Genomic DNA, 57,288 nt, shown 5'->3' on the forward strand with positions numbered 1-57,288 from the left:
GCGCGCCCACTCGGCCCGCTCCTCCGCCCGGTCCGCCAGCAGCGACAGCTCCCGCTCCAGCGAGTCCGCCCGTTCCTGCAGGCTCTCCATCAGCCGCCGCCGGGCCCCGATGTACAGCCCGAACAGCACGGGCGGCACGGTCAGGGCCACCGCGACGAAGACGGAGAGCGAGATGACGAGCGTCGGCTCGTCCGCGGCGCCCTCGCGGGTCCGCAGGTACATCACGACGAAGGTGGCGGACATGGACATCGACGCGAGCGTGGCGGTGATCCGGCGGGGCACCTCGGAGGAGGCCAGCGTGTACAGCGCGACCACCGACAGCAGGAACCCCATGGCGGCCGGCGTCACCGCGATCCCGACGAGCACCACGGCGATCGGCCAGCGCCGCCGCAGCACGAGCGTGGCCCCCACCACGAACCCGAACAGCACCCCGAGGGCGCCCGGGAGCCCGGCCTCCCGGGCGAACTGCACGCCCTCCAGGGCGCACTCGGCGGCGGACACCGCGCCGAGTCCCACGTCCAGGACGGCTTCCCGCCGCCGCTCCCACCACCAGGGCCCGTCCCGCCCGGCCCCGCCCCGCTCGTCCCCCGTATAGGTCATGCCGTCCAGCCTACGCAGGAGCCCCGGCGCGAGGACCCACGCGATTCCCGCGGAGCCGGGGCGGGACACGTCCCGAAGGGCTCCCCTTTGTACCGTCGCGTGGAAGGCGCCCGGTGCGGCATAGTAGTGCCGTCGACTCGACCAACAGGGAGTAATGTCCGGTTAAGTCGCACTTAGTCCCCTGTGGTGTAATTGGCAGCACTGAGGCTTTTGGTGCCTTATGTCCGGGTTCGAGTCCTGGCGGGGGAGCTCCACCACCTTCGGGTCCTGACCACTGGTCGGGACCCGCCTTTATTTCCGCCCCCTGACCCCCCGGTATCCTTCACGGGTCCACCACCCAAAGCCGAAGGGCACACCCGTGAGCGCCAACCGCCCGGCAGCCGTCGTCGTACTCGCAGCGGGTGAAGGCACCCGCATGAAGTCGGCCACTCCCAAGGTCCTGCACGAGATCTGCGGGCGGTCGCTCGTCGGACACGTCGTGGCCGCCTCGCGCGAGCTCGACCCCGCGCACCTCGTGGTCGTCGTCGGCCACGCCCGCGAGCAGGTCACCGCGCACCTCTCCGCCGTCGACGCCGACGTCCGCACCGCCGTCCAGTACGAGCAGAACGGCACCGGCCACGCCGTCCGGATGGCCCTCGAAGAGCTCGGCGGCCCGATCGCCGGGACCGTGGTCGTCGTCTGCGGCGACACCCCGCTGCTGACCGGCGCGACCCTGGCCCAGCTCACGGCGACGCACGAGGCCGACGGCAACGCCGTCACCGTGCTGACCGCCGAGGTCCCGGACTCCACCGGCTACGGCCGGATCATCCGGGGCGAGGACGGCGCCGTCACGGCCATCGTCGAGCACAAGGACGCCACCGACGCCCAGCGCGCGATCCGCGAGATCAACTCCGGCGTCTTCGCCTTCGACGGCGCCCTCCTCGCCGACGCCCTCGGCAAGGTCCGTACGGACAACAGCCAGGGCGAGGAGTACCTCACGGACGTCCTCGGCATCCTGCGCGAGGCCGGCCACCGCGTCGGCGCGGCCGTCGGCGCCGACCACCGCCAGATCCTCGGGATCAACAACCGCGTCCAGCTCGCCGAGGCCCGCGCGCTGCTCAACGCGCGCCTGCTGGAGCAGGCCATGCTCGCCGGCGTCACCGTGGTCGACCCGGCCAGCACCTTCGTGGACGTGACGGTGACCTTCGGGCAGGACGCGATCGTCCACCCGGGCACCCAGCTGCTGGGCGCCACCCACATCGCCGAGGGGGCCGAGGTCGGCCCGAACACCCGGCTCAAGGACACCGTGGTGGGCCCGCGGGCGCGCGTGGACAACACGGTTTCGGACACCGCCGTCATCGGCGAGTCCGCCACCGTCGGCCCGTACGCCTACCTGCGCCCCGGCACGAACCTGGGCCTGAAGGCCAAGGCCGGCACCTACGTCGAGATGAAGAACGCGACGATCGGCGAGGGCACCAAGGTGCCGCACCTGTCGTACGTGGGCGACGCGACGATCGGCGAGTACAGCAACATCGGCGCCGCCAGCGTGTTCGTGAACTACGACGGCGAGCACAAGCACCACACCACCATCGGCTCACATTGCAAGACGGGCTCGGACAACATGTTTGTGGCACCCGTCACCATCGGGGACGGCGCCTACACGGCCGCCGGATCGGTGATCACGAAGGACGTGCCGGCCGGCGCCCTGGCCGTGGCACGGGGCCAGCAGCGCAATATCGAGGGCTGGGTGGCCCGCAAGCGTCCGGGCAGCGCCGCGGCGACGGCGGCCGAGTCGGCGACCCCGGAGGACTCCGGCTCCCACTGAGGCACCGCTGAGGTGAACTGACCGGAAACAGGTACGTCCGGGACGGCGTACCGTGATAGCTGAACGCAATTCGGCTGGCTCACCGTGTGCGGGACGGACGCACACGGGGGCGAGCAGCTTTCCACACGTCTGAGGAGACAGTGCTGTGACCGGGATCAAGACGACCGGCGAGAAGAAGCTGATGCTCTTCTCCGGCCGCGCCCACCCCGAGCTGGCCGAGGAGGTCGCACACCAGCTGGGAGTCGGCCTCGTGCCGACGAAGGCCTTCGACTTCGCGAACGGTGAGATCTACGTCCGCTTCCAGGAGTCGGCTCGCGGCGCGGACTGCTTCCTGATCCAGAGCCACACGGCTCCGATCAACAAGTGGATCATGGAGCAGCTGATCATGATCGACGCGCTGAAGCGCGCGTCGGCACGCTCCATCACCGTGATCATCCCCTCCTACGGGTACGCCCGTCAGGACAAGAAGCACAAGGGCCGCGAGCCGATCTCGGCGCGCCTGGTGGCGGACCTGCTGAAGACCGCGGGCGCGGACCGCATCCTGACGGTCGACCTGCACACGGACCAGATCCAGGGCTTCTTCGACGGCCCGGTCGACCACCTCTCGGCCCTGCCGGTCCTCGCGGACTACGTGGGCGCCAAGGTGGACCGCACCAAGCTGACGATCGTCTCCCCGGACGCCGGCCGCGTGCGCGTGGCCGACCGCTGGTGCGACCGTCTGGACGCGCCGCTGGCGATCGTGCACAAGCGCCGCGACAAGGACGTCGCCAACCAGGTGACCGTCCACGAGGTCGTCGGTGAGGTCAAGGGCCGCGTCTGCGTCCTGGTCGACGACATGATCGACACCGGTGGCACCATCTGCGCCGCGGCCGACGCGCTGTTCGCGCACGGCGCCGAGGACGTCATCGTGACGGCCACGCACGGCATCCTGTCCGGCCCGGCGGCCGACCGCCTGAAGAACTCCAAGGTCAGCGAGTTCATCTTCACGAACACCCTGCCGGACCCGTCGGACCTGGAGCTCGACAAGATCACGGTCCTGTCGATCGCCCCGATGGTGGCGCGCGCGGTCCGTGAGGTCTTCGAGGACGGCTCGGTCACCAGCCTGTTCGAAGAGCAGCAGTAACAGCGGGCACGGGTAACAAGGACCACAGAAGATCCTTTTGAGGTACGGCCTCCCGGCCGGGTAGACTCTGCGAGTTGCTCGGCGAGGGAGGCCGTACCTGTTTCCGGTACGGACGCTCCGTTATCGACGCGCTCTTCGTAGCAGGCCGTTCCGGCCGGGTGACTGTCGTCCATTTCCGTCACCCCACGAGGAGTGAGCATGTCCGAGGTCAAGCTTTCCGCCCAGATCCGTGACACCTTCGGCAAGGGCTCCGCCCGTCAGGCCCGTCGCGACGCCCTGACCCCCGCCGTCATCTACGGCCACGGCACCGACCCGAAGCACGTCAACGTCGACGCCCACGCCCTTCAGCTGGCGCTGCGCACCCCGAACGTCCTGATCTCCCTGGACCTCGGCGACGCCGGCACCGAGCTGGTCATCCCGAAGGCCGTGCAGAAGCACCCGCTGAAGCGCTCGATCTCTCACGTCGACTTCCTGATCGTCAAGAAGGGCGAGAAGGTCACCGTCGACGTCGCGATCGTCACCGAGGGCGAGCTGGCCGCCGGCGGCAACATGCTGGAGACCCTCCAGAACACCATCTCCGTCGAGGCCGAGGCCACGCACATCCCGACCGAGGTCACCGTCTCCATCGCGGGCCTCGAGGCCGGCGCGACCATCCACGCCTCGGACCTGGTCCTCCCGAAGGGCACCACCCTGGCCGTCGACGGCGACATCGCCGTCCTCCAGGTCGTGGCCCCGCAGGCCGAGGAGCCGGCCGCCGAGGCCGAGGGCACCGAGGCCTGAGCCTCACCCCTCCACCCCCTCAGCAGTTGCTGACCGACCGCCGTCCGGCTCCACTGGAGCGGGACGGCGGTCGTCCTCGTTAAGGAGCACGGATGTCGGACGACACGGCGCCCTGGCTGATCGTCGGCCTCGGCAATCCCGGAGCGGAGTACGCGGGCAACCGCCACAACATCGGGTTCATGGTGGCGGACCTGCTGGCGGACCGGATGCGCGGGAAGTTCAAGGCGCACAAGGCACGGGCGCAGGTGGTCGAGGGCCGGATGGGCCCTCCGGGTCCGGCGAACCGCCGGGTGGTGCTGGCCAAGCCCATGTCGTTCATGAACCTGTCGGGCGGGCCGGTGACGGCGCTGCGCGACTTCTACAAGGTGCCGCTGGAGCGGATCGTCGCGATCCACGACGAGCTCGACATCGACTACCCGACGCTGCGGCTGAAGCTGGGCGGCGGGGACAACGGGCACAACGGCCTGAAGTCGATGACGAAGTCGATGGGCCCGGACTACCACCGGGTGCGGTGCGGCATCGGCCGCCCGCCCGGCCGCATGCAGGTCGCGGACTTCGTGCTGAAGGACTTCTCGTCCACGGAGCGCAAGGAACTGGACTGGTTCGTGGACCGAGCCGCCGACGCCGTGGAGTGCCTGATCGCGGAGGGCCTGGAGCGCGCCCAGTCCTCCTACAACTCCTGACGGCCGCCTCGCGCGAGGAAGCCCCCGCCGGTCCGGCGGGGGCTTCTTCGCGTGGGCGCCGGGCGCCGGTCAGCCGGTGTTGCGCAGGCCGGCGGCGACTCCGTTGACGGTGAGCAGGAGCGCCCGGGCGAGCAGCGGGTCGGCCTCCTCGCCGCGTTCGGCGGCGGCGCGCTGGCGGGCCAGCAGGGAGACCTGGAGGTAGGAGATGGGGTCGAGGTAGGCGTCGCGGACGGCGAAGGTCTGCTGGAGGACCGGGTTGGAGTCGAGCAGCTCCCGGCCGCCGGTGATGCGCAGGACCTCGCGGACGGTGAGCTCGTGTTCGGCCTGGATGCGGTCGAAGACGTGCTTGAGCTCGTCGGGGACGAGGGTGTCCACGTAGTGGCGGGCGATGCGCAGGTCGGTCTTGGCGAGGGTCATCTCGACGTTGGAGAGGAAGTTGCGGAAGAAGTGCCACCGCTCTCCCATCTCGGTGAGGGCGTGCTCGCCGCCCGCCTCGCGCAGGGCCTTGAGGCCGGAGCCGACGCCGTACCAGCCGGGGACGATCTGGCGGGACTGGGTCCAGCCGAACACCCACGGGATGGCGCGGAGGCCGTCGAGGCCGGCGCCGGAGTCGGGCCGGCGGGAGGGCCGGGAGCCGAGGTGCAGGTCGGCGAGCTGGTCGACGGGGGTGGCGGCGAAGAAGTACGCGGGCAGGTCCGGGTCCTCGACGAGCGCGCGGTAGGCCCCGTGGGCCGCGTCGGAGACGGTGTCCATGGCCGCGTCCCAGCGGGCGAGGTCGTCGTCGGACTGGCGCGGCGCGGTGTGCAGGGCGGAGGCCTGCAAGGTGGCGGCGACGGTCAGTTCGAGGTTCTCGCGGGCGAGGGAGGGGACGAGGTACTTGTCGGAGATGACCTCGCCCTGTTCGGTGACCTTGATCTCGCCTTCGAGGGTGCCCCAGGGCTGGGCGAGGATCGCGTCGTGCGAGGGGCCGCCGCCACGGCCGACGGTGCCGCCGCGGCCGTGGAAGAGGCGCAGCCGCACGCCGTAGCGGTGGGCGACGTCGCGGAGCCGGCGCTGGGCGCGGTGGATCTCCCACTGGCTGGTGGTGATGCCGCCGAACTTGGAGGAGTCGGAGTAGCCGAGCATGACCTCCTGGACGTCGCCGCGCAGGGAGACCAGGCGCCGGTAGGAGGGGTCGGCGAGCATCTCGTCGAGGATGACGTCGGCGGCGCGCAGCTCGTCGGTGGTCTCCAGGAGCGGGACGATGCCGATCTTGGCCCAGCCGGCGTGGAGGTCGAGGAGACCGGCCTCGCGGGCGAGGACGGCGGCGGCGAAGACGTCGTCGGCGCCCTGGCACATCGAGATGATGTAGGACTCGATGACCTCGGGGCCGAACTTCTCGAAGGCGTCCTTGATGGCGAAGAAGACGCCGAGGGTCTTCTGGCCGGCCGGGTCGAGGGGCGCGGGGGTGGGGGCCAGCGGGCGGCGGGAGCGCAGTTCCTTGGCGAGGAGCTTGCCGCGGTAGTCGCGCGGCATGTCCGCGTAGCGCCAGGACTCCTCGCCGAGCCGGTCGAAGAGCTGGCCGAGGGCGTGGTGGTGGGCGTCGGCGTGTTCGCGCACGTCCATGGTGGCGAGCTGGAGGCCGAAGGCGGCCAGCGTGCGGATGGTGCGGTCCATGCGGCCGTCGGCGAAGAGGGCGCCGCGGTGTTCGCGCAGGGAGGTCTGGATGAGGGTGAGGTCGGTGAGGAGCTCGGCGGTGCCGAGGTAGTCGCGGCCTTCCTCGTGCGGGGTGCCCTTGGCGAGGCGTTCGCGGGTGTTGACGAGCTTCTGGCGGACGCAGGTCGCCTTGAGGCGGTACGGCTCCTCGGCGTTCAGCCGCTTGTAGCGCGGGCTGATCTCGGGGAGGCGCTCCAGGTCGGCCTGGAGGGAGGCGAGGAGTTCCTCGGTGGCGCCGGTGTAGCGGATCGAGTTCGACAGCAGCCCGCGCAGGAAGTCGACGAGTTCGAGGGCGTCGGTGATGCCGTGCTCGTGCTGGAGGATCAGCACGTCGCGGGTGACGTCGGGGGTGACGTTGGGGTTGCCGTCCCGGTCGCCGCCGATCCAGGTGCCGAAGGTGAGGGGCCGGGTGCCGGGGGGCAGCTCGACGCCGACGCGCTGGAGCTCGGCGGCGAGGTCCTCCAGTACGTCCCCGACGGCGCCGGCGTGCAGCTCGTCGAGGTAGTAGATGGCGTTGCGGGCCTCGTCGGCGGGTTCGGGGCGCACGACGCGGAGCTCGTCGGTCTGCCAGACGAGGTCGATGTTCTCGGCGAGGCGCAGGTCGTGGCGGCGGCGTTCGCCGGCGCCGGCGACGGGCTCCTCCAGCAGGGCCGCGATGCGGCGCAGCTTGTTGAGGACGCTGCGGCGGGCCGCCTCGGTGGGGTGCGCGGTGAAGACGGGGCGGACGTTGAGGTTCTTGACCGTCTCGCGCAGGTGCTCGGGGTCGGCGTCCTTGAGCATGTCGGCGGTGCGGGCGAGGAGCCCGCCCTCGGCGGCGCGGTGGGCGCGCAGCTCCTTGCCGCGGTGCACCTGCTCGGTGACGTTGGCGAGGTGGAAGTAGGTGGAGAAGGCGCGCACCAGCTTGGCGGCGGTCTCCAGGTCGGTGTCGCCGAGCAGCTCGGCTGCCGCGATGCCGTCGGTGCGGGTGAGGGCTCGGACGCGTTCGACGAGGTCGAGGAGGTCCTGACCCTCCTGGCGTACGAGGGTCTCGCCGAGGAGGTCGCCGAGGCGGCGGATGTCCGCGCGCAGCTCGGCGTTCGCGGCTTCGGCGCCGGATGCCGTGGCGGAGGTGGAGGGGGCCTGGTCAGCACTGCTCACAGGTGCGGCTCCTTGCAGTGTTTCGAGCGCTACTGGGAGGTGGGTCCCGGGGTGCGCGCGGCGGTACCTGGGAGTACCTCCACCCTGATGCGCAGCTCGGGCTGCCCGTGCGGACCGCGCTGTCCGACGAGAACAGGATAGGCGGACCGTCCCGGTGCCCCCGCAATCGCGACCGCTTGCCGGGGCGTCGTCTCGAAGGGTGGTCATCGTCGGCCGCGCTCCTCTTGCCGGTGGGCCCGCTTTTGCCATACTTACGATGCCGTAGGTTACGGACCCGTAGGTCCGCGATCAGGGCACCCGCCGACTCCTCACCCCCCAGGGGATGCCCCATGACCATCAGCCCGGACTTGATTGAGGACGCAGCGGCGCCCTCCGATGCGACCGGGGCGCCATCGGCGACCCTCGGCGGCGAGAAGAAGCGTTCCATCGAGCAGATCGCCCTGCTGCTGTTCATCACCGTCCCCTTCGTGGCGCTGCTGGCGGCGATCCCGCTGGCCTGGGGCTGGGGGGTGAGCTGGCTGGACGTCGGTCTGATGACGTTCATGTACTTCCTGGCCTGCCACGGGATCACGATCGGCTTCCACCGTTACTTCACCCACGGTTCCTTCAAGGCGAAGCGGCCGCTGCGGATCGCGCTGGCGGTCATGGGGTCGCTGGCGGTGGAGGGGCCGGTGGTGCGCTGGGTGGCCGACCACCGCAAGCACCACAAGTACTCGGACCACGAGGGCGACCCGCATTCGCCGTGGCGGTTCGGCGAGACGGTGCCGGCCCTGATGAAGGGCCTGTGGTGGGCGCACATCGGCTGGCTGTTCGACGAGGAGCAGACCGACCAGCAGAAGTACGCGCCCGATCTGATCAAGGACCCGGCGCTGCGGCGGATCTCACGGGACTTCGTCTACTGGACGGTGTTCTCGCTGGCGATCCCGCCGCTGGTGGGCGGTCTGGTGACGATGTCCTGGTGGGGGGCGTTCACGGCGTTCTTCTGGGGCTCGCTGGTGCGGGTGGCGCTGCTGCACCACGTGACGTGGTCGATCAATTCGATCTGTCACGCGGTGGGCAAGCGGCCGTTCAAGTCGCGCGACCGCAGCGGCAACGTGTGGTGGCTGGCGGTGCTGTCGTGCGGGGAGTCCTGGCACAACCTGCACCACGCGGATCCGACGTCGGCGCGGCACGGCGTGCTGCGCGGCCAGGTGGACTCCAGCGCGCGGCTGATCCGCTGGTTCGAACAGCTGGGGTGGGCGTCGGACGTGCGGTGGCCTTCGGAGTCCCGCATCGACGCCCGGCGCAAGGAAAAGACATCGAACGCGGCATGATGGGGGACGTGGCGATCGACGGCAGCAGTTCCAGCAGTGACAAGCCCCGGCGCGGCCGCCGGGTCCGGATGACGGGTGCCGAGCGGCGCCAGCAGCTGTTGGACATCGGCCGGGCCCTGTTCGCCGAGAAGGGCTTCGAGGGCACTTCGGTGGAGGAGATCGCGGCGAAGGCCGGGGTGTCCAAGCCGGTGGTGTACGAGCACTTCGGCGGCAAGGAGGGCCTGTACGCGGTCGTCGTGGACCGGGAGATGCGCCAGCTGCTCGACGGGGTGACGGGCGCGCTGACGGCGGGCCATCCGCGGGAGCTGCTGGAGCAGGCGGCTTTCGCGCTGCTGGATTACATCGAGAACTACACGGACGGATTCCGGATCCTGGTCCGGGACTCGCCGGTGGCCCAGTCGACGGGCACGTTCGCCTCGCTGATCAGCGACATCGCCACGCAGGTCGAGGACATCCTCGGGATGGAGTTCAAGAACCGGGGCTTCGATCCGAAGCTCGCCCCGCTGTACGCGCAGGCGCTGGTCGGGATGGTGGCGCTGACGGGTCAGTGGTGGCTGGAAACGCGCCGCCCGAAGAAGGCGGAGGTGGCCGCGCACCTGGTGAATCTGGCCTGGCACGGGCTGGACGGCCTGGAGGCGAAGCCACAGCTGGTGGGCCGCCGCAAGAGCTGAGGACGTGGCCGAATCCACACGGTGCCCGGGTCTTCCGACCCGGGCACCGTCATGTCCGGAGGCAGATTCTGAACGTGATCAAAATCCCCCGGGAAATCACTACTGACTCTCCCGTCCCGGAGGTACTCTTCGGTTACTTCCCGGGGGGGTAATGCCAACCTCTGTGCAATGTGCTGCGCTTTAGCGCGCCCTGCACGAGTGCCTTCAACCCGGTTTCGCCTGCTTTTTTCAACAGGGAGACCTCTTGTCTTTCATGCGCCCCAAGCGCTCCGGCCGTCTCGCGGCCTCCACCGCCGTCGCCCTCGCGGCCGGCATGCTCCTGGCCGGCCCCGCCTCGGCTGACGGCGCGCCGAAGCCTCCGGCCGAGCGCCCGCTGCCGAAGGTCGACATGCGCGGCCACGGCGTCCTGCCGACGGCCGCGCCCAAGGCCGGCGCCCAGTCGAAGCAGAAGCTGCAGCGCGGCGCCGACGCTCCGGCCACGGCCACGGTCGGCAAGACCGTCGCGCCGCGGTTCGACGTGGACCAGGACGGTTCGGACGACCTGCTCTACCGCGACATCGGCGGCACCACCTTCCTGAAGAAGTCGAAGACGCCGACCACCTCCGACGAGGAGTTCTACGTCTCGAAGGCCGACTACGAGGACGATTTCAAGGACCTCCTCCCGGCCGGCGACCTCAACCACAACGGGTACCCGGAACTGCTGACGCTGTCGGTCAACGGCACGCTGTCCCTGACCGAGGCCGGGTCCACGGTCGGCACGACCGGCGTGACGTGGTCCAGCCGCGGCTGGAACGCGTACAACAAGCTGATCGCCGCGGGCGACATGACCGGCGACGGCAACCCCGACCTGCTGGCCCGCACCCACGGCGGCGCGCTGTACCTGTACCCGGGCACCGGCCGGGCCGGGTCCGACACCCCGTACGGCGACCGCGTCCAGGTCGGTTCCGGCTGGGGCAAGTTCGACCAGATCCTCGGCGGCGCCGACTACAACGCCGACGGCATCGCGGACGTGCTGGCCACCGCGCCGACCGGCGAGATGTTCCTGTACACGGGCACGGGGAACATCAACTCCCCCTTCGCCGACGGCGTGCAGAACGGCATGGGCTGGACGATCTACAACCAGCTCAGCCCGGTCGTCGACGCCGACGGCAGGACCTGGGTCCTGGCCCGCGAGCTGGGCGGCACCGCCTACCTGTACCCGAGCCTGGGCAACGGCCAGCTCGGCGACCGCCTCAAGTTCGGCACCAACTGGGAGTACACCGACCTCCTGGCCGGTCAGGGCGCGATGGCCGCCCACGGCAAGGGCGAGGTCTTCGGCCGCACCAGCGGCGGCTCCCTGTACGCCTACCTGGGCAAGCAGAACGGCAACTTCGCCGACCGCGACCTGATCGGCTCCGAGGGCGAGTACGTCTCGGACTTCGGCCTGACGCTCGCGTCCTCGCTGTCCAAGGCCGACCACGGCCACCTGCTACTGACCTACAACGGCGTCCTGTACGGCCCGAAGGGCGAGATCGGCGGCGGCTGGGGCATCTACAAGTCCCTCGTCGGCATCGGCGACCTGACCAACGACGGCTTCGGCGACCTCCTCGCCCTGGACAAGTCGAACGTCCTGTGGCTCTACCCGAGCCAGGGCAACGCCCAGAACTTCGCCGACCGCATCCGCGTCGGCGGCGGCTGGGGCAGCTACAACAAGCTCCTCGGCGCCGGTGACATCACCGGTGACGGCCGCGCGGACCTGGTGGCCCGCGACACCAACGGCGGCGCCCTGTGGGTCTACCCGGGCACCGGCTCCGCCGCCGCCCCGCTCGGCGACCGCGTGAAGATCGGCACCGGCGGCTTCAACAGCTTCAACAAGCTGGCCGCCGTCGGCGACATCACCGGTGACGGCCGCGGCGACCTGGTGGGCGTCGACTCCTCGGGTACCGCGTACCGCTACTCGCCGACCGGTCTGCAGGGCCTGAGCACGTTCTCGGGCCGCGGCACCATCGGTGGCGGCTGGAACACCTACGGCGAGCTCTTCTAAGCGCTCCCGCACGGCGCTCCCGCACAGCGCTCCCGCACTGCACGACGGCGCCCCGTCACCGGAATTCCGGTGGCGGGGCGCCGTCGTTCACCCCCGGCCGGTCAGACCTCCCTGCGGGCGACGGCGAAGATCCGGCGGAACGGGAACACGGTGCCGCGGGGGCCCTGCGGGTACGCCTCGCGCAGCAGGTCGCGGTATTCGCCGAGGAACTCGTCCACGGCCCCGCGGTCGTCCCCCAGCGCGGTGAGCACCGGCCGCAGCGCGGTTCCCTTGACCCAGTCGAGCACGGGGTCGGGCCCTGAGAGCAGCTGGTGGTACGTGGTCTCCCAGATGTCGGCGGCGCAGCCGAGCTCGGTGAACCGGGCCAGGTACTCGGCGGGTTCGAGGATGTGGATGTAGCGCGCGCCGTGGCCGGCGAGGCGGGACCGCCAGCGCGGGGCGTCGCAGAGTCCGGCGAGCAGCGCGTGGCTGGGCGCGGTGAAGTTGGCGGGGATCTGGAACGCGAAGGTCCCGCCGGGGCGCAGGCCGTTGATCCAGGGGGCGAAGGAGCCGGGGTGGCTGGGCACCCACTGGAGGGCGGCGTTGGAGACGATCAGGTCGTAGGGCTCCTCGGGGAGCCAGCCGCCGAGGTCCGCGCGGCGGAAGTCGAGGCTGCCGCCGCCGGCGGTGGGGCCCGCGTACTCCTCGGTGGCGCGGTGGAGCATCTCCTGGGAGAGGTCGTAGCCGGTGATGCGGGCCCCGGGCCAGCGGTCGGCGAGGAGCGCGGTGACGTTGCCGGGGCCGCAGCCGAGGTCGGCGATCCGCGGGGTGCCGGTGGGGAGCTCGGGTATCCGGGTCAGCAGGTCGAGGAAGGGGCGCGTGCGGTGCCCGGCGTGCCGGAGGTACTGCTGGGGGTCCCAGGTCGGTGCGGAGGGCGTGGCGGGCCGGGCAGTCCTGGCCGACGCGATATCGGAATGCATGTTCGAGCCTCCCTACTGGTGGGGCGATCGGAAGCGGAAGCGGTTCCGGCCCCTCCATGCCCCATGCTCGCCCACAATATATCTCGACGTCAAGATTCTTGAGATCGAGAAGATCGACATGAAGAGACTTCATATCGACAGACCCCTTACACTGATCGGCATGGAGGACGAGGTCGACCGACTGGTCGCGGCATGGCGGCGCGAGCGCCCTGACCTCGACGTGGAACCGCTTGAGGTGCTCAGTCGCGTCAGCAGGCTCGCGCGCCACCTCGACCGCGCCCGCAGACTGGCCTTCTCCGAGCACGGCCTGGAGCCCTGGGAGTTCGACGTCCTGACCTCGCTGCGGCGGGCCGGCGCGCCGTACCAGCTCTCCCCCGGCCAGCTGCTGACCCAGACGCTGGTCACCTCGGGCACCATGACGAACCGCATCGACAGGCTCGCCAAGAAGGGCCTCGTCGAGCGGCTGCCCGACCCCAACGACCGGCGCGGGGTCCTGGTCCGGCTCACCCCCGAGGGGCGTGACCGCGCGGACCAGTCCCTGGCCGGGCTGCTGGCCCAGGAGCGGGCGATCCTCGCCCAGCTCTCCCGGGGCCAGCGCGGTGACCTCGCCGGACTGCTACGCCAGTTGACCGCTCCGTTCGACAACATCCCCGGCTAGTTCCGCGGGCCGTACGCCGGCCCGCCGGGCCAGGGCCACCGCGGCCAGCGTCGAGTGCACGCCGAGCTTGCCCAGCACGTTCTGCATGTGGGTGCGGACCGTGTGCGGGGACAGGAACAGCCGGGCCGCCACGTCCTTGCGGCCCAGGCCCGCCACCATGCAGCGCAGCACCTCGTGCTCGCGCGGGGTGAGCGACTCCACCAGCCGCTCGCTGTCGGTGCGGTGCTTGCGCGCCGCCGTCAGCTCGCGCAGCACCCCGGTCAGCAGGGCGGGCGGCAGGTGCGTCTCCTCCCGCAGGACACCCCGGATCACGGCGAGCAGCCGCGACAGCGAGGAGTCCTTGGCGACCCAGCCGCAGGCCCCGGCCTGGAGCGCCAGGGCCGCCCGGCGGGGCTCGTCGCGCTCGGCGAGGACCACGGTGCGGACCCCGGGGTGGGAGACCCGTACCCCTGCGACCAGCGCGATCCCGTCCGAGCCCGGCGGTGACCCCGAACCCGGCTCCCGCTGGGCGGGCACGCCCCCGGCGGCGCCGAGGTCGGCGTCCACGAGGAGGACGTCGAAGCGGCGGCCCTCGGCCACCGCGCGTTCGAGGCAGCGCAGCGCGGCGGGGCCGCTGCCGGCCGCGGACACGTCCACGTCCGGCTCGGCCGCGAGCGCGGCTGCGAGCGATTCGGCGAAGATGCGGTGATCGTCGACGACGAGAACCCGGATACGAACCACAAAACCCCCAAGGGTCGGGGAACGGACGACGGCGGGTACGGCGCCCGGGACCGGGTGATCCGCAGGCGTCGCGGCCGCCGCCGAGACATCTCTGCACTACCCCGGACCGGACGTCGTACCCGACTTGTCTCGACCCCTGAATCAACACCGGCCCCCACCGGTGTCACGCATCAGCGTAGGGCCGGGCACGGGTCGCGGTTGGCCGAATAGCAGAAGTTTTCCGAGCGGTTTTCGGGAACGGGCGCTCCGAACACGCTTCATGGTGGCTTGAAATGGCCCGTCACGGGGGTGGGGATGGCGGTTTAGTGCCCGGCGCGTGCCCCGGGCAGTTGCACGGGGGGCGATTCACCCGGCGTACGCACGCCGGGCGCCCGCGCACAGCGCCCCCCGAGGGCGTGCGCCGAAAACCGGGCGCCCCCCGCACCCCACACCCCGTGGCGTGGGGCGGGTGGTGCGGAACGGCTCAGGAGGAAGCGTTCCTGCGCGCGAAGTTCCAGGCGTCGGTCACCATGCCGGTGAGGTCCGAGCGGGTCGGGGTCCAGCCGAGCCGCTCGCGCGCCGTGCGGGCGGAGGCCACCAGCACAGCCGGGTCGCCGGGGCGGCGCGGGGCGAGGGTCTCCGGGATCTCCCGCCCGGTGACCTCGCGGACGGTCTCGATGACCTCCCGGACCGAGAAGCCGCCGCCGTTGCCGAGGTTGCACACCAGGTGCTCCCCGGGCGTCGCGACCCGCAGGGCGGACAGGTGGGCCCGCGCCAGGTCGGCGACGTGGACGTAGTCGCGCACGCAGGTGCCGTCCGGGGTCGGGTAGTCCTCGCCGAACACCGAGACGGACTCCCGCTGCCCGAGGGCGACCTGGAGGACCAGCGGGATCAGGTGGGTCTCCGGGTCGTGCCGCTCGCCGAGCTCCCCGTACGCTCCGGCGACGTTGAAGTAGCGCAGCGACACCGCCGCGAGGCCGTGCGCCGCGCACTCCCCCGCGATCATGTGGTCGACGGCCAGCTTCGAGGCCCCGTACGGGTTGGTCGGCGCGGTCACGGAGGTCTCGGTCAGCGCGCCCTGCCCCGGCTCCCCGTAGGTGGCGGCCGTGGAGGAGAACACCAGCGTGCCCACCCCCGCCGCGCGCATCGCGGTCAGCAGGGCCAGCGTGCCGCCGACGTTGTTGTCCCAGTACTTGCCGGGGTTGGCGACGGACTCGCCGACCTGTGAGGAGGCCGCGAAGTGCAGCACCGCGTCGAAGGAGGGGTCCAGGTACCGCGCGGCGTCCTGGACGCGGCCGTTGATGAAGGACGCGCCCCGCGGCAGGCCCTCCTGGAAGCCCGTGGTCAGGTCGTCGAGGATGACGACCTCGTGCCCGGCCTCCAGGAGGTGGGCGGCGACGACGCCGCCCACGTATCCCGCGCCGCCGGTGACCAGGTACTTCGATGACGCCGTCTCGCTCACTCGCTCGCTGCCTCTCGCGGGGAACCGCACGCGGGAACGCGCGTGCTGATCACTGGCATACCCGATGCCGCCCCGCGGGGGAACCGTCAGCGCGTCGGGGTGGCCGAACCCGCCCGGTCCAGCAGGCCCGTCCGGGCCGCCAGCGCGGCCGCCTCCAGCCGCGATCCCACGCCCAGCTTCATCAGCACCCGCTGGACGTGCGTCCGGGCGGTGCTCGGTGCGATCGCCATCCCGGCGGCGATGAGCCGGGTGTCCTCGCCCTCCGCGACCCGGACCAGCACCTCCACCTCGCGCGGGGTGAGCAGCCTCAGCAGCCTGCTGCCCTCGTCATCGGGCTGGGCGGCGGGGTTCAGGAGCTCCGCGAAGGCCCCCTGGAGCAGTTGCGGGGCGATGGCGACCTCCCCCGCCCGGGCCTTGGCCAGCGCCCGCTCGACGCCCTCGATGCGCTCGTCGTGACGGACGTACCCCGAGGCGCCGGCGGCGAAGGCGGCCGCGATCCCGCGCGGGCTGGGGACCGGGCCCAGGACCACGACGGCGATCTGCGCGCGCTCCCGCTTGATCCGCACGACGGGTTCGAAGACCCCCGGGTCGGCGGGGGTCGCGGTGCCGAAGAGACAGACCTCCGGGGCGCGGCTGATGACCAGTTCGGCGGCGCCCGCGGCCGGGGCCGCCGCCGCGAGCACCCGGTGCCCGCGCAGCTTCAGGGCCGAGGCGAGCGCCTCGGCCAGCAGCCGGTGCTCGTCGACCACCATGACCCGTACGCCCATTGAGGCACCCCACCCCCCACCCGTCTGACCCGGCAAGCTACACGCTTGTTCGACGTCGCGCGGGGGATACCGCGCAGAAGCCCCCGGAAGGACTGATCTTCCGGGGGCTTCGGCTTGCTTCGGTGCGGTCAGCTCGCGGTGAACGAGACGAAGAGGTAGCGCGGGTCGCCGCCGGCGGAGGACGACTTGCGGGCGTACTTCGAGGCCAGGAACAGCTTGCCGTTGTGGTAGCGGAACTCCGCGTGGTCGACCAGGAAGGAGGTCTCGGCGCGCTGGCTGGTCTTCTCGGCCGGGTTCTCCATCAGGACGGTTTCCTTCATCGTCTTGCCGTCGATGCTGACGATCTGGCCGCCCTTGTCGTACGGGGGCACCTTGTAGACGATGACGTTCGACCCGTCCATGCGCAGCGGGTAGAGGGTGTACCGCTCACCGGCGTCCGCGCGGTCGGTGGTCTGCTTGCCGGTCTCCAGGTCGAAGGAGAGCAGCTCGTTGGTCTTGCCGTAGGCCGAGGTGCCCTGATGCTCGTAGGAGGGCAGGTAGACCTTGCCGTTGCCGACCACCATGCCGGTGCAGTGCTCGACGTCGTTGGCGGGGCAGTCGGGGCCGAAGTTTCCCGAGGCGAGGCCGATGCGCGCCTTCAGCTGGCCGGCGTCGTCGAGGACGAAGAGGTCGCTGACGTTGGTGGCGTTCTTGGCGGTGTTGCCGACGTTGGCCGCGATGACCATCGGCTTGGTGGAGATGATGCCGGCGTAGGGGATGCCCGCGGACAGCTTGTACGAGTACTTCGGCGCGCCCGTGGTCGCGTCGAGGAGCTGTGCGTACAGGGTGGGCTCGCTGGCGCTGCCGCAGGAGCGGATCACGCCGAGGGCGTCGCCGCCCGCGTAGCCGACGTCCTTGCAGCCCTGGCCGTCGACCTTCGGCGTCCACAGGGGCTTGCCGTCGGCGAGGTTCCAGGCGGCGCCGCCGCCGAGGCCGCCGGCCGCGACGGTCTGGCCGCTGATGGTCACCTCGCTGAAGGTGACGGGCTTGTCGCCGCCGGTGGGGGACTTGGCGGTGGCGGACCACAGCAGCTTGCCGGTGTTCAGGTCGATGACGCCGACCTGGGTGCACGCCGGGTACTTCTTCTCCGCCGACGGCATGGCCTCGTCGAAGAGGACGGCCGACTTGTCGTCGGTGATGTACTTCGTGGCGCCGCAGACGTGGGCGGGGAGCGCGGTCTCCCACTTCTTGCCGCCGTCGACCAGGTTGTAGCCGACGATCTTGCCCACGTCGGACTTGGCGTAGACGGAGTCGGTGAGCCAGGACCCGTCCACGGTGACCTGCTCCTCCGGCTCCGGGAGGGGAACGTTGACCAGCGTCTTGGACTTGGTGCTGGCGGGCACCTTCTCGGTGCCGCCGGGCGCGGCCGGCTCCTTGTCCTTGGGGTCGCCCTTGCCGCCCTGGCCGTCGGTGGCGGTGGTGCTCGTGGCGCCTTCGTCGCCGGAGACGTACCAGAGGCCGCCGCCGACGATGAGGACGATGGCGAGCAGGGCCGCGCCGACGATCATCAGCTGGGTGCGCTTGTCGCCACCGCCGCCGCCACCGCCGGGGCCGGCCGGGGCCAGGGGGGTGGCGACGGTCACGGGCATGCCGGGGGCGCCGGGGGCGCCGGGCGGGCTGAACTGCCCGGGGGCGCCGGGCTGCTGCGGGTAGCCGTAGCCCGCCTGCGGGTACCCGTACGCGGGCAGGCGGGGGTCGGCCGCCGGCGGGGCCGGCGGCTGCTGCGGGGGCGCGGGCGGTGCGGGCGGTACGGGGGGCACCGGCGCGCCGAATCCGCCGGGGGGCGGATCCTGCGGGGCGCCGAACCCGCCGGCGGGCGGCTGGCTGGGGGGCGGCGGGATACTCATCGGGTGCTACTGCCTCTCGTGGGCGACTCGGTGGACTCGTTCACTTGCCGAAGGCCATCAGGAGCTTCTCGTCCTTGCCGCGGGCGAGCAGCCGGGAGGCGGAGATGAAGAACCGGCCGTCCGCGTAGTCGGCCCTGGGGGCGTAGAAGGAGCTCTCGATCGGGGCGGCGGGTCCCGACGGGTGGCGCAGGAGCACGGTGGGCTCACCGCCGGCGGCCGGGATGGACAGGACCTCGCCGCCCTGCTCCTCCTCGGCCTCGCGGTAGGCGATCAGCTTGCCGTCGGCGGCCTTGAGCGGGAGGAGGGTGCGCTTGTCCCCGGCGGGGGTGCGCCACTTGACCTTGCCGGTGCCCAGGTCGAAGGCGACGATCTCGTTGGCCTTGCCGGCGTCGGCGGCGGTGGACAGGTAGAGGTTGCCGGAGTCGACGGCGGAGCCGCCGCAGCCCTGGAGGGTGTGGTCGCGCTTGCCGCAGTTGACCGGGAAGCTGCCTTCGCCGCTGACGGTGGTGCGGGGCTTCCCGTCGGGCCCGAGGACCACGATGGAGCGCTCCTTGCCGGCCTCGTCGCCGAGGTCGAGGACGACCGGGTCGACGGAGTAGACGCCGCTGACCTTGAAGCCCTTGGGGAGCCGGTAGGTCCAGGCCTTCTTGCCGGTGGCCGGGTCGGCGCCCTGGACCTCGACGGTGTGGTCCGCGTCCTGGCAGGTGGCGATGCCGATGACCTTGCCGTTGCCGGTGGCGTAGGCGCCGGGCTGGCAGCCGTCGCCGCCGTTGTCCCCGAAGAGCCGGTCACCGGTGCTGACCTTGTAGACACTGCCCCTGATGAGGCGGTTGACCACGACGAGGTCCCCGGACAGGCTCAGGTCGATGTCGCTGGCGATGTCGAAGGCGCCTTGCTTGTCGACCTCCTTCGTCCATCCCTCCTTGCCCGTCTTGAGGTCGATCATCTTCAGCTGGCTGCAGGAGGCGGTGTCCGAATCGTTTTCCCGGACGGCGATGACGGTCTTGCCGTCGGGGGTGGTCTGTCCCGACTCGGCGCAGATCTCCGTCTGGAAGTCGAGCTTCCACTTCTCCTTGCCGTCGGTCACGGAGTAGCCGACGAGCGACTTCCAGACGCTCTTGACGACGGCGTCGCCGACGACCCACTGACCCGCCGACTCGACGCCCGCGCCCGGCCCGTCGATCTTGGTGGTCTTGAACCAGAGGACCTTGTCCTCGCCCTGCTTGCGGCCCGCGTTCAGATCCTCCTGGTCACCGCTGCCGTTGCCGCTGCCGTCACCGGTGTCCACGGAGGCGGAAGCGGAGGGCGTCGGACCGGCGGGGGCGGAGCTCTGCGCGACGGGCGGCTTCGGGTCGTCGGAGCCGCCGCCCGCGAAGGCGAAGTACGAGCCGGCGCCGAGGACGAGGACGCCCGCGACGGCCGCGGCGATCAGTACGGTCATGTTCCGCCTGGGCCCCGGGCCGGGGGCGCCGGGCAGCGACGGGCCGGGCGGGAAGCCCTGCGCCGCCGGCGGGAAGCCGGGGGGCGCGGGCGGGAAGCCGGGCGGCGCCGGCGGGTACGCGTAGCCGGGCTGCTGCGGCTGCGCGGGCTGGGCGGCCGGCTGCTGGGCGTACGGGTTGGCGCCCGCCTGCGGTTGGCCTCCCCCGGCCGGCGGGCCGGGCAGGTGTCCGTAACCGGAAGGTGTCGGCGGCTGGTTCGGCGGCTGGGGCGGCTCGGTCATCAGCGCATACCTTCGGCGTCGGGCGGGTGGAGGAGGATCACCTTTCTATCACCCGTGGCCGACATGCACCGGGCCGGTCCGACCCCTGTACCCAAGGGAGAACCGGCCCGTGACACCGCCGTTATCCGTTCAGTTGGCCTCCGGGGAGGCCGGACTCACGCGTCTTCGGCCAGTTCCAGCCAGCGCATCTCCAACTCGTCCCGCTCGGAGATGAGTTCGCGCAGCTCCGCGTCGAGCTTGGCGACCTTGTCGTAGTCGGTGGAGTTCTCGGCGATCTGGGCGTGCAGGTTCGACTCGCGGTCCGACATCTTGTTGAGCTGCCGCTCGATCTTCTGCAGCTCCTTCTTCGCGGCCCGCGAGTCACCGGAGGCCGAGGACTTGACGGCGGCCGGGGCGGGCGCCGGGGCGGCCGCCTCGATCATCCGCTGCCGGCGCTCCAGGTACTCGTCCAGACCGCGCGGCAGCATCCGCAGGCTCGCGTCGCCGAGCAGCGCCATCACCGTGTCGGTGGTGCGCTCGATGAAGAACCGGTCGTGGGAGATCACGATCATCGAGCCGGGCCAGCCGTCGAGGAGGTCCTCCAGCTGCGTCAGCGTCTCGATGTCGAGGTCGTTGGTGGGCTCGTCGAGGAACAGGACGTTGGGCTCGTCCATCAGCAGGCGCAGGATCTGCAGGCGGCGGCGCTCACCGCCGGAGAGGTCGCCGACGGGCGTCCACTGCTTCTCCTTGGTGAAGCCGAACTGCTCGCACAGCTGGCCCGCCGTCATCTCGCGGCCCTTGCCGAGGTCGACGCGGTCCCGGACGCGCTGGACGGCCTCCAGGACGCGCAGCGACGGGTCGAGCTCGCCGACCTCCTGGGAGAGGTAGGCCAGCTTGACGGTCTTTCCGACGGTGACGGAGCCGGCCGCCGGCTGCTTCTCGCCCTGGGTGCGGGCGGCCTCCGCGAGGGCGCGCAGCAGCGAGGTCTTGCCGGCGCCGTTGACGCCGACGAGGCCGACGCGGTCGCCGGGGCCGAGGTGCCAGGTGAGGTGCTTGAGCAGGGTCTTCGGCCCGGCCTGGACGGTGACGTTCTCCAGGTCGAACACGGTCTTGCCGAGGCGGGCGTTGGCGAACTTCATCAGCTCGGACTTGTCGCGCGGCGGCGGCACGTCGGCGATGAGCTCGTTGGCCGCCTCGATGCGGTAGCGCGGCTTGGAGGTACGGGCGGGGGCGCCGCGGCGCAGCCAGGCCAGCTCCTTGCGCATCAGGTTCTGCCGCTTGGACTCCTCGGTGGCGGCGATGCGGTCGCGCTCGGCGCGGGCGAAGACGTAGTCGCTGTAGCCGCCCTCGTACTCGAACACGGTGCCGCGCTGGACGTCCCACATCCGGGTGCAGACCTGGTCGAGGAACCAGCGGTCGTGGGTGACGCAGACGAGCGCGGAGCGGCGCTCCTGGAGGTGCTTGGCCAGCCAGGAGATGCCCTCGACGTCGAGGTGGTTGGTGGGCTCGTCGAGGACGAGGAGGTCCTGGTCGGCGATGAGCAGCTGGGCGAGCGCGATGCGGCGGCGCTCGCCGCCGGAGAGCGGGCCGATGACGGTGTCGAGGCCCTGGCCGAAGCCGGGCAGGTCGAGCCCGCCGAAGAGGCCCGTGAGCACGTCGCGGATCTTGGCGTTGCCGGCCCACTCGTGGTCGGCCATGTCCCGGATGATCTCGTGCCGGATGGTGGCCGAGGGGTCCAGGGAATCGTGCTGGGTGAGGACGCCCATGCGCAGTCCGCCGGACTGGGTGACCCGGCCGGTGTCGGGCTCCTCCAGCTTGGCGAGCATGCGGATCAGGGTGGTCTTGCCGTCGCCGTTGCGGCCCACGACACCGATCCGGTCCCCCTCGGACACGCCGAGGGAGATGCCGTCGAGCAGGGCACGGGTTCCGTACACCTTGCCGACTGCCTCGACATTGACCAGATTGACGGCCATCAGACGCGCTCCAGGGAAGGGTGTGGATCAGCCCCTCAGCCTAACCCTCCGGACCGACGCGGAACGTTCCACCAGGAGCCAGCCGCCCAGAGCCATGCCGATGGCGGCGGGCGCGGTGAGCGGGAGGGCGATCAGGGTGGCGCTGTGGCCCTCCAGCAGACCGCCGAGGCCGGTCATGGACAGGCCGAGGATCCCGAGGAGGCAGCAGGTGACGCCGAGGGCGGCGCCCGGCCCGGATCCGGGGGCGGGGGCGCCGGCCGCGGGGGCCTCGAAACGGCGGAAGACGGCGACGAGCACGCCGGTCAGCGCGGCGGCGGCGAGCAGCCGGAGCGGAACCTGGGCCCACCAGGCGGCCGTGGCCGGCGCGGGGAGCGACAGGCCGAGGCCGAGCTGGGCGGCGTACACGGCGAGCATCGCGGTGAGGTGCCAGAGGAACGCGGTCATGGCGATCCCGTTCGCGGCGACGACCGCGCGCCACACCCGCGGCCGGGCCAGCCGGGCGCCGACGGGGCGGGCGAGCAGCTGGACGGCGCCGACGAGCCACATCCCGTGCGCGAGGAGCGCGAAGGTCGGCGGGGCCATGTTGGAGACCTTCTCGCCGGGCATCCCGACCATGGAGAGCGGGTAGGGCCCGTACGCGACGAGCAGCGCGGCGCCGGTGAGCCCGGCGGCGGCGAGGAGGCCGGGGCGGGTGATGCGCCCGTCGGCGCGCAGGAAGCCGAGCTGGTGGACGGCGAGCCAGACGAGGGCGAAGTTCAGGAACTCGACGTACGGGACCCCGCCGGCGAAGCGCAGCAGGTCCACGGCGCCGGCGGCCGCGACGAGGGCGGCGAAGGCGGCCCAGCCGTGGCGCTCGTGGAGCCGCAGGAGGGGCGGGGTGCAGGCGACCATGGCGAGGTAGATGCCGATGAACCAGAGCGGCTGGGTGACGATCCGCAGCGCGGCCCCGGCCAGCGGGCCGCGGTCGGCGCCCGCGAGCTGCACGACGAGCGCGACGGCGGTCCAGACGCCGACGAACACGAGCGTCGGCCGCAGCAGCCGGCGCAGCCGGGCCCGCAGGAAGAGCGCGTAGCCGCCGGGTCCGGGGTGCCCCCGGCGGACGGAGCGGTACGAGAGGGCGTGCGAGAACCCGCCGACGAAGAAGAACACCGGCATGACCTGGAGCCCCCAGGTGAGGACCTGGAGCGGCGGCACGAGCGCGAGCAGGTTCCCTATGCCGTCGCCGCTGACGGCGGCCATCAGCCAGTGTCCGGCGATGACGGTCGCGAGCGAGGCGACGCGCAGCAGGTCGACGTACCGGTCCCGGCCGGCGGGCGTGGCCGCGGCCATTTCGCGTGCGCTGGCTGTCATGGCCCCACGCTCCCGCGCCGCCGGACGGGGCGACAGGGTGCGCGTACTCATCTCGCCCTGGGTACCCGTCCTCAGCCGCCGGCGGGGCCGGAATCGCCCGCCGGGGTCACAGGAGGGTGGCGCCCGGGGCCGGGGAGGTGGCGGTGCGGGTGGCGCGGCAGAGGCCGGAGGCCTCCAGGGCGGCGGCGACCTTGTCGGCGGCACCGGCGTCGCGCACCAGGAACGCCGTCGTCGGCCCGGAGCCCGACACCAGCGCGGCCAGCGCCCCGGCGTCCGTCCCCGCGGCCAGCGTCCCGGCGAGCCCCGGCCGCAGCGACAGCGCCGCCGGCTGGAGGTCGTTGACCAGGGTCGCGGCCAGCGCCTCCGGGTCGCCCGAGGCCAGCGCGGCGAGCAGCGCCGGCGAGGCCTCCGGGGCCGGGATCTCCCGCCCCTGCGCCAGCCGGTCGAACTCGCGGAACACCGCGGGGGTCGACAGGCCCCCGTCGGCGACCGCGAACACCCAGTGGAACGCCCCCGCTTCGACCGGGGTCAGGATCTCCCCCCGGCCCGTGCCCAGCGCCGCCCCGCCGACCAGGCTGAACGGCACGTCGCTGCCCAGTTCCGCGCACATGTCGAGCAGCTCCGCCGCCGGGGTGTCCAGCCCCCACAGCGCGTCGCACGCCACCAGCGCGCCCGCCCCGTCCGCGCTGCCGCCGGCCATGCCGCCGGCGACGGGGATGTTCTTCGCGATGTGGATGTGGACCGCCGGGGCCGGCAGCCCGCTGCGCGCGGCCAGCGTCTCGGCGGCCCGCGCGACCAGGTTCGTACGGTCCAGCGGGACCTGGTCCGCGTCCGGCCCGGCGCAGGTCACCGTCAGGGCGTCGGCCGGGGTGACCGTCACCTCGTCGTACAGCGACACGGCGAGGAAGACGTTGGCCAGGTCGTGGAACCCGTCCGGCCGCGCGGCGCCCACCGCCAGCTGGACGTTGACCTTGGCGGGGACCCGTACGGTGACGGAGCTCGCGGTGTCGGCGCGGCTCACAGCGCGGGCCTCTGCGCCGCCGGCTTGTGCTCGGCGATCGCCGCGAACTCCTCGACCGTCAGCGACTCGCCGCGCGCCTGCGGGGAGACGCCGGCCGCGACCAGCGCCGCCTCGGCGCCCGCCGCTGAGCCCGCCCATCCGGCCAGCGCGGCCCGCAGCGTCTTGCGGCGCTGCGCGAACGCGGCGTCCACGACCGCGAACACCTCCGCCTTCGAGGCCGAGGTCTTGATCGGCTCGGCCCGCCGCACCAGCGAGACCAGCCCGGAGTCCACGTTCGGCGCGGGCCAGAACACCTTGCGGCCGATGGACCCGGCCCGCTTGACGTGCGCGTACCAGTTGGCCTTGACGGAGGGGACTCCGTACACCTTGTTGCCCGGCTCGGCGGCGAGCCGGTCGGCGACCTCGGCCTGCACCATGACCAGCGTCCGCTCGATGCTCGGGAAGCGGTCGAGCATGGTCAGCAGCACCGGTACGGCCACGTTGTACGGCAGGTTCGCGACGAGCGCGGTCGGCGCCGGACCCGGCAGTTCCGTCACCAGCATCGCGTCGGAGTGCACCAGCGCGAAGCGGTCCTTGCGCTGCGGCATCCGCGCCTCGATGGTGGCGGGCAGCGCGGCGGCGAGGATGTCGTCGATCTCGACGGCGGTCACCCGGTCGGCGGCCTCCAGCAGTGCGAGCGTCAGCGAGCCCAGGCCCGGCCCGACCTCGACGACCACGTCGTCGGGACGCACCTCGGCGGTCCGCACGATGCGGCGCACCGTGTTGGCGTCGATGACGAAGTTCTGCCCCTTCTGCTTCGTCGGCCGGACGCCGAGGGCGGCGGCCAGCTCCCGGATGTCGGCCGGGCCGAGGAGGGCGTCGGAGGTGGTGCTTTCGGGCTGCTGCTCTGCGGTGCTCACCGGTAAAGCCTACGGCCGCAGTGCGGCCACGGAGTCGCCCCCCGCTGCACGTAGAGCTTCTTGGCCCGGTACGTCTGCTCCTGGCCCGGGGCGTCCTGGGGGCGGCCGGAGCCGCCGAGGGCCTGCCAGGTGCGTACGTCGAACTGGTAGAGGCCGCCGTAGGTGCCCGAGGGGTCGGTGGCGTCGGGGCGGCCGCCGGATTCGCACTGGGCCAGGGCGGCCCAGTCGAGGCCGTCCGCGCCGGCCACGGAGGCGGGCAGCGTCCGGGTCCCGACGAGGACCCGCTGGGTGACGGGCTCGCGGACGGTCTCCTCGGCGATCCGGCGGGCCTTCTCGCGGACCCCGTTGACGGTGCGCAGGCTGTACGTGACGCGGCGGGCGCCGGGGCGGCCGGCCTGTTCGACGACCTCGGTCCCGGCGAAGAGGGTGGCGTCGTCGACCCTCTGCGTCTCGTACGGGACGAGTTCCTCGCGGACCTCGCGGGTGCCGGTGATCCGGAGCACGGTGACGGTCTGGCCGTCGCGCGGGAAGGAGTCCGGGGGTACGGAGGTGGTGTCCTGGTCGTGGAGGGTGACGCCGGCCTGGTCGAGGGCCTCCTGGACGGTGGCGGCGTTGGTGCGGATGGTGCGTTCGCGGCCGTCGGCCATGAAGGTGACGCTGCGCTCGGTGCGGACGCTGAGGGTGAGGCCGTCGCGGGGGACGGGGGCGGTGCGCGGCGCGGAGAGGTAGGCGCCCTCGGCGCGGACGCCGAGCTGGCGCAGGGCTCCGTCGATCGTGCGGGCGGTGGTCCACACCTGGCGGCGGCTGCCGTCGAGGGTGAGCCGCAGGGGGCGGCCGTAGCGGACGACGATCTCGTCGCCGTCGTCGAGGGAGGCTTCCCGTGCCGGGGCGAGGAGGTCGTGGGGGCCGACGCCGAGGCCTTCGGCGGCCAGCAGCGCGTCGACGTCACCGGCGAAGGTGCGGACGGTGCGGGGGACTCCGTCGACGGTGAGCCGGACGGATTTGTCGGCGGCCACGAAGGCGGTGGTGCCGCCGGCGAGGAAGGCGACGACCAGCGCCTGCGGCACGATCCGCCGCCAGCTGTCGCGCGCGGCCACCGGCGCGGCCGCGCGCCGCCGCCGCCCGCTCCTCGGGGCACCGCCGCCCGGACTCCGCCGCCGCCCGCCCCCGCCCTCCGCCGGGGCCGGACGCCCCCGCCGGCCCGCACCCGGGCCCGGCTCGGGCCCCGCGTCCGGCGGGGCGGGACGGCCACGGCGGCCGGTACCCGCAAGGGGGTCGGGTCCCGCGTCCGGCGCCCCGTAGCGCCTCCGGTAGCCCGCACCCGGGCCCGGCTCCGGCCCCGCGTCCGCCGGGGCGGGACGGCCACGGCGGCCGGTACCCGCGAGAGGCTCGGGTCCCGCGTCCGGCGCGGCGGAGCGCCTCCGGTAGCCCGCACCCGGGCCCGGCTCGGGTCCCGCGTCCGGCGGGGCGGGACGGCCCCGGCGGCCGGTGCCCGCGAGGGGTTCGGGTCCCGCGTCCGGCGCGGCGGAGCGCTCCCAGTGGCCCGTACCCGGGTCCTGCGGGGCGGGGCGGCCACGGCGGCCGGTGCCCGGGCCCGGGCGGGCGGGGGCTTCGGCCGGTTCGGGGGCCGCGCGGCGGCGGGAGCCGCGCCGGGGGGCCGGAAGGGCGTTCGCCGCGTCGGGGTCGGCGGCGGCCGGGGCGTACGCCGCCCCGGGCGCCGGGTCGTACGCCGGTGGCGGCCCCGGCCAGGCCGGCTCGCCGAGCTCCGGGGCCGGCCAGGCCCACGGCAAAGGACTATCGCTCACGACGCTCGCTCCAGTGGTCCGGCCCCGCTGCTACGGGCACGGCACCCTAGCGGGCGAAACCGTCACTCACCAAAGCCGTACGGCTACTCAGCGTGTCGAAAACACATCCGGCCCCGGACGTGCGCTCAGTACCCGAAAGCCCGCGCGGTGTTGGCCGCCAGCGCCGTCGCCATGGCGTCCTCGTCCAGGCCGCGGACCGCCGCCATCGCCCGCACCGTCAGCGGAATGAGGTACGGCGCGTTCGGCCGGCCGCGGTACGGCGCCGGGGTCAGGTACGGGGCGTCGGTCTCGACCAGCACCAGTTCCAGCGGGGCCACCGCAAGGGCGTCGCGCAGCGGCTGGGCGTTCTTGAAGGTGACGGTCCCGGCGAAGGACATGTAGTACCCGGCGGCGGCGCACTCGCGGGCCATCTCCGCGTCCCCGGAGTAGCAGTGGAACACCGTCCGCTCGGGCGCGCCCTCCTCCCGCAGCACGCGCAGCACATCGGCGTGGGCCTCGCGGTCGTGGATGACCAGGGCCTTGCCCTGCCGCTTGGCGATCTCGATGTGGGCGCGGAAGGAGCGTTCCTGGGCGGCCATGCCCTCGGGTCCGGTGCGGAAGTGGTCGAGCCCGGTCTCGCCGACGGCCTTGACGTGGTCGAGGGCGGCCAGCGCCTCGATCTCGGCGAGGGCCTCGTCGAGGGCCGCCTCGCCACCGCCCGCCCGGGCGCCCTGCCGTGACCAGCCTCCCCCAGCCCCAGGGGGCTGGGAGGTACCCCCAAGATCCCCCAGCACGATGCGGGGGGCTTCGTTCGGGTGAAGGGCGACGGCGGCGTGGACATTGTCGTACTGGGCGGCGGTCTCGGCCGCCCAGCGGGATCCCTTCACGTCGCAGCCCACCTGGACCACGGTCGTCACGCCGACGGAGGCGGCCTTGGCCAGGCCCTCCTCGACGGTGCCGGACTGGAGGTCGAGGTGGGTGTGCGAGTCGGCCACCGCCACCCGGAGCGGTTCGGGCAGCGGCGGCGGGGCGTCGTTCGAGGTACGGCTCATACGGCCGATCTTATGACCGGAACATCGACCTCAGTCGGGCCAGCAGACCGCGCCGCTCGGCGCGCCCGTCCGCGTCGGCGGAGACCGCCACCGGGCCGGGCGCCTCCCGCCGGGGCCGCCTGCGCGGCTTGGGGGTGCGGGGGACGTCCACGCCCGCCGGGACCGGCCCGGCTATCCCGGGCGCCACGGGGTGGTGGTAGATGCTGTCGAGGGTGCTGCGCACCGCCGAAACCTGGCCTTCGCGCATGATCCGCACCACGTGCCCGCCGCAGTTCATGCAGGTCGGGTTCGACAGCGGGGACGGGACGCGCTCACCGCCCACCGTGTACATGATGAACGGCTGGCCGTTGATGTCGGCGTGGTGCTCGATCTCGTACCCCTGCTCCCAGCTGTAGCCGCACTTCATGCAGGCGAAGGAGTACGCCTCGTGCACGGTGTGCACGGGAGGTGTGGAGACGACGGCGGGTGCGGGTACCGGGGTGACCGGGCTGTCAGCGATCTCACTCATGCCAGCTCCTTTTGTTCCACTGGTGCATTAGCCAGTGGACGCCTCTTCGGGCGGGAGCGCATCAGGTCCTGTCGACTGTTGGACGGCCTTTGGGCGAGTCATGCCACAAAGCGCCCGGTACCCGGTCTGAGCTTTGCTTTTCAGGTTAGCTCTTTACCGACTCACAGCACCTTTTGTGCCGCGTTCTTTGCCGCGACGACCGCGTCGAACACCTCGCGCTTGGGTACTCCGACCTCGGCCGCGACCGCCGCGATGGCCTCCTTGCGGCGCTCGCCCGCCTCCTCGCGCACCCGTACCCTGCGCACCAGCTCCTCGGCGTCCACGTCGCCGGGCCGGGCCTGCGGGGCGCCCTCGACGACGACGGTGATCTCCCCGCGCACGCCCTCGGCCGCCCAGGCCGCCAGCTCGCCGAGTCCGCCGCGCTTGACCTCCTCGTACGTCTTGGTCAGCTCGCGGCACACGGCGGCCCGCCGCTCGGCGCCGAAGACCTCGGCCATCGCGGCCAGGGTGTCGTCCAGCCGGTGCGGGGCCTCGAAGTAGACGAGGGTGCGCCGCTCGCCCTCGACCTCGCGGAGCCGGCCGAGCCGCTCGCCCGCCTTGCGCGGCAGGAACCCCTCGAAGCAGAACCGGTCCACGGGCAGCCCGGACAGGGCGAGCGCGGTCAGGACGGCGGAGGGCCCGGGCACGGCGGTGACCTTGAGGTCCTTCTCCACGGCGGCGGCGACGAGCCGGTAGCCGGGGTCGGAGACCGAGGGCATCCCCGCGTCCGTGACGAGCAGCACCCGCTTGCCCGCCTCCAGGGCCTCGACCAGCTCGGGGGTGCGCGCCGACTCGTTGCCCTCGAAGTAGGAGAGCACCCGCCCGGTGGTGTGCACGCCGAGCCCCTGGGTCAGCCGGCGCAGCCGCCGGGTGTCCTCGGCGGCGATCACGTCCGCCCGCTCCAGCTCGGCCGCGAGCCGCGGCGGGGCGTCGGCGAGGTCGCCGATGGGGGTGCCGGCGAGCACGAGGACGCCGGTGGGGGCGGAGGAATCGGGGCCGAGGGGCTGGTCAGTCGTCACCCACCCATCCTCTCAGCCCTCCCGGTGGTCCCACCCCGCGCGCCCCGGCACTGGGGTTCCCACGGGAGCGTTCCCTACGATGACCCGGTGACCAGTACCGCGACGCCGCCGCCCAGCCCCGCGGGGGCCCCGCCCGCCCCTTCGGCGGGGCGCGAATCCGACGTAGAGCCGTCCCCCTGGCTGCGCCGCCTGCGCGCCTTCGGATACGCGCCGCCGGCCGGCGGCGGGGCCCCGGGCGCTGACGTCCGCACCCGTCTGGTGCCCCCGTACGCGAAGCCGGCCGCGCAGCTGTGGACGGCGCTCGGCGTACCGCCCTCGGCGGTGGACGTCTGGCAGCGCGTCCTGGCGTGGGCGGGGCCGCTGGCGGTGGCGCTCGTCGCGGGCGTGCTGCGGTTCGCGCACCTGGGCAGCCCGAAGGCGGTGATATTCGACGAGACGTACTACGCCAAGGACGCCTGGGCCACGATCCGGCAGGGCTACGAGGCGAGCTGGCCCAAGGACATCGACAAGTCGATCCTCGCCAACCCGGACGGGATCTCGCTGCCGCTGGACCCGGGCTACGTGGTGCACCCGCCGGTCGGCAAATGGGTGATCGGCCTCGGTGAATGGATGTTCGGCTTCACCCCGTTCGGCTGGCGGTTCATGACCGCCGTGCTCGGCACCCTGTCGGTGCTGATGCTGTGCCGGATCGGGCGCCGCCTGTTCCGCTCGACGTTCCTGGGGTGCCTGGCGGGCGCGCTGCTCGCGGTGGACGGCCTGCACCTGGTGATGAGCCGGACCGCGCTGCTCGACCTGGTGCTGATGTTCTTCGTGCTGGCCGCCTTCGGGTGCCTGCTGATCGACCGGGACCGGGCGCGGGCCCGGCTCGCGGCGGCGCTCCCCGTGGACGCGGAGGGGCGGACCCGGCCGGACCTGGAGATCGCGGAGTCCCTGCGGCTGGGCTGGCGCCCGTACCGGGTGCTGGCGGGCGTCTGCCTGGGCCTGGCCTTCGGCACGAAGTGGAACGGCCTGGTCGTCCTGGCCTTCTTCGGCGTCCTGACCGTGCTGTGGGACGCCGCCGCGCGCCGGACGGCGGGCGCGGGCGCCCCGTACGCGACGATGCTGCGCCGGGACGCGCTGCCGGCGTTCGTGTCGACGGTCCCGGTGGCGATCGCGGTGTACCTGGCCTCGTGGACGGGCTGGATCCTGAGCTCGGACGACGGCAAGGGCGGCTACTTCCGCGACTGGGCCGCCAAGAACGACCAGGGCAGTTCGCTGGGGTTCCTGCCGGAGTGGCTGCGCAGCCTGTGGCACTACGAGACCGAGGTCTACCAGTTCCACGTCAACCTGCACGACGGGCACACGTACGAGTCGAACCCGTGGAGCTGGCTCGTCCTGGGACGCCCGGTCTCCTACTTCTACGAGTCCCCCGCGCCCGGCACCGACGGCTGCCCGGCGACGGAGGCGGGCAAGTGCGCCCGCGAGGTGCTGGCGCTCGGCACTCCGGTGCTGTGGTGGGCGGGCTGCTTCGCGCTGCTGTACGTGCTGTGGCGGTGGTTCTTCCGCCGCGACTGGCGGGCGGGCGCGATCGCCTGCGCACTGGGCGCGGGCCTGCTGCCCTGGTTCAACTACCAGGAGCGGACCATCTTCTTCTTCTACGCGGTGGTCTTCGTCCCGTACCTGTGCCTGGCGGTGGCAATGATGATCGGCGCCCTGCTGGGGCCGGCGGGCTCCTCGGAGCGCCGCCGGGCCCTCGGCGCGATCGGCGCGGGCGTGCTGGTGCTGCTGATCGTCTGGAACTTCATCTACTTCTGGCCGATCTTCACGGGGCAGACCCTCCCCATGGACTCCTGGCGGGGCCGGATGTGGCTGGACACCTGGGTCTGAGGGGGGCCGGGGGTGGCCGAAAGGGCACATGACGAAGTCGGGACGGGCAGTCGTCCGCGACATTCCGGTCCGGTAACAAGTACACAGAGTGTTGCCCGTACGACGTAAGGTCCACACCAGGGGTTCTTGAACATGTTCAGAGAACCGTGTTTCCTGGGGAGGGGACGCAAGTGAACGGGGCGGCAAAGGGTGCCATCGTCGGCGGGGTGTTCCTCGCGATGATCGGCGGAGCCGGGTACGGGGTGTACGCGCTGGTCGGCGATGCCGGCGGCAAGGAAGGGGCGGGCGGGGGCCAGGGCGAGGAGACCGTCCTCCACGCGGACAAGGGCAGCGGCCCCGTCACCGAAAAGGAGGCCGCCCGGACCGCCAAGGCCTTCCTCGCCGCGTGGGCGGCCGGAGACGACCGCGCGGCCGCGGACCTGACCAACAACGCGCAGGCCGCGCAGCCGGCGGTGGCCGACTTCAAGGGCAAGGCGTACGTGTCCAAGGCGGTGATCACGCCGGGCGCCCAGAACGGGGCCACGGTGCCCTACAAGGTCGCGGCGGAGATCACCTACGAGGGGGTCACCAAGCCGCTGGCGTACGACTCGCAGCTGACCGTCGTACGCGGCCTGACCAGCGGGAAGCCGCTCGTCGACTGGCAGCCCTCGATCATCCACCCGCAGTTGCAGAAGGACGAGAAGCTGCGCGCGGGCGCGCCCGCGAGCCCGCCGGTCAAGGCGGTGGACCGCAACGGCGAGGAGCTGACCGCCGAGAAGTACCCCTCGCTGCGGCCGGTCCTGGACCAGCTGCGGGAGGCGTACGGCGACAAGGCGGGCGGCAGGACCGGCGCCGAGGTGTGGATCGAGCCGGCCGCGCCGGACGGGGCGAAGCGGACGCTGCTGACGCTGGTCGAGGGCGAGCCGAGCACGCTCAAGACGTACCTGGACGCGAAGGTCCAGGCGGCGGCGGAGAAGGCGGTCGCCAAGTTCCCCGAGTCCTCGGTGGTCGCGGTCAAGCCGAGCGACGGACAGATCCTGGCGGTCGCCAACAACCGCAAGGACGGCTACAACGCGGCGATGCTGGGCATGCGGGCCCCCGGCTCGACGATGAAGATCGTGACGGCGGCGATGCTCCTGGACCGGGGCAAGGTGGCGGCCGACAAGCCGGCCGAGTGCACCAAGACCGCGTCCTGGGGCGGGCGCTCCTTCCACAACCTGAACAACTTCGAGGCGCCCGGCGCCAACTTCGCGACCGGCTTCGCCAGGTCCTGCAACACCGCCTTCATCAACGAGATGAAGGCGGTGGGCGACGACGGGGCGCTGTCGAAGGAGGCCCGGGAGGTCTTCGGCATAGGCCTGGACTGGAAGACGGGCGTCAAGTCCATCGACGGCAAGGTCCCGGACGCGACGGGCGCGGAGGCGGCAGCCGCCTACATCGGGCAGGGCCGGATCACGATGAACCCGCTGAACGTCGCCTCCATCACGGCGACGGCGCGCAGCGGCCTGTTCCACCAGCCGGTGCTGGTCCCGGCGGAGCTCGACGGGCGCGAGCTCGCGACGGCGTCCCGCCGGATGAAGCCGGGGGTGCAGCAGCAGCTGGTCTCGATGATGCGGCTGACGGCGACGAGCGGAACGGGCAAGGCGGCCATGGCTCCGGTCGGCGGCGACAAGGGTGCGAAGACCGGCTCGGCCGAGGTCGACGGCGCGGGCAGCCCGGACAGCTGGTTCACCGGGTTCAGCGGTGACGTGGCGGCGGCCGCGATGGTCGAGGCCGGCGGCCACGGCGGCGACACGGCGGGCCCGATCGTGGCGGCGGTGCTGTCCTCCTCCTGACGCGCTGACGCCCCGTACGGAAACCGGTTCCGGGCCGCGGTGTGCGGCGGGGGCGCACGCCGCGGCCCGGGCGGCGGGACCCCGCACCCGGGGTTCCCGATGGAGCCCGGGGAGCTCATCGGGCACGCCGGGGCCGTGCCGGCCGGCGTACGGGAGGAGGCGTAGGCCGTCCTCCACGGCGGGGGCGGTCAGAGCGCGGCGCGGACCGCGCGGACCAGGGCCTGGGCGCGGGGGTCGGCGGTGACCGACTTGGCGTGGGCGTTGGTGACGTAGCCGAAGCCGATGCCCGCCTCCGGGTCCGCGAAGCCGAGCGAACCGCCGCGGCCCGGGTGGCCGAACGAGGCCGGGGACAGCAGCGGCGAGGCCGGGCTGTGCAGCATGGTGCCGGGGCCGAAGCGGGTGTTGACCACGAGCACCTGGTCCGGGCCGGAGGAGAGTTCCGTGCCGGCGAGCCGGAGCGTGTCCGGGGTGAACAACCCGGTGCCGTCCTCGGTGTCGCCCAGCAGGGCCGCGTACAGGCCGGCCAGGCCGCGGGCCGTGCCGATGCCCGCCGAGGCGGGGAGTTCGGCCGCCCGGTACCCGGGGTCGTTCTCGTCCGCCATCGGCGTGATCGCCGCGAAGGCCCGGCGGGTCAGCGAGGACGGGTCGGCGTACGCCTCCGAAACGTTTCTGCGGGGCCGGGTACGGACCGCCCCCGGCAGCTCCGGCGCTTCCACCGGCCCCACCCGTCCCACCCGGGCCGTCTCCGCGTCGGGCAGGCCGATCCAGAACTCCAGCCCGCGCGGCCCCGTGACCTCCTGGGCCAGCCACTTCCCCAGCGAGGCCCCGGTCACCCGCAGCACCAGCTCCGACAGCAGCCAGCCGTAGGTCTGCGCGTGGTAGCCGTGCGCGGACCCCGGCTCCCAGAAGGCGCGCTGCCCGGCGACCGCGCGCGCTCCGCTGACCCCGTCCGCCGCCTCGGCGGGAGTCAGCGGCACGTCCAGCGCCGGCACCCCCGCCCGGTGCGCGAGCAGGTCCCGGACCAGGGCCCGCTCCTTGCCGCCCGCCTTGAACTCCGGCCAGTACGCCGCCACGGGCGCGTCCAGGTCCAGCAGCCCCCGCTGGTGCAGCAGCAGCGGGACCACGGCGGCCACGCCCTTGGTCGCCGAGCGCACCACCTGCGCCGTGCCGGGCGCCCAGGCTTCGCCGCCGCCCCCCTCGACGTCCTTGGGGCCCGCCCACAGGTCAACGACCCTGCGGCCGTCCCGGTAGACGGCCACGGCCGCGCCCCGGTCCCCGAGCACCTCGAAGTTGCGTACGAAAGCCTCGCGGACGGCCTCGAAGCCCTCCGCCACGTCACCCTGGATGTTCACGAGCGCTGCAACAACCCGCGGCCTCCGCTTATGCCGCGCCGACCGTCACGGACCGGGGGTCGAAGCCGAACGGGAGCTCCAGCCGGTGGGCCCGCATCAGCTTCTCGTCGCACAGCAGCCGCTGCGTCGGGCCGTCGGCGGCGATGACCCCCTCGCTGAGGATCACCGCCCGCGGGCACAGCTCCAGCGCGTACGGCAGGTCGTGCGTGACCATCAGCACCGTCACGTCCAGGGAGCGCAGGATGTCCGCGAGCTCCCGCCGCGAGGCCGGGTCCAGATTGGACGAGGGCTCGTCCAGGACCAGGATCTCCGGCCGCATCGCCAGGACGGTCGCCACCGCGACCCGGCGGCGCTGCCCGAAGGACAGGTGGTGCGGCGGCCGGTCGGCGAAGGCGGCCATCCCGACCTGCTCCAGGGCCTCGCGTACCCGGGTCTCCAGTTCCGCGCCCCGCATCCCGGCCGCCGCCGGGCCGAAGGCCACGTCCTCGCGCACGGTCGGCATGAACAGCTGGTCGTCGGGGTCCTGGAAGACGATCCCGACCCGGCGGCGGATCTCCGCGAGGTTCCGCTTCGCCACGGGCAGACCGGCCACGGACACCGTGCCGACCCCGCCGGTGAGGATGCCGTTGAGGTGCAGGACCAGGGTGGTCTTGCCCGCGCCGTTGGGGCCGAGCAGCGCGACCCGCTCGCCGCGCCCGACGGTCAGGTCGACGCCGAAGAGGGCCTGGTGTCCGTCCGGGTAGGCGAAGGCGAGGCCGGACACTTCGAGGGAGGGGGAGTCGTCGTTCACAGCGTCCATCCCATCAGACATACGGCGAGGGCCGTCACCGGGAGCGCGGCCGCGTACGCCCACTGGGCGCGCGTGGCCGCGACGTCGTCGATCACCGGCATCGAGCCGGCGTAGCCGCGGCTGACCATCGCGAGGTAGACCCGCTCGCCGCGCTCGTAGGAGCGGATGAAGAGCGCGCCGGCCGTCTTGGCCAGCACCCCCCAGTGCCGGACGCCACGGGCCTCGAACCCGCGCGAGCGGCGGGCGATCGACATCCGGCGCAGCTCGTCGGTGATCACGTCGCCGTAGCGGATCATGAAAGAGGCGATCTGGACGAGCAGCGGCGGCAGCCTGAGCCGCTGGAGCCCGAGCAGCAGCGCGCGCAGCTCGGTCGTCGAGGCGAGGAGCACGGAGGCGGCGACCCCGAGGGTGCCCTTGGCCAGCACGTTCCAGGCGCCCCAGAGGCCCGAGACGCTGAGCGACATGCCGAGGAACCCGACCCGTTCGCCCTCCGCCACGAAGGGCATGAGGACGGCGAACAGCACGAACGGGACCTCGATCACCAGCCGGCGCAGCAGGAACCCGGCGGGGATCCGGGCGGCCGCGGCGACCGCCGCGATGAGGACGGCGTACAGGCCGAAGGCCCACACCGCCCCGCGCGGTGTGGACACGACGACCAGGACGAAGGCGAAGGTCGCGGCGAGCTTGCAGTGCGCCGGCAGGGCGTGGACGGGCGAGTGGCCGTGCCGGAAGAGCTTGTGGGCGTGGCCCGCGCCCACCTCAGGCCACCGGGGTCGCGGCGGGCGTCGCGGCCGGGTCCTGCGCGCGGCGCCGGCGCACGGTCCAGAAGATCCCGGTGCCGACGACGACGGTCACGCCGACGCCGATGACCCCGGCGAGGCCGCCGGAGAGGCGGGCGTCGGTGACGTCCTTGACGCTGTAGTCGGCCAGCGGGGAGCCGGCGGCCGCGTGCTCCTCCACCTTCTGGTCGATGCCCTTGTCGGCGGCGACCTTCTCCAGGCCGTCGGGGCTGGCGGAGGCGTAGAAGGAGACGAAGCCGGCCAGCACGAGGGCGGTGACCAGGCCGGTGGCCCACACCGTGCGGTTGGAGCGGGCGGCGGCGGGAGCGGGGACGGCGGCCGGGGCCGGGGCGGGGGCGTCGACCAGCTCTCCGGCGACGCGCAGCTTGAGCGGCGCGGTCAGCCCGCGCGCGCCGTGCACCAGGTCGGGCCGTACGGCGAGCACGGCGCCGACCGTCGCGGCGGTGATGGCGGCCTCGCCGATGCCGATGAGGACGTGCACGCCGACCATCGCGGTGAAGACCTTGCCGACGGGGACGTCGGTGGTGCCGCCGACGGCGTAGATGGCGGTGAAGGCGGTGGCCGCCGCGGGCACCGAGAGCAGCGCCCCGGTGAAGGCGGCGGCGGTGACCGAGCGCCGGGTGGGCGGCAGCACCTTGAGCAGCCCGCGGAAGATCGCGTAGGCGACGACCACGGTGACGACGCCCATGACGCTGACGTTCACGCCGAGGGCGGTCAGGCCGCCGTCGGCGAAGAGGATGCCCTGCATGAGCAGGACGACGGACACGCAGAGCACGCCGGTATAGGGGCCGACGAGGATCGCCGCGAGCGCTCCGCCCAGCAGATGGCCGCTTGTACCGGCGGCGACGGGGAAGTTGAGCATCTGTACGGCGAAGATGAAGGCGGCGACGAGACCCGCGAGCGGCGCGGTGCGCTCGTCGAGTTCCCGGCGGGCGCCCCGGAGGCTGATCGCCACAGCACCGGCGGCCGCGACACCTGCGGCTATGGAGACGGGGGCGTCGATGAAGCCGTCGGGTACATGCATGGGCTGCTCCGCTTCCTGCGGTGAACTCACGCTGCGTAGCACGGGGCGCACTCACAGCGTCTTTAACCGTTCAAGAATAATGCCCAGTTGCAAACCGTTGGCAAGAGCGGGCGCATCACAAATGGTGGCGCGCATCTTCGTCGGAATGTGCGAGGCTGGGGAGAATACGGACGCATTTGTTCCGAATCGAGGAGTGTTGTCGATGTCAGCCACCGCCGAGAATGCGACCGCGACCGCGACGGCCACCGCGACCACGACCACCGCCGCCCCCGCTCTCCCCGCCGTCGTCGAGGAACGGGTGCGCGGCCGCGTGATCACGGACGACCCGCTCTACCGGGCCATTCCGGTTGCCCTTCGCTTCACTCCGGCGGAGCCGCTGGCCGTGCGGGTCGTCTTCCCCGCGGACCTCTCCCCCGAAGGCTCCGAGAACGAGTGGGTCTTCCCCCGCGCCCTGCTGGAGGCCGGGCTCCAGGCCCCGACCGGCACCGGGGACGTACGCGTCTGGCCCTGCGGCCGCGTCCAGGCGGTCGTCGAGTTCCACTCGCCCGAAGGGGTCGCCGTGATCCAGTTCGACATCAAGGCCCTGCGCCGGTTCCTGCGCCTCACCTACGGCGTCACCACCCGTTAGACGCAGGCGGGCCCGGCCCCCTCCCACTGGTCAGTGGGACGGGGCCGGGCCTTCGTCGTGCCGGGCGCCGGTCAGGCGCTCACCGGCTTAGGCGTTGACCAGCTCGCGGTCCTTGTCCGGGCCCTCCGGGGAGGAGCCGGCGAGGTGCTTGCGCAGGCTCTCGCCCTCCACGTCCACGTTCGGCAGGATCCGGTCGAGCCAGCGCGGCAGCCACCAGGCCTTGTGCCCGAGCAGCGCGAGCACCGCCGGGACGATGGCCATGCGGACCACGAAGGCGTCGAAGAAGACCGCGATCGCGAGACCGAAGCCGATCATCTTGACCATCTGCTCGCTGGAGCCGATGAAGCCCGAGAAGACCGCGATCATGATCACGGCGGCGGCCACGACCACCCGGGCGCTGTACTGGAAGCCGGTCACGACGGCCTGGCCGGGGCGCTCGCCGTGGACGTACGCCTCGCGCATCCGGGTGACCAGGAAGACCTCGTAGTCCATGGCGAGGCCGAAGACCACGCCCACCATGAAGATCGGCATCATCGACATGATCGGACCGGTCTGCTCCACCCCGAAGACCGAGCCGAACCAGCCCCACTGGAAGACCGCGACGACCGCGCCGAGGGCCGCGACGACCGACAGCAGGAAGCCGAGGGCCGCCTTGAGCGGGACCAGGATCGAGCGGAAGACCAGCATCAGGAGCAGGAAGGCCAGGCCGACCACCAGCGAGAGGTAGGGCAGCAGCGCGTCGTTCATCTTCTGCGAGAAGTCGATGTTCATCGCGGTCTGGCCGCTGACGAGCACGTTCTTGCCGTTGCCCGCGCGGATCTCGTGGACCAGGTCCTCGGTCTCCACGGAGGACGGGCGGTCCTTCGGGATGACGTTGATGATCGAGGCGTCCTTGGCCTCGTTGGGGATCGGCGGGGTGACGGCGGCGACGCCGCCCAGGCCCTTGATCCGCTCGACCGTGGAGTCGGCGAGCTTCTGGTCCCCGTCGACGACGACCATCAGCGGGCCGTTGAAGCCCGGGCCGAAGCCGTCGGAGAGCAGGTCGTACGCCTTGCGCTGGGAGGTGGAGACCGGCTGGGCGCCGTCGTCCGGCAGGCCCATCTCCAGCTTGCTCGCCGGGATCGCGATCGCGCCGAGGGCGATCACACCGGTCAGCAGGACCAGCACCGGGCGGCGCAGGACGAACCGGGCCCAGCGGGTGCCGCCGTTGGGCTTGGGCTCGGCGCCCGCCGCGAGGGTCTTGCCCTTGCCGAAGAGCTTGCTCTTCTTGCCCGCCGGCAGGACCCGGCGGCCCGCGAAGCCCAGCATGGCCGGGACCAGGGTGAGCGCGACGAGCACCGCGATGACCACCGTTCCGGCGGCCGCGAAGCCCATCTTGGACAGCATCGGGATGTTGACGACGGCCAGGCCCACCAGGGCGATGACCACGGTCAGACCGGCGAAGACGACCGCGGAGCCGGCGGTTCCGGCGGCCCGGCCGGCCGCCTCGTCGCGCTCGTGGCCCTCGGCGAGCTCCGCGCGGTAGCGGGAGACGATGAACAGGCCGTAGTCGATGCCGACCGCGAGGCCGATCATCATCGCGAGGGTGGAGGTGGTCGTGCCGAGGTCCAGCGCGTTGGCGAGGGCGGCGATCGAGGAGACGCCGATGCCCACGCCGATCAGCGCGGTCAGCAGCGGCAGCCCGGCCGCCATCAGCGAACCGAAGGTGATGACCAGGACGATCGCGGCGACGAGGATGCCGACGACCTCACCGGGACCGGACTCGGGCGCCGCCATCAGCGCGTCACCGCCGATCTCGACGGTCAGCCCCGCGGCCCGGGCGTCCTTGCCGGACTCCTTGAGCGCGTCGCGGGTCTTGTCGGACAGCTCCATGCCGCTGACCTTGTACTTGGTGCTGATGTAGGCGGTGCTGCCGTCCTGGCTGACCGCCTGCTCCTGGTACGGGTCGGAGACGGTGGCGATCTGGCCGGCGCCCGCGCCTTCCTTCAGACCGGTGACGATCTTCTCGACCTCGGTCTTGGTGGCGGGGTCGGTGACCTTGGCGCCGGCCGGGGCCTTGATGACGATACGGGCGGTGGCGCCGTCGGCGGCCATCCCCGGGAAGCGCTGTTCCAGCAGGTCGAAGGCGCGCTGCGCCTCCGTACCGGGTATGGAGAACGAGCCGGAGCTCGGGGTGGGCGCGGTCGCCGCGCCGAAGATGGCGGCGAACAGCAGCGCCACCCAGGCGAGGGCGACGAGGCGGCGGCGCCGGAAGGCGCCCCTGCCGAGCCGGTAGAGGAAGGTGGCCACGTCGGTGGTTCTCCCGTTCGTGTCGTGGGATGGATCCGGGTTCGGATCAGGGCATGGAGAGCCGGCCCGACGACGAGAGCGGCGTGTCAGGAGCAGCGGGACGGTGGTGCCGGGACGGTGGTGCGGGGAGTCCGGTACTCAGACGCCGAGGGCGGGGAAGACCACGGCGTCGATGAAATCGGTGAGGAAGCCCCGGTCCACCGGGCGGTCCTCGATCAGCGGGAGCGCGATGAACGCCCCGATCAGCATGTGCGGTACGAAGTCCAGGGCCGGACAGTCCGGGGCGATCTCGCCCCGGTCCACCGACCGTCGCAGCATCGCTTGCAGGCCGTTGATCTCCGGGTCGACCAGCAACTCCCGCAGCGCCTTGTGGAGCTCCGGGCTCTCGTGGACCGCGTGGGTCAGGCCCCGCATCAGCGCGGTGTCCTTCGCCATCTGGTCGTCGTCGGAGTGCTCGACCATGACGGCGAAGTCCCCGCGCAGGCTGCCCGTGTCGATCTCCCGCAGGGAGACCGGCTTGGTGCACCGCAGGGCCCTGGCGACCAGTTCCGGCTTGCTCCCCCACTGGCGGTAGAGGGTGGCCTTGCTGGACCGGGTGCGCGCGGCGACGGCGTCCATGGTCAGTGCCTCGTAGCCGACTTCGCGCAGCAGGTCGAGGACCGCCCCGTGGAGTTCGGCTTCCCGCTCGGGGGTGATCCGGCTGCGTCGCGACGAGACCTCTTCGGTCATCTCCGCATCTCCCTTCCGGCATCGCCCGTCCGAACGAAACTGTTTCGTACGCTCAGACGATACCCCGCTCCTTAGCGAAACGAAACCGTTCCGTTTCGCTTTGTCGAGTGGCATGGATCACCTGTACGAGTTGCCAGCCCCCCTCGGCGCGGAAAGCATTGGGGGGTGAGTCACGACGTCGCGTACCTCCGCTTCCCGCACCTGCACGACGACCTGCTGTGTTTCGCCACCGAAGACGACCTCTGGGTCGCCCCGCTCGTCGCCGAGGGCGAACCCCCCGGCCGGGCCTGGCGGCTCACCGTCGACCGGACCCGGATCGGACACCCCCGGTTCTCCCCCGACGGCAGCCACATCGCCTTCACCACCTGGCGCAGCCTCGACCCCGAGATCCACCTCGCCCCCGTGGCCGGCGGCCCCGCCCGCCGGCTCAGCTACTGGGGCGCCACCGACACCCGGGTCTGCGGCTGGACCCCGCCCGACAAGGACGGCCGCAGCGACATCCTGGCCGTGTCCTCGCACCACCAGCCCTTCTCCTACTTCGCCTGGGCCTACAGCCTGCCGACCGACGGGTCCCCCGGCGGCAAGCTGCCCTGGGGCCCCGTCTCCGACATCGCCGTCCACGAGGAACCCGGCGGCGAGCGGCGCACCCTGCTGCTCACCGGGAAGCCCCCGCACGAGCCGGCCTCCTGGAAGCGCTACCGGGGCGGCGCCACCGGCCGGCTCTGGCTGCACGGCAGGCGGCTGCTGGAGGACATCGAGGGCCACCTGGACTCCCCGATGTTCGTGGGCGGCCGGATCGCCTTCCTCTCCGACCACGAGGGCATCGGCAACGTCTACTCCTGCCTGCCCGACGGGACCGACCTGCGCCGGCACACCGACCACGAGGAGTTCTACGCCCGGCACGCCTCCAGCGACGGCTCCCGAATCGTCTACCAGTGCGCCGGGGACCTCTGGCTCGTGGACTCGCTGGCCCCGGGGGCCGCCCCGCGCAGGCTCGACGTCCGCCTCGGCGGCCCCCGCGCGGGCCGCCGTACGTACCAGGTCTCCGCCGCCAGCAACGTCGACTCGCTCTCCGTGGACGCCACCGGCCGGGCCAGCGCCGTCGTCGTGCGCGGCAGCCTGTACTGGCTCACCCACCGCGACGGTCCCGCCCGGACCATCGCCGACACCCCGGGCGTGCGGGTGCGGCTGCCCGAGATGCTCGGCAGCGGCGGGCAGGTCGCCTACGTGACCGACGCCGAGGGCGAGGACGCGATCGAGATCGCGTACCTGCCCCGGGCCTCCGGCGACCGGGAGCCGCGCCGGCTGGCCTCCGGCGAGCTGGGACGCGTGACGGAACTGCTCGCCGACCCGGAGGGCGAGCGGCTCGCGATCGCCTCCAACGACGGGCGGCTGCTGCTGATCGACGCCACGGAGGAGTCCGACGAGGTGGTGACCGAGCTCATCCAGTCCATCAACGGGCCCGTCACCGACCTGGCGTTCTCGCCCGACGGGTCCTGGCTGACCTGGTCGCACCCGGGCATCGGGCGGTCGCTGCGGCAGATCAAGATGGCCAAGATCTCCGGCCCCGGCGCGCGCGTCATCGTGGACGTCACCAACGGCCGCTTCGACGACGAGAACCCGGTCTTCACCCGCGACGGCCGCTATCTGGCGTTCCTCTCCTGGCGCGGCTTCGACCCGGTCTACGACGTGCACACCGGCGACCTGTCCTTCCCGCTGGGCTGCCGCCCGTACCTGGTGCCGCTGTCCTCGGCGACCCCCTCGCCCTTCGCGTTCACCCCCGACGGCCGTCCAGCGGCGGGCGGGCTGGACCCGGTGGAGGGCGAGTCCGGGGAGGGCGAGGGCACGGTCACCGTCGAGGTGGAGGGGCTGGAGAGCCGGGTCACCCCGTTCCCGGTGACGGCCTCCAAGTACTCGGCCCTGTACCCGGTCAGCGGCGGCGGCCTGGTGTGGCTGCGCTGGCCGATCTCCGGCGCGCTCGGCGAGACCTTCGCCAACCCGAACGACACCAGCGGCAAACCGACGCTGGAACACTTCGACATCACCAAGGCGCGCAAGAGCGAACTGGCCTCCGGACTGGACTGGTTCGCGGTCAGCGGCGACGGCACCCGGCTCGTGATCAACGACGACGGGGACCTGCGGGCCGTCCCGTCGACCGAGTCGGGCGACGGCGACTCCACCGTCTACCTGGACCTGCGGCGCATCCTGCACGAGGTGGACCCGGCCGCGGAATGGCGCCAGGCCTACGAGGAGGCCGGGCGGCTGATCCGCGCGTACTTCTGGGAGCCGAAGATGTGCGGCATCGACTGGGACGGGGTGCTGCGCCAGTACCGCCCCCTGGTCGAACGGGTCGCCTCCCCCGACGAGTTCGCCGACCTGCTGCGGGAGGTCCTCGGCGAACTCGGCACCTCGCACGCCTACGTCTCCCCCGCGCGCCGCAACGAGGGCCCGCCGCACTACCAGCGGGCCATCGGACTGCTCGGCGCCAACCTCGTGCCCCGGGAGGAGGGGTGGGTGGTCAAGCGGATCCTGCCCGGCGAGTCCTCCGACTCCAAGGCCCGCTCCCCGCTGGCCGGCACCGGCATGCGCGACGGCGCGGTGCTCACCCACGTGGACGGGCGGCCCGTGGACCAGGTCACCGGGCCCTACCCGCTGCTGTCGGCGGCCGGCGGCACCACCGTCGAGCTCACCTTCAACCCCGCCGAGGGCGAGGGCCGCGCCCGGCGGGTCGCCGTGGTCCCGCTGATCGACGAGCGGCCGCTGCGCTACCAGGACTGGGTGTCCAAGCGGCGCGCCGTGGTCCGCGAGGTCAGCGGCGGCAAGTGCGGCTACCTGCACATCCCCGACATGGGCGGCTCCGGCTGGGCGCAGTTCAACCGGGACCTGCGCGCGGAGATGTCCCGGCCGGCTCTGATCGTGGACGTGCGCGGCAACGCGGGCGGGCACATCAGCGAGCTGGTGGTGGAGAAGCTGACCCGCTCCATCCTCGGCTGGGACCTGACGCGGGGGGCCCAGCCGGTCTCGTACGCCTCGAACGCGCCGCGCGGTCCGATCGTGGCGCTGGCCGACGAGGCGACCTCCTCCGACGGGGACATGATCACCGCGGCCTTCAAACTGCTGGGCCTGGGCCCGGTGGTGGGCCAGCGCACCTGGGGCGGGGTGGTCGGCATGACCGGCCGGCACACCCTGGGCGACGGCACGGTGATCACGGTGCCGATGAACGCCGCCTGGTTCCCCGAGTACGGCTGGTCGGTGGAGAACCACGGCGTGGAACCCGACCTGGCGATCCTGCGCACCCCGCTCGACTGGGCGGAGGGGAGGCACGCCCAGCTGGACGACGCCGTGCACCTGGCGCTGGAGCTGCTGGAACAGGATCCGGCGGCGGTGCCGCCCGGCTACACGGACGTACCGGACCTGCGGCGTCCGAAGCTGCCGCCGAGGTAGCGCGCGGGGGCACGAGAAGGGGCGCGGCCCGCATCGCGCGGGTCGCGCCCCTTCGTACGCACGTCGTCAGGTCACCGGATCAGATGTCCCAGTTGTCGTCGAGCTCGTCGTGCACCTTGGGCGCCTTCTGCTTGGCGCCGGGCTTCTTCTCGTCGCTCTGCCGGGCGCGTTCGGACGACTCGTCCCGCGCGCCCTGCTGCGCCTTCTGCGCCTTGTCCTTGAGCTCCTGCGACTTCTCCTGGAACTGGTCCTTGATGCCCATGCTGGTCACTCCTGGTGAGGTGTGGGGGACTTGACCTCGACCAGACTTGCATGGTGGGACAAAGCTCGCATTTCGATCAGTGACCCTGGGTGTCGATGCCGGTCCGCGCCTTCTCGTCGGCGGCCCCTCCGGCTCCCACGAGTCCCCGCGAGACACCGGCCAGCCGGGGCTCGAACCGCTTCATCTCGCGCTGCCCGACGGCCGCGATCATCCCCGGCAGGTAGCCGCGCACGCCCTGCATCCCGCGCAGCCACCACTGCGCGTACACGTGCGGCGAGCGCCGCTCGATGCCGGCCACGATCCGGTCGACGGCCGGGCCCAGCGGGTACGTGCGGTTCGACGGCCACGGCAGCCGTTGGCGCAGCTCCCGCATCACCTCGTTCTCGTCGGCTCCGCGCACCATGTCGGTGTCGGTCCAGGAGAGGTAGCCGACGCCCACCTTGACGCCCTTGTGGCCGACCTCGGCGCGCAGGCAGTGCGCGAAGGCCTCGACGCCGGACTTGGAGGCGCAGTACGCCGTCATCATCGGCGCCGGGGTGATCGCGGCGAGGGAGGCGATCTGGAGGAAGTAGCCGCGGCTCTCCGTCAGTACGGGCAGGAAGGCGCGGGCGGTCACGGCGCCGCCGATCAGGTTGACCTCGATCACCCGGCGCCAGGAATCGGGGTCGGAGTCCGCGAACGGCCCGCCCGCGGCGACGCCCGCGTTGGCGACGACGACGTCCACCTTGCCGAAGCGCCGCTTGACCTCCTCGGCGACCCGGGCCATCGCCTCGTGGTCGGTGACGTCGGCGTACCAGTGGTCGCTGTCGGTGTGCAGCCGCTCGGAGACCTCCTTGAGCGCCTCGGGCTCCAGGCCGACGAGGGCCACCTTCGCGCCGCGCGCGGACAGTTTGCGGGCGAGCAGTTCGCCGACCCCGCGGGCGGCGCCGGTGACGACGGCGACCTGGCCTTCCAGACTCCTGCGAGCGCTCACGGCGTCTTCTCCTTCTCGGTGGTGTCGAGGTAGCGCGCGGTCAGCTCGCGCACGGCTCCGGTGACGGCCTCGGGGGCTTCGATCGGGGTCATGTGTCCCATGCCGGTGAGCTCGGTGAGCCCCACGCAGTGCGGGAGCGCGGCGGCCAGGGCGCGGGCGTGCGCGACCGGGGTCAGCCGGTCGCTCGTCCCGCCGATGACGGCGGTGGGCACGGTGAGCGCGGCCAGGTTCGCGTCCAGGTCCAGCCCGGCCAGCACCTCGGACCAGGCGTGGCGGACCGTGCTGGGGCAGGCGTGCACGATGCGGGCGCAGGCCTCGACCCGTTCGGGCGCCGATCCGGGGCCCATGGTGGCGTACTTGAGCACCGTCCGGGCGATCGGCGTGACCGGGCCGAGCGGGGCGCGCGAGCCGAGGACGGCGCCGGTGATACGGGTCCTCGCGCGGCCGGCGCGCAACGGCACGACCAGCGCCTGCGCGACCAGTCCCGAGCTGCCGGTGCTGCACAGCAGCGCGGCCGCGGTGTGCTCGGCGAACTCCGGCCGGCCGGCGGCGGCCATGATCGTCATGCCGCCCATGGAGTGCCCGGCGAGGACCGCCCGCTCACCGGGGGCGAGGGCGGCCCCCAGCACCGCGACCAGGTCGTCGGCCAGGGCGGTGGTGCTGTGCTTACGGGCGGCGGGGCTGCGGCCGTGGCCGCGCTGGTCGTAGGCGATGACCCGGTGGTCCGTGGCCAGCTCGCGGATCTGCGCGGCCCAGAAGGCGGTGGAGCAGGTCCAGCCGTGCGCGAGCACCACGGCCGGGGCGTCCTCCTCCCCGTGCACCTCCACGTGCAGCCGGGACCCGTCGGCGGAGGCCGCGACCAGCTCCCGGCGGGCGGCCGGGGGCGCGTAGGGCCCGCTGATCACATGCGTCAGCCGGGTCATGCCGTCCCCTCCCCGGCCGCGGCCGGCCCCGCCGCCGCGGGCCGGGCGGCCGGGACCGGTTCGCGCTCCCGGATCCGTACGACCTCGTACTCCGACAGGTCGACGGCGCGCGTCTCCTTGCGGAACTCGCCGGTCGTGCCGGGCCAGACGGTGGTGTTGCGCCCCTGCGCGTCCAGGTACCAGCTGGTGCAGCCGCCGGTGCTCCACACGGTCCGCTCCATCCGGGCCTGCACCTGCCGGTTCCACCGGTTCACGGCCGAGGGCCGGGCGGCGAGCGCGACCCGCCCGCCCGGGCCGGCGCCGTCGAGCAGGGCCAGCTGGCGCAGGTAGTCCGCCATGTAGTTCAGCTGCGACTCGATCATCAGGATCATCGAGCTGTTGCCGAGCCCGGTGTTCGGCCCGATGATCGTCATCCAGTTGGGGAAGCCGGCCGCGGTCGCCCCGCGCAGCGACTGCATCCCGTCCTTCCAGTGGTCGGCGAGGGTGCGGCCCTCGGCCCCCACCACCCGGTCCGCGATCGGCAGGTCCGTGACGTGGAAGCCGGTGCCGAAGACGATCGCGTCGACCTCGGTCTCCGTGCCGTCGGCGGCGACCAGCGTGCTGCCCCGGATCTCCCGCAGCCCGGAGGCGACCACGTCCACGTGGGGGCGGGCCAGCGCCGGGTAGTACTCGCTGGAGAGCAGGATCCGCTTGCAGCCGATCCGGTACGAGGGCGTCAGCTTGGCCCGCAGCTCCGGGTCCTTGATGGAGCGCGCCATGTTCGCCCGGGCCATCGATTCGATCAGCCCGAGCTGGTTCGGCCGCTTGGTGAAGGCGCTGACCTGGAGTTCCCGGATCCCCCAGAGCAGCCCTCGGCGGGCGGCCCGGGTGAACGGCAGCTGGCGGTGCAGCCAGCGCTCGGCGGCGGAGATGGCCCGGTCGGTGCGGGGCAGCACCCACGGCGCGGTGCGCTGGAAGAGCGTCAGGCGCGCCACGTCGGGGGCGATGGCGGGCACGATCTGGATGGCGGAGGCGCCGGTCCCGATCATGGCGACGCGCTTGCCGCGCAGGTCGTAGTCGTGGTCCCAGCGCGCGGAGTGGAAGACCTTGCCGGGGAACTCGGCGAGCCCGGGGACCTCCGGCATCTTCGGGTCGGACAGCGGCCCGGTCGCGGAGACCACCACGTCGGCGGTGAGCCGCCCGCCGGAGGTCTCGATCTCCCAGCGCAGCGCGTCCGCGTCCCAGCGCATCATCCGGACCTCTGAGTCCAGCCGGATGTGCGGGCGCAGCCCGAAGGTGTCGGCGACGTGCTCCAGGTACGCCCGGATGGCCGGCTGCCCGGAGAAGGTCCGCGGCCAGTCGGGGTTGGGCGCGAAGGAGAACGAGTACAGGTGCGACGGCACGTCGCACGCACACCCGGGATAGCTGTTGTCCCGCCAGGTCCCGCCGACGGAGCCGGCCCGTTCCAGTACGACGAAGTCCGTGATCCCCTCGCGCCGCAGCCGTACGGCGGCGCCCAGCCCGCCGAATCCGGAGCCGATCACCGCCACTCGCACGTGTTCCCGTGCGCCCTCGCCCTTGCCGCTCATGCCGCCGCCTTCCGCTTCCGCAGTCCAGCCCACACAACCACCAGCGCAACACTGCCAGCAATCACTGGCACAATCGGGAGAGTAGAGCAGCCCCGTACCCATGGGTAGGGGTCGCGCCCGGAAAGTTACCGGGAGTACGCCCTAGGCTGCGGGGATGGCCGAGAACGACACGGAAGAAGCGGGGACGGCAGTGCGCGAATACCGCACGGAGGAACTGGCCGAGGCGGCCGGCATCCCCGTCCGCACCCTGCGCTTCTACCGGGAGCGCAAGCTGCTGCCGCCGCCGCGCCGCGAGGGCCGGATCGCCTGGTACGACGACCACCACCTCGCCCGGCTGCGCACCATCGCCGCCCTGCTGGAACGCGGCCACACCCTCGGCGGCATCGCCGAACTCACCGCCGCGTTCGAGAACGGCCGCGACGTCAGCCAGCTCGGGGAGCTGCTCGGCATCGGCTGGTCCGAGGAGACCCCCGTACGGCTGTCGCCCGAGGCCCTGGCCGACCACTTCGAGGGCGAGGTCACCCCGGAGAACCTGGCGGCCTCCCTCGACCTCGGCTACCTCGCCACCGACGGCGACGCGATCGTGCACGTCAGCCGGCGCCTGCTGGACGTCTCCTCGGCGCTGGTCCGCGAGGGCGTCCCGCTCGCGGCCGTCCTGGAGACGGGCCGCCGGGTCCGCGAGCACGCGGATGCCCTGGCCGGGCTGTTCACGGAGCTGATCACCGCGCACATCGGGGACGAGGCCGTCGCGCGGCTGCGCCCGCTGGCCAAGAGCGTCGTCGAGGCGGAGCTCACGATGGCGATGGACCGCCTGCGCCAGACCCCGCCGCCCGAGGCCCCGCCGCTGGCGGGTCAGACGCGCGAAGGCCAGACACCTGAAGGCCCGCAGCGCGAGGCCCGGACGCGCGAAGGTCAGACGCGCGAAGGTCAGACGCGCCAGGCCCCGCCGCGCGAGGGTCAGACACCGGCCTCGTAGACGACCGTCACGGGCGCGTGGTCGGACCACCGCTCGGGGTGCGTCTCGGCCCGCTCCACGAACGCCTTCACGGCCCTCGCGGCCAGCCCCGGCGTCGCGACCTGGAGGTCGATCCGCCAGCCGGCGTCGTTGTCGAAGGCCCGGCCCCGGTAGGACCACCAGGAGTACGGCCCCTCCGTGTCCGGGTGCAGCGCGCGCACCACGTCCACGTACCCGGCCCGGTCGTAGACCTCGCCGAGCCACGCCCGCTCCTCGGGGAGGAACCCGGCGTTCTTGCGGTTCGTCTTCCAGTTCTTGAGGTCGGCTTCCCGGTGGCAGATGTTCCAGTCCCCGCACACCACGACCTCACGGCCCTCGGCGGCGGCCCGCTCCCTGAGCCCCTCCAGGTACGTGAGGAACTCCCCCATGAACCGGTACTTCTCGTCCTGCTTCTCGGTCCCCGCCTCCCCGGAGGGCAGGTACAGGCTGGCCACGGTCACCCCGGGAAGGTCCACTTCGAGGTACCGGCCCGACGTGTCGAATTCCTCACTCCCGAACCCGACCCGCACCCGCTCCGGCTCGCGCCGCGAGTAGACCGCGACCCCGGCCCGCCCCTTGGCCGCGGCCGGCGCGAACACGGTGTGCCAGCCCTCGGGAACCCGCGCCTCGTCCGGGATCTGGGCCTCCTCGGCCCGTACCTCCTGAAGGCACACCACGTCGGCGTCCGACCCGGCGAGCCACGGTACGAAGCCCTTCTTCGCGGCGGCGCGGATCCCATTCACATTCACGGAGGTCACGGTGAGCATCACAGCACCATAGCGGGACGGTTCCGTACGATGTTCTGATGTCTCACGGGATCCAGCTCCGCGCCGTGCCGTACGACCACCCGGACGCGGTGAAGCTCAACGACCAGGTTCAGCTCGAATACCAAGCGCGATACGGGGGCGAGGGCGACGACACCTACCTCGACCCGACGATGTTCACCCCGCCGCGCGGCCTCTACCTGCTGGCGTACGACGCCCAGGGCGCCCCGGTGGCCAGCGGCAGCTGGCGCGCCCAGGACCTGAACGACGAGGGCTACTCGGACGGCGACGCCGAGCTGAAGCGCATGTACGTCATACCGGAGGCACGGGGGCTGGGTCTGGCCCGCCGGATGCTCGCGGAACTCGAAGCCGACGCCCTCGCGGCGGGGCGTACCCGGATGGTCCTCGAAACGGGGGACCAGCAGCCGGAGGCGATCGCCCTGTACCTCTCCTCGGGCTACGCGATGTGCCCGAAGTTCGGCTACTACCGCCACTACGACTCCAGCCGCTGCATGGCCAAGCCCCTCCACCGGCCCTCCTGACCGCGCCCCGGCCGGGGGGCGGCCACCGCCGCCCCCGGCCGGGAACACGCGGCCCTACAGGGCCACCACGCAGTTGTCCGAGCTGTAGGTGCCCTTGAGGCTGACGACGCCGGCCGTGCCGTCGCCGAAGAAGCGGGAGAACAGACCCGCCGGGCGGCCGTTGAAGAGGAGCGGGCCGAACACCGGGGCGATCTCCGCGTCGTGGGTTTCCTCCGCCCCCTCGGCGATCATCGCCAGCCGGCACGTGCGGGGTTCCACGTACTCCTGGACGATGCTCGTGCCCGTCTCCGCGGCCGCCGCCACCGCCGCCTCCCACCGCTGCGGCGGCGCCTCCCGCCCGATGAGGACCTGCTTGCCGCTCATCCCGATGCTCTCCTTCAGCACCAGCCGCTCCCGCTCGGCCACGACGAACGGCACCAGGTCGACCTTCCGGTCCCCCCGGTTCGTCCACCGGTGGCTCAGCACCCGCGTCCACGGCAGGTACCGCTCGACCAGCGCCCGCTCGGCCGCCGTCATCCACGGCCGCCCCTCCGAGAGCATGCCCATCGTCAGCTTGCTCGACAGGAACGTCGAGGTCTGGGTCCCCACCAGCAGCACGCCGTGGTCCAGCGCTTCCCGCACCGGGGCGGTGTCGATGCCCAGTTCCAGCCAGTCCGGGATCGTGAAGTCCCTCAGTCCCAGCGGGTAGCGCAGCTCCGGCGGGCAGTCCCACGCCTCGTGCAGGTTCGCCGGGTCGAAGAAGCGCGCGGTCAGCCCGTGGCTGTTGAAGTGGTCGACCTGGACGTCGAAGTACCGGGTGAGGTCCCCCTGGTCCCGGGCGTCACCCAGCAGGGCCACCCGGGGCGCCACCCCCAGCTCCGCCGCGAGGTCCCGGAACATCGCGGTCCGGGCGGCGAAGGGGTCCTCGTAGGAGAACGGCAGCCGCCCCTGCCCGTCGGCGTACAGCTTGCGCCACACCTCCATCCGGGAGTGCGCCTCCACCGGGCCGCCGAGCGCCCCGCTGACGTTGAACTCCAGGAACCGGGGCCCGTCCGCGCCGATCACCACGTCCGGCCGGGCCACGCAGTGCGCGTACCGCTCCTCGGTGAACTGGTCGTCGAGGAACAGCTGGTGCTCGCTCTCGGGCATGGTGAACGCCGCCAGCCGGCCCTCGGTCGTCGGCGCCGCCTCCAGCGCGGTCCGGCGTACGAGGTCCAGCAGGGCCGCGCTCACCCGGAACAGCTCCGCGTACGAGGCGCGCGGCAGCGCGAGCGGCGCGGCGGGCAGCAGGACCTGGTGCGGATGGCCGGTGTCGCGGATCTCGTGGACCAGCATCTCCCGGATCGTGCGGGCGGCCGCAGCGGGCGGCGCCACCCGCTGCCCGCCGAACCACGCGTGGCCCGAGGCCGCCCGGGTACCGATGTCCTCGACCGCGCTCATCCGCCTTCTCTCCCACCTGTGTTGTCCCCTCGGGGACTCTTCCGAACACCACATCGAACGCCGATTAACCTGTGGGCCCGACACCGCACGCACAGGGGGTACGACTCATGACGCTGCGCCGCGTCCAGGACAACGAGTACGTCGAGGAGCACGGCGGGGACTACGAGGACTTCGAGCCCGGCATGACCATCAGGCACTGGCCGGGCCGGACCCTCACCGAGACCGACAACACCTGGCTGACCCTGCTCACCATGAACCAGCACCCGCTGCACTTCGACCGCCACTACGCGGAGGGCGCCGAGTACGGGCGGGTGCTGGTCAACAGCGGCATCACCCTGTGCCTGGTCGGCGGCATGACCGTGCAGGCGCTGTCGGCGCGCGCGGTGGCCAACCTCGGCTGGGACAAGGTCCGGCTGAAGGACCCGGTGTTCGTCGGCGACACGCTGTACGCGACGAGCCGGATCCTCGGCAAGCGGCTGTCCAAGTCCCGCCCGGGGAACGGGATCATCACGGTGGAGACCACGGGGACGAAGTCGACCGGCGAGGCCGTCATCGTCTTCGAGCGCTCCTTCATGGTCCGCTGCCGCGAAGCGGGCTGATCCCGGCCCGCCGGCGAAGGCGTGGGCGCCGCCCGGCCGGGGTTCCCCCCGGCCGGGCGGGCTCATCCGCCGGTCCCGGCGGCCTCGTGGAGCGCCGCCGCGGCGGCGGTGTCCTCGATGGCCATGCCCACGCTGCGGAACACCGAGGTCCGGCCGCCCGCCGCGCTCGCCCCGGTCACCAGGGCGCCGAGCTCGTGCAGGTCGTCCGGGCCGATCAGAGCGGCGGCCAGCGCGGCCCGTACCTCGCCCGCCTCCGCGATGGCGGTGGCCCGCTCCTCGACCAGGACGAACGCGGACGCCAGGAGCGCCGGATCCACCTCGATCGCGTCCTCGTGGGTCCCGCCGATCGCGTTGACGTGCGCCCCGCGGGCCACCCAGCCGGCTTCCACCAGCGGCACGGACTCCGCGGTGGAGGTCGTCGTACAGATGACCGCGGCGTCGACGACGGCCTCCTTGGCCGTATCGCACACCGTGACCGCGACCTGCGGCCCGGCGGTGTCCCGGACCCAGCGCGCGAACCGCTCGGTGCGGTCCGGGGTGCGGGAGTAGACCCGTACCGTCCGGATCGGCCGGACCGCGGACACGGCCCGTACCAGCGCCCGCGCCTGCACCCCGGCGCCGATCACGGCGAGGTCCTCGGCGTCGGCCGGCGCGCACAGCCGGGTCGCGAGGCCCGCGACCGCCCCGGTACGGACGGCGGTCAGCTCGGCCCCGTCCAGCAGCGCGGTGATCCGCCCGGTCTCCAGGTCGGTCAGCACGACCACCCCGTGGATCAGGGGCAGTCCGCGCCCCGCGTTGTCGGGGGTCAGCGTGGTGATCTTGACGCTGCCCACCCCGTGCCGCTCCCAGACCGCCGTCCCGGCCAGCAGCTCCCGCCGCGGGCCGTGCTGGACGACCGTCCGGGGCGGCGAGGTCGTACGGCCCGCCGACAGGTCGGCGAACACGTCGGCGAGGGTGTCCATCACCCGCGCCAGCCGCTCCGGCCCCGCCATGTCCGCCGCCTCGATCATCACCGGTCCGGCCGGCGGCCGGCCGCTCACGCGGCGGCCCGCTTCGCGCTCAGTTCGGCCACGACGTCCACGATCAGATCCTCCTGGCCGGCGATGGCCTGCCGTCTGCCGAGCTCGAAGAACACGTCGCGCGGATCGACCCCGGCGCGACCGGACAGGTCGAGCACCTGGTGCTTGAACCCGGAGAACACCCCGGCCAGCCCGCTGACGATGCTCAGCGACCCGGTCGTCGGCGGCGCGGGCATCAGCTCGCGCTCGGCGAACTCGGCCGCGTCGAGCAGCGCGTACAGGTCGATGCCGGTCCGGAAGCCGGTGCGTTCCAGCACCGGGACCAGCACCTCCAGCTGGGTGTTGCCCGCCCCGGCGCCGAAGCCGCGCGCGCAGCCGTCGATGATCCCGGCTCCGGCCCCGGCGGCCGCGACGGAGTTCGCGACGGCCATCCCGAGGTTGTTGTGCCCGTGGAAGATCACGGGCACGCCGTCCCCGACGGCCTCGTGGATCGCCCCGATCCGCTCGGTGACGTCCTGGGGCAGGAAGTACCCGGCGGAGTCCATGATGCCGACGGCCCGCGCCCCGTACCCGACGACGCGGACGGCGTGCTCGGCCAGTTCGGCGGGGGTCGCCATGTGGCTCATCATCAGCACGCAGTGCGCGTCGGCGCCCTGCTCGCGCAGGAAGCCGAGGTGCCGCTCGGCCAGCGAGGTCTCGGTGCAGTGGACGCCGACGCGGATCACGTCGGCGCCGTGCGCGACGGCCTTGCGCAGGTCCTCGCAGGTGCCCCAGCCGGGCAGCATGAAGACGCCCATCTTGCTGGTGCGCAGGGCTTCGCGCACGGTCGACAGCATCAGGTCGTCGCTGACGGCGGCCCGCCCGACCTGGAGGGAGGAGGCGCCGAGGCCGTTGCCGTGCCCCACCTCCACCACCGGGATCCCGGCGGCGTCGGCGGCTTCCGCGTATCCGCGCAGGGCGGCCACGCCGAGCTGGTGCCGCACCGCGTGCTGGCCGTCGCGCAGCGTGGGGTCGTGGATCACCACGGTGTTCATCGGGCCGCCCCCGTCCCGGCGGCCGGGGCGAGCCGGGCCGCGTGCTGCTCGGCGACCAGGATGGCGGCCGAGTTGATGATGTCGAGGTTCCCGGCGTAGCGGGGCAGCACGTCGCTGTCCGCGATGACCTCCAGGGAGACGACGACCCGGTCGCCGTCCACGCCGCAGGCGATGACCTCGTAGCCGGGCGCGAAGGCCCGTACCCGCTCGGCCGCTTCGGCGACCACGGCGCGCACCGCCTCCACGGTGGCTCCGGGGATGACGGCGTGCAGGGCCGTGCGGAAGGTCGCCGGGGGCACGGCCGGGCTGATGTTGAGGATCGCCTTGGTGTCGGGCACGCCGGTGAAGGCGGTGAGGGCGTGCCCGGTGGTGGCGACGTACTCGTCGAGGTTGAGCCGGGTCGCACGGCCGGCGATGCTGCTGGCCACGGTGGAGACGACCTCGATGTACTCCACGTCGAACGCGGCGGCGAGGGCGTGCGCGATCGGGGTGGAGGCCTGTCCGCCGCAGCTGATCAGGCTGACGTTGCGCTCGGTCGGGGTGTGCGTCCCGGTGACGGTCGGCACGACCATCTGCCCGACCTTGCTCGGGGTGAGGTCGATCAGCAGGGTGTCCAGCGGCCGCAGCAGCCGCCAGTGCTCGGCGTGCGACTGGGCGTTGGTGGCGTCGAAGACGACGTCGAAGGGGCGGGGCGAGGCGAGGATCGCGTCGATCCCGTCGGTGCTGGTCGGGTATCCGAGCCGGGCGGCGTGCTCCAGGCCGCCGGAGTGCGGGTTGCGTCCGGCGACCAGGGCGCATTCCAGTACGGCGGACCGGTGGATCTTGCTGACCAGGTCCTGGCCGATGGCCCCGGTGCCGATGACCGCGACCGAGACGGGCGGTACGGTCGCCGGCGCGGCGGCGGTGACGTCCTCAGCGACCGTCATGTCCGGCCCCCTCCGCGTCGCCGAACCGGCGCGCCCAGGCGTCGCCGAGGGCCACGGTGTCGCGGGCCATCCGGGCGAAGGGCGGGCCGACCATGTTCCCGTCGAGGACGGCGATCCCGCCGGCCGCCGACCGGACGGCCTCGGTGACCCGCCGGGCGGCCCGCAGGCCCTCCGGGTCGGGGCGCAGGGCCGCGTTGATCGCGTCGAGTTCGCTCGGGTGCACGGTGGCCTTCCCCTGGAAGCCCAGTTCGCGCGCCCGGGCCATCTCCTCGGCCAGGACGGCCGGCTCGGCGAGGCGGTAGTTGGCGGTGTCGACGCAGGCGGTGCCGTAGCGGGCGCAGGCCATGGCCATCGCCTGCCGGGCGGAGAGCATGCCGGCCCAGGTGATCTCCACGCCGAGGGTGGCGGCCAGGTCGGCCGAGCCGAAGACCAGCCCGTCGGCGGCCTCGGCGATGGCGTCGATCGCGGCGACGGCGGCGGGGGTCTCCAGCGTGACGTAGATCTGCGGATGGGCGCCCGCCGAGGCGAGGGTGTCGCGCATCAGCGTCACCTCGACCGGGGAGTCCACCATCGTCATCACGACGAAGCCGGGCCGGACCGCCGCCCCGGCGAGCATCGCGAGGTCGTGGACGGCGGCGAGGGTGCCCAGTTCGTTGACCCGGACCGCGATGTTGCGGGGGTCCGGGGCCTTCTCCAGCGCCGCCCGGCACACGATCCGCGCCGCGTCCTTCTCCTGCGGCGGGACGGAGTCCTCCAGGTCGATCAGGTGCACGTCCGCGTCGTAGGACCAGGCCTTGACGACCCGCTCCAGCGACAGCGCGGGCGTGTAGAGGATGCTGCGCGGGATGGCCAGGGCGGTGTCCGTCGCTCTTGTCATCGGGCCGCCTCCCCCGGTATCGGGGCCGTCGGGCGGGCACCGACCTCGGCGAGGACCGCGCAGAGCGCGCGGACCTGCTCCGCGGTCTGTCCGGCGCGCATCATGACGCGCAGGCCTGCCGTGCCGCGGGCGACGATCGGGAAGAACACCGGCGAGACGTAGAACCCGGCCTCGAACACGCGGCGGCCCGCCTCGATCACGGTGTCGTCGCCCATCGGGACGAGGCGGATCGGGAAGGTGCTGCCGGTCTGGTCGGTGTGGATCAGCGAGTCGAAGAGCTCGATGTTCTCGTACAGCTTGTTCTGGAGGGTGACGAGTTCGCCGGTGCGGTGGATCTCCGCCGAGGCGAGGCCCGCGCCGACGGCGGGGGTGTTGAGGAGCTGCGAGTAGTTCAGGGCTCCGCCGAAGCGCTCGATGACGCGGAGCGTCTCCTTGTCGTACCCGTCGAGCACAATCGCCGCGCCGCTGGTGCCGAACGCCTTGTTCAGGGTCATCACGACGATGGTGCGCTCGTCGAGGACGGGGCTGTGCGTGCGGACGTAGCCGACGCCGCGCTCGCCGTACGCGGACATCGAGTGGGAGTCGTCGTAGTAGACGATCAGGCCGTACCGGTCCTGGAGTTCGGCGAGTTCCTTGACGGGCGCGTAGCCGCCGAGGCTGTCGCTGCCGTCGCAGACGTAGGCGACCTGCTCGTACTTCTTGCAGGCGTCCTCGATGAAGTTGAGGTCGTGGTGCCCGGAGGTGACGACCTCGGTCTCGTCGGCGCAGACCGGCTTGACGTTGGCCATCGACACGTGGGCGTTCTTGTCGAAGATCATCAGCGGTCGCTTGCCGGTGCCGAGGTGACCGGAGGCGATCAGCGGCAGGAGGCCGAACGTCGCGGTGCTGGCGGCGATGGAGCAGACGACGTGGGCGCCGAACAGCTCGCCCAGGGAGGCCTCCAGCTCCAGCATCGCGGGGATCTGGACGCGGCTGCGCGCGATGCAGTGGTCGAGGACCCCGTAGCGGCGCAGGGCCTCGATGCCGCCCTCGATGACCTTCGGGTGGG

The 57,288-nt window shown here is 72.6% G+C and carries 49 protein-coding genes and 1 tRNA gene (2 of these 50 cut by a window edge); 16 read left to right on the forward strand and 34 right to left on the reverse strand.

Annotation, left to right across the window (positions count from 1 at the left end):
• Positions 1-600, reverse strand: the 5' portion of a protein-coding gene (locus EES41_RS15395; protein WP_123082478.1) for a sensor histidine kinase. The gene continues 693 nt to the left of window position 1, outside the view; only the first 600 of its 1,293 coding nucleotides appear in the window; it begins with the start codon at positions 598-600; the stop codon falls past the left edge of the window.
• Between the two features lie 177 nt (positions 601-777).
• On the opposite strand from EES41_RS15395, the gene EES41_RS15400 reads away from it, so the two are divergent.
• The 5 genes from EES41_RS15400 (at position 778) to pth (ending at position 4,990) form a co-directional block, all read left to right on the forward strand.
• Positions 778-849, forward strand: a tRNA-Gln gene (locus EES41_RS15400).
• Positions 850-958: 109 nt separating this feature from the next.
• Positions 959-2,404 carry a bifunctional UDP-N-acetylglucosamine diphosphorylase/glucosamine-1-phosphate N-acetyltransferase GlmU gene (glmU, locus tag EES41_RS15405; RefSeq protein WP_123078868.1) on the forward strand — a complete coding sequence of 482 codons (1,446 nt, stop codon included), beginning with the start codon at positions 959-961 and terminating at the stop codon, positions 2,402-2,404.
• A 145-nt stretch (positions 2,405-2,549) separates the two neighbouring features.
• Positions 2,550-3,527 (forward strand): ribose-phosphate diphosphokinase, encoded by a 978-nt coding sequence (locus EES41_RS15410; protein ID WP_008741864.1) that lies wholly within the window; start codon positions 2,550-2,552, stop codon positions 3,525-3,527.
• A 198-nt stretch (positions 3,528-3,725) separates the two neighbouring features.
• Positions 3,726-4,307 (forward strand): 50S ribosomal protein L25/general stress protein Ctc, encoded by a 582-nt coding sequence (locus tag EES41_RS15415; protein WP_123078870.1) that lies wholly within the window; start codon positions 3,726-3,728, stop codon positions 4,305-4,307.
• A gap of 92 nt (positions 4,308-4,399) precedes the next feature.
• Complete coding sequence (gene pth / locus EES41_RS15420) at positions 4,400-4,990, forward strand: aminoacyl-tRNA hydrolase (protein ID WP_008741862.1); 591 nt, start codon at positions 4,400-4,402, stop codon at positions 4,988-4,990.
• A gap of 69 nt (positions 4,991-5,059) precedes the next feature.
• On the opposite strand, the gene ppc is transcribed toward pth, so the two are convergent.
• Complete coding sequence (gene ppc, locus EES41_RS15425) at positions 5,060-7,753, reverse strand: phosphoenolpyruvate carboxylase (protein ID WP_123082479.1); 2,694 nt, start codon at positions 7,751-7,753, stop codon at positions 5,060-5,062.
• Positions 7,754-8,151: 398 nt separating this feature from the next.
• Between ppc and EES41_RS15430 the strand changes: the two genes are divergently transcribed.
• The 3 genes from EES41_RS15430 to EES41_RS15440 all read left to right on the forward strand — a co-directional run bounded on the left by EES41_RS15430 (position 8,152) and on the right by EES41_RS15440 (position 11,829).
• Complete coding sequence (locus EES41_RS15430) at positions 8,152-9,135, forward strand: fatty acid desaturase (RefSeq protein WP_123078872.1); 984 nt, start codon at positions 8,152-8,154, stop codon at positions 9,133-9,135.
• Positions 9,135-9,806 carry a TetR/AcrR family transcriptional regulator gene (locus EES41_RS15435; protein WP_123078874.1) on the forward strand — a complete coding sequence of 224 codons (672 nt, stop codon included), beginning with the start codon at positions 9,135-9,137 and terminating at the stop codon, positions 9,804-9,806. The genes EES41_RS15430 and EES41_RS15435 overlap by 1 nt, the downstream gene beginning before the upstream one ends.
• A gap of 253 nt (positions 9,807-10,059) precedes the next feature.
• Positions 10,060-11,829 (forward strand): VCBS repeat-containing protein, encoded by a 1,770-nt coding sequence (locus EES41_RS15440; protein WP_123078876.1) that lies wholly within the window; start codon positions 10,060-10,062, stop codon positions 11,827-11,829.
• Between the two features lie 101 nt (positions 11,830-11,930).
• On the opposite strand, the gene EES41_RS15445 is transcribed toward EES41_RS15440, so the two are convergent.
• On the reverse strand, positions 11,931-12,788 hold the full coding sequence (locus EES41_RS15445; RefSeq protein ID WP_123078878.1) for a trans-aconitate 2-methyltransferase: 858 nt from the start codon (positions 12,786-12,788) through the stop codon (positions 11,931-11,933).
• A 160-nt stretch (positions 12,789-12,948) separates the two neighbouring features.
• Between EES41_RS15445 and EES41_RS15450 the strand changes: the two genes are divergently transcribed.
• The gene (locus tag EES41_RS15450) at positions 12,949-13,446 is read left to right on the forward strand and encodes a MarR family winged helix-turn-helix transcriptional regulator (RefSeq protein WP_073778511.1); all 498 of its coding nucleotides are present in this window, start codon (positions 12,949-12,951) and stop codon (positions 13,444-13,446) included.
• On the opposite strand, the gene EES41_RS15455 is transcribed toward EES41_RS15450, so the two are convergent.
• From EES41_RS15455 to rsmI, 13 genes are all read right to left on the reverse strand, one after another.
• Entirely contained in the window at positions 13,405-14,166 is a 762-nt protein-coding gene (locus tag EES41_RS15455; RefSeq protein WP_123078880.1) for a response regulator transcription factor, read from the reverse strand. The two genes, EES41_RS15450 and EES41_RS15455, sit on opposite strands and share 42 nt — an antisense overlap.
• A gap of 463 nt (positions 14,167-14,629) precedes the next feature.
• On the reverse strand, positions 14,630-15,607 hold the full coding sequence (gene galE / locus EES41_RS15460; protein WP_123078882.1) for a UDP-glucose 4-epimerase GalE: 978 nt from the start codon (positions 15,605-15,607) through the stop codon (positions 14,630-14,632).
• Between the two features lie 86 nt (positions 15,608-15,693).
• Positions 15,694-16,374, reverse strand: a complete 681-nt coding sequence (locus EES41_RS15465) for a LuxR C-terminal-related transcriptional regulator (RefSeq protein ID WP_123078884.1) — start codon at positions 16,372-16,374, stop codon at positions 15,694-15,696.
• A 128-nt stretch (positions 16,375-16,502) separates the two neighbouring features.
• Positions 16,503-18,260, reverse strand: a complete 1,758-nt coding sequence (locus EES41_RS15470; RefSeq protein WP_164495842.1) for a PQQ-binding-like beta-propeller repeat protein — start codon at positions 18,258-18,260, stop codon at positions 16,503-16,505.
• A gap of 40 nt (positions 18,261-18,300) precedes the next feature.
• Positions 18,301-19,980 (reverse strand): PQQ-binding-like beta-propeller repeat protein, encoded by a 1,680-nt coding sequence (locus tag EES41_RS15480; RefSeq protein ID WP_164495843.1) that lies wholly within the window; start codon positions 19,978-19,980, stop codon positions 18,301-18,303.
• A 155-nt stretch (positions 19,981-20,135) separates the two neighbouring features.
• On the reverse strand, positions 20,136-21,932 hold the full coding sequence (locus tag EES41_RS15485) for an ABC-F family ATP-binding cassette domain-containing protein (protein WP_123078887.1): 1,797 nt from the start codon (positions 21,930-21,932) through the stop codon (positions 20,136-20,138).
• 27 nt (positions 21,933-21,959) lie between these two features.
• Complete coding sequence (locus EES41_RS15490; protein WP_123078889.1) at positions 21,960-23,282, reverse strand: acyltransferase; 1,323 nt, start codon at positions 23,280-23,282, stop codon at positions 21,960-21,962.
• Positions 23,283-23,388: 106 nt separating this feature from the next.
• On the reverse strand, positions 23,389-24,303 hold the full coding sequence (locus EES41_RS15495; protein ID WP_123078891.1) for a 4-(cytidine 5'-diphospho)-2-C-methyl-D-erythritol kinase: 915 nt from the start codon (positions 24,301-24,303) through the stop codon (positions 23,389-23,391).
• Positions 24,300-25,202 carry a 16S rRNA (adenine(1518)-N(6)/adenine(1519)-N(6))-dimethyltransferase RsmA gene (gene rsmA / locus EES41_RS15500; protein WP_073778495.1) on the reverse strand — a complete coding sequence of 301 codons (903 nt, stop codon included), beginning with the start codon at positions 25,200-25,202 and terminating at the stop codon, positions 24,300-24,302. The genes EES41_RS15495 and rsmA overlap by 4 nt, the downstream gene beginning before the upstream one ends.
• Complete coding sequence (locus tag EES41_RS43825) at positions 25,199-27,007, reverse strand: resuscitation-promoting factor (protein WP_302186161.1); 1,809 nt, start codon at positions 27,005-27,007, stop codon at positions 25,199-25,201. Before EES41_RS43825 ends, rsmA begins: the two co-directional genes overlap by 4 nt.
• Before the next feature lie 125 nt (positions 27,008-27,132).
• Complete coding sequence (locus EES41_RS15510) at positions 27,133-28,038, reverse strand: TatD family hydrolase (protein ID WP_123078893.1); 906 nt, start codon at positions 28,036-28,038, stop codon at positions 27,133-27,135.
• Between the two features lie 10 nt (positions 28,039-28,048).
• Positions 28,049-28,444, reverse strand: a complete 396-nt coding sequence (locus EES41_RS15515; RefSeq protein WP_250568543.1) for a hypothetical protein — start codon at positions 28,442-28,444, stop codon at positions 28,049-28,051.
• A gap of 263 nt (positions 28,445-28,707) precedes the next feature.
• Positions 28,708-29,604 (reverse strand): 16S rRNA (cytidine(1402)-2'-O)-methyltransferase, encoded by an 897-nt coding sequence (gene rsmI / locus EES41_RS15520; protein ID WP_174261689.1) that lies wholly within the window; start codon positions 29,602-29,604, stop codon positions 28,708-28,710.
• A 189-nt stretch (positions 29,605-29,793) separates the two neighbouring features.
• On the opposite strand from rsmI, the gene EES41_RS15525 reads away from it, so the two are divergent.
• Together EES41_RS15525 and EES41_RS15530 are read left to right on the forward strand one after the other, a co-directional pair.
• Complete coding sequence (locus EES41_RS15525) at positions 29,794-31,470, forward strand: dolichyl-phosphate-mannose--protein mannosyltransferase (RefSeq protein WP_250568542.1); 1,677 nt, start codon at positions 29,794-29,796, stop codon at positions 31,468-31,470.
• A gap of 170 nt (positions 31,471-31,640) precedes the next feature.
• Positions 31,641-33,284 carry a penicillin-binding transpeptidase domain-containing protein gene (locus tag EES41_RS15530; RefSeq protein WP_123078897.1) on the forward strand — a complete coding sequence of 548 codons (1,644 nt, stop codon included), beginning with the start codon at positions 31,641-31,643 and terminating at the stop codon, positions 33,282-33,284.
• A gap of 188 nt (positions 33,285-33,472) precedes the next feature.
• On the opposite strand, the gene EES41_RS15535 is transcribed toward EES41_RS15530, so the two are convergent.
• From EES41_RS15535 to EES41_RS41425, 5 genes are read right to left on the reverse strand one after another with little or no spacing between them, the layout of a single operon-like run.
• Entirely contained in the window at positions 33,473-34,636 is a 1,164-nt protein-coding gene (locus EES41_RS15535; protein ID WP_123078899.1) for a serine hydrolase domain-containing protein, read from the reverse strand.
• A gap of 28 nt (positions 34,637-34,664) precedes the next feature.
• Positions 34,665-35,435, reverse strand: a complete 771-nt coding sequence (locus EES41_RS15540; protein ID WP_100583076.1) for an energy-coupling factor ABC transporter ATP-binding protein — start codon at positions 35,433-35,435, stop codon at positions 34,665-34,667.
• Complete coding sequence (gene cbiQ / locus EES41_RS15545) at positions 35,423-36,184, reverse strand: cobalt ECF transporter T component CbiQ (protein WP_123078901.1); 762 nt, start codon at positions 36,182-36,184, stop codon at positions 35,423-35,425. Before cbiQ ends, EES41_RS15540 begins: the two co-directional genes overlap by 13 nt.
• 1 nt (position 36,185) lies before the next feature.
• A complete protein-coding gene (locus EES41_RS15550; RefSeq protein ID WP_123078903.1) occupies positions 36,186-37,250 on the reverse strand; it encodes an energy-coupling factor ABC transporter permease in 1,065 nt (354 codons plus the stop codon).
• Positions 37,251-37,301: 51 nt separating this feature from the next.
• Positions 37,302-37,463: a hypothetical protein gene (locus tag EES41_RS41425; RefSeq protein ID WP_164495844.1), complete on the reverse strand. Its 162-nt coding sequence runs from the start codon at positions 37,461-37,463 to the stop codon at positions 37,302-37,304.
• On the opposite strand from EES41_RS41425, the gene EES41_RS15555 reads away from it, so the two are divergent.
• Positions 37,453-37,878, forward strand: coding sequence for an SsgA family sporulation/cell division regulator (locus EES41_RS15555; RefSeq protein ID WP_123078905.1), 426 nt, complete (start codon positions 37,453-37,455; stop codon positions 37,876-37,878). The genes EES41_RS41425 and EES41_RS15555 overlap by 11 nt on opposite strands.
• Positions 37,879-37,965: 87 nt before the next feature.
• Here EES41_RS15555 and EES41_RS15560 read toward each other — a convergent pair whose 3' ends face one another.
• Positions 37,966-40,167, reverse strand: coding sequence for an MMPL family transporter (locus tag EES41_RS15560; protein WP_123078907.1), 2,202 nt, complete (start codon positions 40,165-40,167; stop codon positions 37,966-37,968).
• A gap of 138 nt (positions 40,168-40,305) precedes the next feature.
• The gene (locus EES41_RS15565; protein ID WP_008741830.1) at positions 40,306-40,896 is read right to left on the reverse strand and encodes a TetR/AcrR family transcriptional regulator; all 591 of its coding nucleotides are present in this window, start codon (positions 40,894-40,896) and stop codon (positions 40,306-40,308) included.
• A 165-nt stretch (positions 40,897-41,061) separates the two neighbouring features.
• On the opposite strand from EES41_RS15565, the gene EES41_RS15570 reads away from it, so the two are divergent.
• Complete coding sequence (locus EES41_RS15570) at positions 41,062-44,340, forward strand: S41 family peptidase (protein WP_123078909.1); 3,279 nt, start codon at positions 41,062-41,064, stop codon at positions 44,338-44,340.
• A 79-nt stretch (positions 44,341-44,419) separates the two neighbouring features.
• Here the strand turns inward: EES41_RS15570 and EES41_RS15575 are convergent, their stop codons facing one another.
• The 4 genes from EES41_RS15575 to EES41_RS15590 all read right to left on the reverse strand — a co-directional run bounded on the left by EES41_RS15575 (position 44,420) and on the right by EES41_RS15590 (position 48,066).
• On the reverse strand, positions 44,420-44,602 hold the full coding sequence (locus EES41_RS15575; protein ID WP_123078911.1) for a hypothetical protein: 183 nt from the start codon (positions 44,600-44,602) through the stop codon (positions 44,420-44,422).
• 76 nt (positions 44,603-44,678) lie between these two features.
• Positions 44,679-45,575, reverse strand: a complete 897-nt coding sequence (locus EES41_RS15580; protein ID WP_123078913.1) for an SDR family oxidoreductase — start codon at positions 45,573-45,575, stop codon at positions 44,679-44,681.
• Positions 45,572-46,498: an alpha/beta fold hydrolase gene (locus EES41_RS15585; protein WP_123078915.1), complete on the reverse strand. Its 927-nt coding sequence runs from the start codon at positions 46,496-46,498 to the stop codon at positions 45,572-45,574. Before EES41_RS15585 ends, EES41_RS15580 begins: the two co-directional genes overlap by 4 nt.
• The gene (locus EES41_RS15590) at positions 46,495-48,066 is read right to left on the reverse strand and encodes an NAD(P)/FAD-dependent oxidoreductase (RefSeq protein WP_123078917.1); all 1,572 of its coding nucleotides are present in this window, start codon (positions 48,064-48,066) and stop codon (positions 46,495-46,497) included. Before EES41_RS15590 ends, EES41_RS15585 begins: the two co-directional genes overlap by 4 nt.
• Before the next feature lie 154 nt (positions 48,067-48,220).
• On the opposite strand from EES41_RS15590, the gene EES41_RS15595 reads away from it, so the two are divergent.
• Positions 48,221-49,042: a MerR family transcriptional regulator gene (locus tag EES41_RS15595; RefSeq protein ID WP_123078919.1), complete on the forward strand. Its 822-nt coding sequence runs from the start codon at positions 48,221-48,223 to the stop codon at positions 49,040-49,042.
• On the opposite strand, the gene EES41_RS15600 is transcribed toward EES41_RS15595, so the two are convergent.
• A complete protein-coding gene (locus tag EES41_RS15600; RefSeq protein ID WP_123078921.1) occupies positions 49,024-49,827 on the reverse strand; it encodes an exodeoxyribonuclease III in 804 nt (267 codons plus the stop codon). The two genes, EES41_RS15595 and EES41_RS15600, sit on opposite strands and share 19 nt — an antisense overlap.
• A gap of 38 nt (positions 49,828-49,865) precedes the next feature.
• On the opposite strand from EES41_RS15600, the gene EES41_RS15605 reads away from it, so the two are divergent.
• Complete coding sequence (locus tag EES41_RS15605) at positions 49,866-50,366, forward strand: GNAT family N-acetyltransferase (RefSeq protein ID WP_123078923.1); 501 nt, start codon at positions 49,866-49,868, stop codon at positions 50,364-50,366.
• A gap of 54 nt (positions 50,367-50,420) precedes the next feature.
• Here EES41_RS15605 and EES41_RS15610 read toward each other — a convergent pair whose 3' ends face one another.
• Entirely contained in the window at positions 50,421-51,785 is a 1,365-nt protein-coding gene (locus EES41_RS15610; RefSeq protein WP_123078925.1) for a hypothetical protein, read from the reverse strand.
• A 107-nt stretch (positions 51,786-51,892) separates the two neighbouring features.
• Here EES41_RS15610 and EES41_RS15615 point away from each other — a divergent pair, with 107 nt between their 5' ends.
• Positions 51,893-52,384 carry a MaoC family dehydratase gene (locus EES41_RS15615; protein WP_123078926.1) on the forward strand — a complete coding sequence of 164 codons (492 nt, stop codon included), beginning with the start codon at positions 51,893-51,895 and terminating at the stop codon, positions 52,382-52,384.
• A gap of 62 nt (positions 52,385-52,446) precedes the next feature.
• Here EES41_RS15615 and EES41_RS15620 read toward each other — a convergent pair whose 3' ends face one another.
• The 5 genes in view from EES41_RS15620 to EES41_RS15640 are tightly spaced (at most 26 nt apart) and all read right to left on the reverse strand, a layout consistent with a single transcriptional unit that may run on beyond the window.
• Positions 52,447-53,394, reverse strand: coding sequence for an ornithine cyclodeaminase family protein (locus tag EES41_RS15620; protein ID WP_123082484.1), 948 nt, complete (start codon positions 53,392-53,394; stop codon positions 52,447-52,449).
• 26 nt (positions 53,395-53,420) lie between these two features.
• A complete protein-coding gene (dmpG, locus tag EES41_RS15625; RefSeq protein ID WP_123078928.1) occupies positions 53,421-54,437 on the reverse strand; it encodes a 4-hydroxy-2-oxovalerate aldolase in 1,017 nt (338 codons plus the stop codon).
• Positions 54,434-55,363, reverse strand: a complete 930-nt coding sequence (locus EES41_RS15630; RefSeq protein ID WP_123078930.1) for an acetaldehyde dehydrogenase (acetylating) — start codon at positions 55,361-55,363, stop codon at positions 54,434-54,436. Before EES41_RS15630 ends, dmpG begins: the two co-directional genes overlap by 4 nt.
• Complete coding sequence (locus tag EES41_RS15635; RefSeq protein WP_123078932.1) at positions 55,350-56,240, reverse strand: CoA ester lyase; 891 nt, start codon at positions 56,238-56,240, stop codon at positions 55,350-55,352. The genes EES41_RS15630 and EES41_RS15635 overlap by 14 nt, the downstream gene beginning before the upstream one ends.
• Positions 56,237-57,288, reverse strand: the 3' portion of a protein-coding gene (locus EES41_RS15640; protein WP_123078934.1) for an aminotransferase class I/II-fold pyridoxal phosphate-dependent enzyme. Its footprint extends 223 nt past the window's final position; only the last 1,052 of its 1,275 coding nucleotides appear in the window; its start codon lies beyond the right edge, outside the window; the stop codon is at positions 56,237-56,239. Before EES41_RS15640 ends, EES41_RS15635 begins: the two co-directional genes overlap by 4 nt.

It is taken from the genome of Streptomyces sp. ADI95-16 (genome assembly GCF_003721495.1).
GTDB lineage: Bacteria > Actinomycetota > Actinomycetes > Streptomycetales > Streptomycetaceae > Streptomyces > Streptomyces goshikiensis.

Bases quoted from the DNA above. Each gene is read 5' to 3' on its own strand.
- EES41_RS15575 (WP_123078911.1), bottom strand. From the start codon at position 44,602: ATGGGCATCAAGGACCAGTTCCAGGAGAAGTCGCAGGAGCTCAAGGAC.
- EES41_RS15550 (WP_123078903.1), bottom strand. From the start codon at position 37,250: ATGCATGTACCCGACGGCTTCATCGACGCCCCCGTCTCCATAGCCGCA.
- EES41_RS15450 (WP_073778511.1), top strand. From the start codon at position 12,949: ATGGAGGACGAGGTCGACCGACTGGTCGCGGCATGGCGGCGCGAGCGC.
- EES41_RS15590 (WP_123078917.1), bottom strand. From the start codon at position 48,066: ATGAGCGGCAAGGGCGAGGGCGCACGGGAACACGTGCGAGTGGCGGTG.
- EES41_RS15620 (WP_123082484.1), bottom strand. From the start codon at position 53,394: ATGATCGAGGCGGCGGACATGGCGGGGCCGGAGCGGCTGGCGCGGGTG.
- EES41_RS15615 (WP_123078926.1), top strand. From the start codon at position 51,893: ATGACGCTGCGCCGCGTCCAGGACAACGAGTACGTCGAGGAGCACGGC.
- EES41_RS15415 (WP_123078870.1), top strand. From the start codon at position 3,726: ATGTCCGAGGTCAAGCTTTCCGCCCAGATCCGTGACACCTTCGGCAAG.
- EES41_RS15585 (WP_123078915.1), bottom strand. From the start codon at position 46,498: ATGACCCGGCTGACGCATGTGATCAGCGGGCCCTACGCGCCCCCGGCC.
- EES41_RS15480 (WP_164495843.1), bottom strand. From the start codon at position 19,980: ATGACCGAGCCGCCCCAGCCGCCGAACCAGCCGCCGACACCTTCCGGT.
- EES41_RS15540 (WP_100583076.1), bottom strand. From the start codon at position 35,435: ATGGACGCTGTGAACGACGACTCCCCCTCCCTCGAAGTGTCCGGCCTC.
- pth (WP_008741862.1), top strand. From the start codon at position 4,400: ATGTCGGACGACACGGCGCCCTGGCTGATCGTCGGCCTCGGCAATCCC.
- EES41_RS15490 (WP_123078889.1), bottom strand. From the start codon at position 23,282: ATGACAGCCAGCGCACGCGAAATGGCCGCGGCCACGCCCGCCGGCCGG.
- EES41_RS15605 (WP_123078923.1), top strand. From the start codon at position 49,866: ATGTCTCACGGGATCCAGCTCCGCGCCGTGCCGTACGACCACCCGGAC.
- dmpG (WP_123078928.1), bottom strand. From the start codon at position 54,437: ATGAACACCGTGGTGATCCACGACCCCACGCTGCGCGACGGCCAGCAC.
- EES41_RS15515 (WP_250568543.1), bottom strand. From the start codon at position 28,444: ATGAAGTGCGGCTACAGCTGGGAGCAGGGGTACGAGATCGAGCACCAC.
- EES41_RS15435 (WP_123078874.1), top strand. From the start codon at position 9,135: ATGGGGGACGTGGCGATCGACGGCAGCAGTTCCAGCAGTGACAAGCCC.
- EES41_RS15630 (WP_123078930.1), bottom strand. From the start codon at position 55,363: ATGACGGTCGCTGAGGACGTCACCGCCGCCGCGCCGGCGACCGTACCG.
- EES41_RS15600 (WP_123078921.1), bottom strand. From the start codon at position 49,827: ATGCTCACCGTGACCTCCGTGAATGTGAATGGGATCCGCGCCGCCGCG.
- EES41_RS15465 (WP_123078884.1), bottom strand. From the start codon at position 16,374: ATGGGCGTACGGGTCATGGTGGTCGACGAGCACCGGCTGCTGGCCGAG.
- EES41_RS15440 (WP_123078876.1), top strand. From the start codon at position 10,060: ATGCGCCCCAAGCGCTCCGGCCGTCTCGCGGCCTCCACCGCCGTCGCC.
- EES41_RS15485 (WP_123078887.1), bottom strand. From the start codon at position 21,932: ATGGCCGTCAATCTGGTCAATGTCGAGGCAGTCGGCAAGGTGTACGGA.
- EES41_RS15445 (WP_123078878.1), bottom strand. From the start codon at position 12,788: ATGCATTCCGATATCGCGTCGGCCAGGACTGCCCGGCCCGCCACGCCC.
- EES41_RS15430 (WP_123078872.1), top strand. From the start codon at position 8,152: ATGACCATCAGCCCGGACTTGATTGAGGACGCAGCGGCGCCCTCCGAT.
- EES41_RS15510 (WP_123078893.1), bottom strand. From the start codon at position 28,038: ATGAGCCGTACCTCGAACGACGCCCCGCCGCCGCTGCCCGAACCGCTC.
- EES41_RS15565 (WP_008741830.1), bottom strand. From the start codon at position 40,896: ATGACCGAAGAGGTCTCGTCGCGACGCAGCCGGATCACCCCCGAGCGG.
- EES41_RS15595 (WP_123078919.1), top strand. From the start codon at position 48,221: ATGGCCGAGAACGACACGGAAGAAGCGGGGACGGCAGTGCGCGAATAC.
- EES41_RS15610 (WP_123078925.1), bottom strand. From the start codon at position 51,785: ATGAGCGCGGTCGAGGACATCGGTACCCGGGCGGCCTCGGGCCACGCG.
- EES41_RS15470 (WP_164495842.1), bottom strand. From the start codon at position 18,260: ATGAGTATCCCGCCGCCCCCCAGCCAGCCGCCCGCCGGCGGGTTCGGC.
- EES41_RS15635 (WP_123078932.1), bottom strand. From the start codon at position 56,240: ATGACAAGAGCGACGGACACCGCCCTGGCCATCCCGCGCAGCATCCTC.
- EES41_RS15555 (WP_123078905.1), top strand. From the start codon at position 37,453: ATGTCAGCCACCGCCGAGAATGCGACCGCGACCGCGACGGCCACCGCG.